This window comes from Micromonospora sp. HK10, from assembly GCF_000982955.1.
In the GTDB taxonomy this organism is placed as follows: Bacteria; Actinomycetota; Actinomycetes; order Mycobacteriales; family Micromonosporaceae; genus Micromonospora.
This window is the reverse complement of the sequence record NZ_KQ058760.1, coordinates 1-50,397: the sequence shown is the minus strand read 5'-3', so window position 1 is coordinate 50,397 and position 50,397 is coordinate 1. Positions and strand designations below refer to the sequence as shown.

Sequence of the window (50,397 nt, the reverse complement as noted above, 5' to 3'; positions counted from 1 at the left end):
GCGAAGAAGGCGGTCGCGAAGAAGGCGGTCGCGAAGAAGGCCGTCGCGAAGAAGGCGGACGCGGCCGGCGACGGCGCCGCCACGACCGGCGGTGCCGGGACGCCTCCGGGGCCGGCGGTCGCGGACCGGCCGGGCGACCACTGGGACCGGAAGGTCGCCAAGGGCCTGGCGTTCCTGCGGCGGCGGCTCTCCGGCGACTACGAGGTCGACGAGTTCGGCTTCGACCCGGACCTGACCGACTCGGTCTTCCACCCGCTGGTCCGGCTGCTCTACCGGGACTGGTTCCGCACCGAGGTGAGTGGGGTGGAGAACGTCCCCGCCGACGGGCCCGGACTGGTGGTCGGCAACCACTCCGGGACGGTGGCGCTGGACGCGCTGGTGCTCGCCACCGCGCTGCACGACCGGCACCCGGCCCGCCGCTACCTGCGGCTGCTCGGCGCCGATCTGGTCTTCCGGATGCCGGTGGTCTCCGAGATCGCCCGCAAGACCGGCGGGACGGTGGCCTGCAACCCGGACGCGGAACGGCTGCTCGGCAACGGTGAGCTGGTCGGGGTCTTCCCGGAGGGCTTCAAGGGCGTCGGCAAGCTCTACTCGGACCGGTACAAGCTCCAGCGGTTCGGGCGGGGCGGCTTCGTCTCGGCGGCCCTGCGCACCGGCACGCCGATCGTGCCGGTGGCGATCGTCGGCGGCGAGGAGATCTACCCGATGCTCGCGGACATCAAGCCGCTCGCCCGGCTACTCAAACTGCCGTACTTCCCGGTGACGCCGACCTTTCCCTGGCTGGGGCCGCTGGGCATGGTGCCGCTGCCGAGCAAGTGGCTGATCGAGTTCTGCCCGCCGATCCCGACCGCGCACCTGCGCGACTCGGCGGACGACCCGCTGGTCGTGTTCAACCTCGCCGACCAGGTGCGGGAGACGATCCAGCAGACGCTGCACAAGCTGCTCGAACGCCGCCCCGACCCGTTCGGCCCCTGAGCCCGCGCCCGGTCAGTCCGGCCGGTGACGGCGCCGGTGCAGGGCCAGGCCGGCGGTGACCGCGCCGGCGAGCAGCCCGGCGGCGGCCGTGGACGGCACGGCGATCTTCACCGCGCGGCGACCGGTGCGGAAGTCGCGGACGTCCCAGCCCCGATCGCGGGCCTGCCGCAGCAGCGCCGGGTCGGGGTTCACCGCCACCGGGCGGCCGACGGCGGAGAGCATCGGCAGGTCGTTGACCGAGTCGCTGTAGGCGGCACAGCGGGACAGGTCCAGCCCCTCCACGGCGGCCAGCTGGGCGACCGCCTCGGCCTTGGCCGGCCCGTGCATCAGGTCACCGACCAGCCGTCCGGTGTACGCGCCGTCGACCACCTCGGCGACCGTGCCGATGGCGCCGGTCAGCCCGAGGCGGGCGGCGATCACCCGGCCGATCTCCACCGGCGCGGCGCTGACCAACCAGACCCGCTGCCCGGCGGCCAGGTGCCGCTCGGCCAGCTTGCGGGTGCCGGCCCAGATCCGCGGTGCCATCAGCTCGTCGAAGATCTCCTCCGCGAGCCGTTCCACGTCGTCCACCCGCCAGCCCTGCACGAAGGCGAGCGCCGCCTCCTTGGCCTGCGACATGTCCCCGGCGTGCTCGGTGGCGAGCAGCCGGAACTTCGCCTGTTGCCAGGCGAACCGGGCCAGGTCCCCGGCGGTGAAGTACTTGCGGGCGGCCAGGCCGCGGGCGAACCAGTAGATCGAGGCGCCCTGCATCATCGTGTTGTCCACGTCGAAGAAGGCGGCGGCGGCCGGATCGGGCGTCGGGGTGACCGGCGGCGCCACCGGGGTCTCCGCCCAGCCGGCGGTGTGCCCGTGGACGTCGGTGCTGACGGTCACCTTCCGGGTGCCGGTCACGGCGACCTCCCTCCCGTCGGGCCCCCCATGGGGGCTCCCCACCGAGCGTATCCGGCGGGGTGTGACGGCCAGGTGTCCGCGTGGCGAAGTGTGGCGACTGTCCCGCCGCGGGTCAGCGGTTGCCGGGGCAGGCCGACGGGGTGGGCCCGAGCGCGTCGCTGGCCGCCGGGGCCGGCAGGCCGCAGCCGATCGCGGAGCGGAGGGCGTCGGCCCGGTTGCCGACGGCGTCGAGCAGCGCCAGCGAGCGGCGGGTGCGGTCCCGGTCGGCGTGGTCCGCCGGGTCCAGCAGCCCGCTGACCGCCCGCCGCTGCCCGGTCAGGAACGCGTCGACGGCGTCCAGGCCGGCCGGGTCGGAGCGCTGGGCCGCCACGGTGGTGAGCAGGCGTACGCCCTGGCGGGTGTCGGCGTCCATGTCGTCCAGCACCGCGCTGAACCCGAGCCGGTCGTTGCGGACCGTGGCCGCCTCGTCGAGGCGGGTCCGGGCGAAGTCGAGGAAGAGCTGGCCCCGGCTGAGGTCCGAGCTGGCCAGGGCGAGCTGGGCGCGTTCGGTGGACCGCTTCATGCCGTACAGGGCGTCGCCGGGCAGGGCGTTCTCGCTCGCCGCGGAGATGCCGGAGAGGGCGATCGCGCCGGCGGCCACGCCGACCAGGATCGCGCCCCGGGCCCGGGCCCGGCGGCCGGTCACCGCCGGCAGCAGCGAACCGCGGATACCGCCGATCGCCGCGCCGACCGCACTCGTCGCCGGGGCGCCGATGCCCTCCCGCTCGGCGGTGGCCACCAGCATGGCGCGCAGCCCGGTGCGGAACTCCCGGTCCACCTCGACGGCCGGCCGGTCGGCGGTGAGCCGCCGGCTGACCGCGACGAGCGCGGCGAGTTCCTCGTCGGCCGAGGAGCGGACGTGGTGCCGGCGGCCGCCGTTGGCCTCGTCGAGGAGCTGCGCGAAGCGCTCGGCACGCCGACGGGAGAAGAGGTCGCTGTCCACCGCAGGCACCCCCTCTCGCTGGTCACGGCCGGGCGGCCGTCGTGGTCACCAGCGACCGGTGGCAGCGTGACAGCGACAGCCGGCCGTGACGGCCGACCGAACCCGCCGGACCGGGTGGCCCGGGGGACGCCGGGACAACCACTGGTCGCACCCGGAGAAACGGTTTGTGCCGGGTGCCGGTTACGGGGCGGACGGTCCCGAAATCACCAAGCGTGATCAGTGCCACGGGACGTCGAGGGGTGCGCGTACCCCGCCCGGCGGGTCGCCGGACGGGTCGGGGCGGAACGGGTCAGGGTTGGAAGCCGTCGGGCAGGAGACGGGCCAGGGCCCGGACCGCGCGGTACTGCAGGGCCTTGATGGCGCCCTCGTTCTTGCCCATCGCCCGGGCCGTCTCGGCCACCGAGAAGCCCTGGAGGAAGCGGAGCACGATGCACTCCTGCTGCTCGGGGTTGAGCTGCTTGACGGCGGTGAGCAGGGCGACGTTGGTGATGTGCTCGACCACCGCCGCCTCCGGGCTGCCCTCCGGCCCCCGGTCCTCCCGGTCCGCGTCGAGCACGTCGCCGGTGGTGACCTCCAGCCGGTACCGGCCGGACTTGAAGTGGTCGGCGACCAGGTTGCGGGCGATGGTGACCAGCCAGGCGCCGAGGTCCCGGCCCTGCCAGGTGAAGCTGCCGATCCGCTTGAGGGCCCGCAGGAAGGTGTCGGAGGTGAGGTCCTCGGCGAGCTGCCGGTTGCCGACCCGGAAGTAGACGAAGCGGAAGACCGTGTCCACGTACCGGTCGTAGATCAGGCCGAACGCCTCGGCCTCGCCGGCCTGGGCCCGCTCGACCAGCGCCCAGACCTCCGTCGCCGGGTCCGACGGGTCGGGCCGGCTCGGGTAGCCGGTGGCCGGCTGGGCGGGCACCGCCGGCAGGACGGCCGTGTCGCCGGCCGGTACGGCGGGCAGCACGGCGGTCTCGGCCGCCGACGGCTCGGTCTCGGCCGGCGTCGCCGGTGCCGGGGTGTCCCCCCGGCGGCCCTGCGCCGGCATGGCCGGCCGGGACGGCGCGCCGAGCCGGCCGGTGGCGGACTTCGCGTTCCCCCCGGGCACCGCCGGGCGCGTTGGTGCCTCGTTGGGGTGCGAGCGGTTGCGGCCCCGCCGGGTCCCCTCGCCCCGCACCGCCGCGAGGCTCCACAGCCCTTCGGACGAGGTGCGCGGGGCGGGTTCGATCCGCTCGTTGACGGGGGTCCGCTGGGTCGGGCCGGTCACCCCGGTGGCGGGGCGCTCCGCGTAGCCGAACGTGGTCACCGCGCCTCCCCGATCCGGACGGTACGAGACGGCACCGGGTGCCGCGGGGCCGCGGCGGGACCGGGCACGGCCCGGTCGGGCAGGGCCGTTGCGGGGCGTGCCGACGGGCGGCAGATCCCCTTGAGGTGCGGGTCCAATGCGCTCACAGGCACGGGGGCCTCCTCGGGCTGAGGGGTGTCGACTCACGGCAAATGGGGTGAGCCGACCCGAGTGATGATAGGGCCAACGTCACCCACGCGTGGCAAGTCCGTTACACAGGGCGGAAGTATTTCCCGCCCGGTCGCGCAATTGGCGGACCCGTTGTCCGTCGGGTGCGGTTGACTTTCCAGCCGGAACCTGGTCCGGAGTGGAAAGTCCAGGTCGGAGCCAACTTCTCGCATCGCTCGGCGTGTCGCGGCGGTTCCGCCGGGACACCCGTCCGGCCTGCCCGCGAACCGCGTCCGCCGGCCGGACCGCGGTTCGTTCCCGCGCCCGGTAATCCTGTCCGACCCGTCACAGAGTCCCGTCGGGGGGACGCGCGCCAGCCGCCGACCGCACCGGTGCGGGGCGAGGATTCCTCCGGTCCGGAACCCGGCGAGCCGGCCCTCGCCCCGCCCGTCGGCCGTGGCCGGCCGGGCCCGGCTGTGCCAGACTCAGCCATCGTGCAGGACGCAGCCGACAGCTCCGCGCCGAACCTCGCCGACCGGCTCCGCCGGACGGCCATCACCGACGGTGACCGTGCCGCGCTGCACTGGCGGGACCGGACGCTGACCTGGTCCGAACTGGACGCGGCGGTCACCGCCACCGCCCGCGCGCTGACCCTCGCGGCCCCACCGTCCCCCGGGGACACCCACCCGCCCCGGGTGGCCATCGCCCTCGGCAACACCCCCGATTTCGTGGTCACCTACCTCGCGGCGCTCCGCGCCGGCCTGGTGGCGGTGCCGGTGAACCCCGGCTTCACCAGCCCGGAGCTGCGGCACGTGCTGACCGACTCGGCCGCCACCGTGCTGGTCTGTGCCGCGGCGGTCCGGGACCGGGTACCGGCCGGCGAGCTGCCGGCGCTGGCCGCCGTGCACACCGCCCCGCCGACCACCGACGGTGACGGCGACCCCGGGGAGTTCCCCACCCGGGCCGGCGACGACCTCGCCGTCCTGCTCTACACCTCCGGCACCGAGGGCCGGCCCAAGGGGGCGATGCTGTCGCACCGCGCCCTGGCCGCCAACCACGAGCAGGTCGGCCGGATCACCCCGCCCGTGGTCGGCCCCGACGACACCGTGCTGCTCGCCCTGCCGCTGTTCCACGCGTACGGGTTGAACTCCGGGCTCGGCGCCGTCGTGCACCACGGCGCCACCGGGGTGCTGGTGGACGAACTCCACTCGACCGGGGCGCTCGCCGACATCGCCCGGCACCGGGTCAGCGTGCTGGTCGGCGTACCGTCGATGTTTCTCACCTGGGCCGACGCGGACCGTGCCGGCGCGGCGGCGCTGGCCTCGGTCCGGGTGGCCGTCTGCGGCGCCGCGCCGCTGCCGCCGGCCGTCGCGGGCCGCTTCACCGAGGTCACCGGGCATCCGGTGCACGTCGGGTACGGGCTCACCGAGACCGCTCCGGTGCTCACCTCCACCCTCGTCGGCGGGGAACCCCGACCCGGCTCGATCGGCCGGCCGCTGCCCGGGGTCGAGCTGCGCCTGGTCGGCCCGGACGGCGCGGACCTGTGGCGCGACGGCGTGCCGGTGGCCGAGGAGGACGCCGACGAGCTGCACCTGGCCGATGACCCGTCCGGCAGCGACCCGGGGCAGATCGTGGTCCGCGGCGACAACCTCTTCTCCGGCTACTGGCCGGACGGGCGGGACGGGCCGGACGCCGACGGCTGGTGGGCCACCGGCGACGTCGGGTACGCCGACGCCGACGGCGACCTCTACCTGGTCGACCGGCTCGGCGAGCTGATCCTGGTGAACGGCTTCAACGTCTATCCGCACGAGGTGGAGCTGGTGCTCGAGGCGCATCCGGGGGTGGCCGAGTCGGCCGTCCTGGGGGTGCCGCACCCGCGGACCGGCGAGACTGTCCGGGCGTACGTGGTGCGGGCGGCCGGCTCGACCGTGACCGGGGAGGAACTGCTCGGCCACTGCGCGCGCAACCTGGCCCGGTTCAAGTGCCCGACCGCCGTCGAGTTCGTCGACCACCTGCCCCACTCGGCGATCGGCAAGGTACGCAAGACCGAGCTCCGCCCGGCGACCGCGGTGCCGTCCCCGGCCCCGCCGACCGAGATCCGCACGGAGGTACCCGATGTCCACTGACGCCCGGCTGACCCTGATCACCCGGCCCGGCTGCCACCTCTGCGAGGACGCCCGGGCCGCGCTGGACCGGGTGGTGGCGGTGACCGGCGATCGCTGGGTCGAGAAGGACGTCACCGACGACATCGAGCTGGAGCGCGAGTACGGCGACCGGCTGCCGGTGGTGTTGCTGGACGGCAAGGAGCACGGCTACTGGCGGGTCGAGGAGGAACGCCTGCTGCGGGACCTCACCACCCCACAGCTCTGAGCGGCCCCTTACAGTGCAACGATGACCACCGCACGGCGCCACCTGGTGTGGGACTGGAACGGCACCCTTCTCGACGACCTCGACCTGGTGGTACGCGCCACCAACACGGCCTTCGCCAGCGCCGGCGGTCCGGCGGTCAGCGCCGCGGAGCACCGGCAGCGGTTCCGCCGGCCGATCGCCGACTACTACGCCGAGATGCTGGGGCGGGTGATCGACGACGCGTCGTTCGGCGAGCTGGACCGGATCTTCCACGACGCGTACCGGGCCGGGCTGACCAGTTGCGCGCTGGCGGCCGACGCGACCGACGCGATCGCCGCCTGGCCGGGCAGTCAGTCGCTGCTGTCGATGTGGTTCCACGACGAGCTGGTGCCCACCGTGCACACGTACGGGCTGACCCCGCACTTCGCCCGGGTGGACGGGCTGCGGGAGACGGTCGGCGGCGGGCACAAGGCCGGGTGGTTGGCGAAGCACCTGGCCGAGCTGGGGCTGGCCGGCCACGACGTGGTGCTGATCGGTGACTCGCTGGACGACGCCGACGCGGCCGCCTCGGTGGGGGCCCGCTGCGTCCTCTACACCGGCGGCCTCTCCGACCCGGCCGTGCTGCGCGCCTCCGGCCACCCCACCGCCGACACCCTCACCCAGGCGGTCACCCTCGCCCACACCCTGCCCTGACCCGTCCGCCAGCGGGGTCAGGCGCGGAGGTGGGTGAGGACGGCGAGGACCCGGCGGTGGTGGGTGGTGGCGTCGGCGGGGAGGTCGAGCTTGGTGAAGATGTTGCGGACGTGCTTCTCGACCGCGCCGTCGCTGACCACCAGGGTGCGGGCGATCGCGGTGTTCGAGCGGCCCTCGGCCATCAGCGCCAGCACCTCCCGCTCGCGCGGGGTGAGTGCGGCCAGCGGATCGTCGCGCCGCCGGCGGACCAGCAGTTGGCCGATCACCTCCGGGTCGAGCACCGTGCCGCCGACGGCCACCCGGTTCAGCGCGTCCAGGAACTCGTCGATCGCGGCCACCCGGTCCTTGAGCAGGTAGCCGATCCCGCCCCCGCCGGCCCCGCCGGCGGTGGCCAGCAGGTCGTCGGCGTACGACACCTCGACGTACTGGGAGAGCACCAGGACCGGCGTACGCGGCACCCGCCGGCGCGCCTCCACCGCCGCCCGCAGCCCCTCGTCGGTGTGCGAGGGCGGCATCCGCACGTCCACCACCGAGACGTCCGGGCGGTGCGCCACGACCGCCTCGACCAGGGCGTCCCCGTCACCGACGGCGGCCACCACCTCGTGCCCCGACTCGGTCAGCAGCCGGATCAGCCCCTCCCGGAGCAGTACGGCGTCGTCCGCGATCACCACCCGCATGGGTCCGGTGTCTATCACGTCCCGCACCCACAGCGCGTCCGGGTCGCCGTCCGGCGGCGTGGCGGCCGGGTGCTGGTCGGCTTTCATCCTGTCCGGGTCGCGGGCCGGCGGCGTGGCGGCCGGGTGCTGGCCGCCCGGCGTCACCGGGGGAGTTCCGCGTGGATCCGGGTGGGGCCGCCGGCCGGGCTGTCCACCTCGAGGGTCCCGCCGACGGCCCGGACCCGGTCGGCGATCCCGCTGAGCCCGTGCCCCTTGGCCAGGTGGGCGCCACCCACCCCGTCGTCGGCCACGGTGATCTCCAGCCGGCCGACCTTGCGGGTCACCTCGACCCGGCAGGCGGCGGCCCGGCTGTGCTTGGCCACGTTGGTCAATGCCTCGGCGACGACGAAGTACGCGGTGCTCTCCAGCGCCGGATCGAGCCGCCCGGCGGCGGTGCCCAGCTCGTCGTCGACCAGCAGTTCGGTGGGGACCAGGGCGCGGGCGGCGAGGGCGGCCAGCGCGCTGGGCAGGCCCCGGTCGACCAGGATCGGCGGCGCGATGCCCCGGGACAGGGCGCGCAGCTCGTCGAGGGTCTCGCGGGTCTGCGCGACCGCCTCGTCCAGGGTGCGTCCCGCGGCCTCCGGGTCGGCGGCGAGCTGCTGGCGGGCCCGGCTGAGGTCCATGGCGAGGCGGACCAGACGCTGCTGCGGGCCGTCGTGGATGTCGCGCTCCAGCCGGCGCAGGGCGGACGCCTCGGCGGACACGGCGGCCCGCTTCTGGTCCTCCAGGGTGGTGATCCGCTGGCGCATCTCGGCCACGCCGGTCAGCAGCGAGCGGGCCAGGCCGCCCTGGAGCCGGGCGCAGCCCCGGGCCACCAGCGGCAGGGTGAGCAGGGCGAACAGCCCGATCGAGGTGTTCAGGGTGATCCGCGCGCCGGCCCCGTCGCCCATCCCGAGGAGCTGGCTGAGGTCCTGGTCATCGGGGCCGCGCGGGATCGCCCAGTCGTACGCGCCGTAGAGGGTGCCGGCGACGGCCAGCGCCCACCAGACCAGCATCAGCACGAACGTGGGGAGCGTCACCACCAACTTGATGAAGGCGTGCAGCAGGTCGAGCCAGGACTGCGGGTCCCGCATCGGGGTGAGGACCCGACGCCAGTAGCCGGAGCGCGGCTCGGGGGCCAGGTAGACCGGGCGGACCCGGGGTTGGCGGAGCACGGCGGGCAGCCGCAGCCGCTCCAGGTCGGCCAGCGCGCGGGCGGCGTACAGGGTGCCGGCGAGGACCGGCAGGCCGAGCGTGGTGACCAGCAGGGCGGCGGTGAGGGAGATGCCGGCGACGGCCAGCACGAACCCGACCAGCGCCAGGGGCAGGCCGAACAGGACGTAGCCGGAGTCGCGCAGGAGCTGCCGGACGAGGCCCCGGGCGGGGGTGGTGGGTGCGGGCGCGGTGGCCAGCGGGACGGCGGTCATGACCCGAGGCTATGGTCCGCGACCTCGGCGGACCCATCCCGCGGGCCGGCCTTTCCGGGGTGGGGTTCTCCCTACCCGGGAGTGAGACGCGCCTCGCCACGCCGGTGACACAGCGCGACGAGGTACGCGCGATTGGTCAGAGAAGTCGGGATTGAGCAATAATCGCCACGCGACGCCGAGGAAGCGCGGTCGTCGATCTTGTCGGAGTGGAGGTGCAGGTGGAGGCGCGTCGCCGGTCCGCAAGATCGCGATTTGTGCACCTCTTCACAAGCGCCTACTCTGTAGTCCCGACGCGCCCTGCTAGCACAGCCAGCAACATCGGTCGCCAGCGGGAGTCCCGGAACGGCCGGCCACCGTCGCTGGTCGAGGATCGCACCGCACGGAGTCTCATGAGTCAGCACCGTCACCCAGGCGCGCCCGGCCGCGCCGGTGCCGTACCGGCGCTTCCGGACCTGCCCGAGGCGACCGTGGCCCGGCTCCCGGAATACCTCCGTGCCCTGCACGCGCTCGCCGACGCCGGACACGAGACGGTCTCCAGCGAGGGCCTGGCCAACTCCGCCGGGGTCAACTCCGCCAAACTCCGCAAGGACCTCTCGCACCTCGGCTCGTACGGCACCCGCGGGGTCGGCTACGACGTCGGGCTGCTGATCGACCAGATCGAGTCGGTGCTCGGGCTCACCCAGTGCCGGGCCGTCGCACTGGTCGGCGTGGGTAACCTCGGTCACGCCCTGGCCGGCTACGACGGCTTCGCCAGCCGCGGCTTCCGGATCGCCGCGCTCTTCGACGCGGACCCGTCGCGGGTCGGCGAGGAGATCAACGGCCTGGTCGTCCGGCACGTCGACGAGCTGCCCCGGGTCGCCGTCCAGGAGTCGATCTCGATCGGCGTGATCGCCACCCCGGCGCTGGCCGCCCAGGGCGTCGCCGACCAACTCGTCGCCGTCGGCGTGACCAGCATCCTCAACTTCGCGCCGTGCGTACTCTCGGTTCCGGAGGGGGTCGACGTGCGCAAGGTCGACCTCGCGATCGAGCTGCAGATCCTGTCCTTCCACGAGCACCGCAAGGCATCGTTGACCGCGCTTCCCGCCGCCGGCGGATCCGCCCTCACCGCCCTGCCCGGCGGCCTCGCGGTCACCGACAACCAGGAGGCGATCGGCACGTGAAACTGCTCGTCGTCGGCGCGTCCTACCGCACCGCCCCGGTCGCCACCCTGGAGCGGCTGGCGGTGCCGCCCGCGGACCTCACCCGCACCCTGGACCGCCTGCTCGCCCAGCCGTACGTCAGCGAGGCGGTGCTCGTCTCCACCTGCAACCGGGTGGAGGTGTACGCCGCCGTGTCCGGTTTCCACGGTGGCCTCGGCGACATCTGCGCCGTCCTGGCCGAGCACGCCGGCTGCCCGCCGGCGGCGCTGGCCAACCACCTCTACGTGCACTACGACGCCGCCGCCGTCGACCACGTCTTCCGGGTCGCCGCCGGGCTCGACTCGATGGTGGTCGGCGAGGCGCAGATCCTCGGGCAGCTCCGGGACGCCTACCACTCCGCCGCCGGCGCAGACTCCGCCAGTCGGCTGCTGCACGAGCTGATGCAGCAGGCGCTGCGGGTCGGCAAGCGGGCACACGCCGAAACCAACATCGACCGGGCCGGCCAGAGCGTGGTCACCGCCGCCCTCGACCTGGCCGCCGGGCTGCTCGACGGCGACCTGGCCGGCCGGCCCGCCATGGTCGTCGGCGCCGGGGCGATGGGCTCGCTGAGCGTGGCCACCCTCTCCCGGCTGGGCGCCGGGCCGCTCACCGTGACCAACCGGGGCGCCGAGCGGGCCGTCCGGCTGGCCGAGTCGTACGGCGCGCACGCCGTGCCGATGGCCGAGCTGGTCGACGCCCTCGCCGCGGTCGACGTGGTGGTGGCCGCCACCGCCGCCACCGAGGCGGTGCTCACCCTCGACGTGGTGACCCGGGCGTCGGCCCGGCGGGACGCCGCACGCGGCCCGCTCGTCCTGCTCGACCTGGCTGTGCCGCGCGACGTTGCGGAGGGCGTCGCCGCGCTGCCCGGCGTCGAGGTGATCGACATCGACCGGATGGCGGCGATCCTCGCCGACGGCCCGGCCGCCGCCGACGCCGCCGAGGTGGCCCGGATCGTCGCCACCGAGGTCGAGGCGTTCCTCAGCTGGCTGCGCGGCGCCGACGTGGCGCCCACCGTGGCGGCCCTGCGCGGGCGCGCCGAGGACGTGGTCAGCGCCGAGCTGCGCCGGCTCGCCCAGCGCCGCCCCGACCTCAGCGACGACCAGCGCGCCGAGGTCGCCCGCACCGTGCACCGGGTGGTGCAGCGGCTGCTGCACCAGCCGACCGTCCGGGTCCGCCAACTCGCCGCCGAGCCGGGCGGCGACCAGTACGCGGCCCTGCTCCGCGAGCTGTTCGACCTCGAGGTGCCGCAGACCTCCCCGGTCGACACCGTCCCCGACGTGGTGGCGTCCGACAACGACGGTCGCCCGTCGTTCGACGCCGTCGACGTCCCGCCCACCGGAGGTGCGCGATGACCGCCCCCCTGCGCCTCGGCACCCGGGGCAGCACCCTGGCGATGGCCCAGTCCGGCCACGTCGCCGCGGCCCTCACCGAGGCCACCGGCCGCGAGGTCGAACTGGTCGAGGTGGTGACCGCGGGGGACCGCTCCACCGCCCCGGTGCACCGGCTCGGCGTCGGCGTCTTCGTCTCCGCCCTGCGGGACGCGCTGACCGCCGGCACCATCGACTTCGCCGTCCACTCGTACAAGGACCTGCCCACCGCGGCGGCCCCCGGGCTGCACATCGCCGCGGTGCCGGCCCGGCAGGACCCCCGGGACGCGCTCGTCGCACGGGACGGCCGTACGCTCGCCGAGCTGCCGCCCGGCGCGCGGGTCGGCACCGGCGCGCTGCGCCGCATCGCCCAGCTGCACGCGCTCGGGATGCAGCTCGAGGTCACCCCGATCCGCGGCAACATCGACACCCGGCTCGGCCGGGTGCTCGGCCCGGACGCCGACCTCGACGCCATCGTCCTGGCCCGGGCCGGGCTGGCTCGGATCGGCCGGACCGACGTGATCACCGAGACGCTCGACCCGATGCTGATGCTGCCGGCCCCCGCCCAGGGCGCGCTCGCGGTGGAGTGCCGGGTCGACGACCATGACCTGGTCGAGCTGCTCGCGGTGCTCGACCACGCACCGTCCCGCGCCGCGGTCGTCGCGGAGCGGGCCCTGCTGGCCACCCTGGAGGCCGGGTGCAGCGCGCCCGTCGCCGCCTATGCCGTTATCGCCGAGGGGGAGCCGACCAGCTCGCTCGCCGGTGGCGAGGGTGGCGATGAGATCTACCTGCGCGGGGCGGTGATCAGCCCGGACGGTACCCGTGACCTCCGGCTGTCCCGCACCGGAACGCCCGCCGACGCGGCGGAGATCGGCAAGGCGCTCGCCGCCGAACTCCTCGACCTCGGCGCCGACTCGATCCTCGGCCAAGAAGGACACGCCGGCCCGGGGACCCAGCAATTTGGGAGCACAGAATGACCCGCACCCGTAAGCCCGTAGGCCGGATCGCGTTCGTCGGGGCCGGACCCGGCGACCCGGGCCTGCTGACCCGCCGGGCGCTGGACGCCCTGGTCGACGCCGACCACGTGGTCTACGACCGGGGAGTCCCCGAGTCGCTGCTCGAGCACGTCCGCGCCCAGGCCCGGTCCGACGCCGAGTTCAGCCCGGCCGAGGGCGTACCGGGGGACGTGGCGAAGGTGCTGATCTCCGCGGCCCGCGCCGGGCAGAACGCGGTGCACCTGGTCGCCGGGGACCCGTTCGGCCACGACTCGGTGGTCAAGGAGGTGCAGGCGGTGGCGCGCACGGCCGCCCACTTCGAGGTGGTGCCGGGCATCGGCCAGGCCGAGGGGGTGGCCACCTACGCGGGCGTGCCGCTGCCGGGCGTACGGACCGCCGCCGACGTCGAGGACGTCACCACGCTGGACTTCGACGCGCTGGCCGCCGCGGTCAGCCGGGGCTCGCTGGCCCTGGCCGTGGACGCCGGCGACCTGGCCGCCGTCCGGGACGGGCTGCTGGCGGCCGGGGTGGACGGCACCACCGGCGTCGGGGTGACCGGCGACGGCACCGGCGAGACCCAGTACACCACCACGTCGACCGTGGACTCCTTCGTCGCGGCGGCGCTCGGCTTCACCGGCCGGGTGGTGCTCACCGTCGGCGGGGGCGTCGGCCAGCGGGACAAGCTGAGCTGGTGGGAGAACCGCCCGCTGTACGGCTGGAAGGTGCTGGTCCCCCGGACCAAGGAGCAGGCCGGCGTGATGAGCGCGCGGCTGCGGGCGTACGGGGCGATCCCGTGCGAGGTACCGACCATCGCGGTCGAGCCGCCGCGTACCCCGGCCCAGATGGAGCGGGCGGTCAAGGGCCTGGTCGACGGCCGGTACGCCTGGGTGATCTTCACCTCGGTGAACGCCGTCCGGGCGGTCTGGGAGAAGTTCGCCGAGCACGGCCTCGACGCCCGTCACTTCGGCGGCGTCAAGATCGCCTGTATCGGCGAGGCGACCGCCGAGGCGGTCCGCGCCTTCGGCATCCAGCCGGAGCTGGTCCCCTCCGGCGAGCAGTCCTCGGAGGGCCTGCTGGCCGAGTTCTCGCCGCACGACGAGATCCTCGACCCGGTGGGCCGGGTGCTGCTGCCGCGTGCCGACATCGCCACCGAGACTCTCGCCGCCGGGCTCACCGAGCGCGGCTGGGAGGTCGACGACGTGACCGCGTACCGGACGGTCCGGGCCGCGCCGCCGCCGGCCGAGATCCGCGACGCGATCAAGTCCGGCGGGTTCGACGCGGTGCTCTTCACCTCGTCCTCGACGGTCCGGAACCTGGTCGGCATCGCCGGGAAGCCGCACGCGCGTACCGTTGTTGCCGTCATCGGGCCCAAGACGGCGGAGACCGCGACGGAGTTCGGCCTGCGGGTGGACGTCCAGCCGACGCACGCCTCGGTGCCCGACCTGGTGGAGGCGCTCGCCGCCTACGCCGTCGAACTGCGCGAGAAGCTCGCCGCCATGCCGGCCAAGCAGCGCCGCGGTTCGAAGGTGCAGGGGCCGACCGCTCTGAGGTTCCGCTGACAGGAGGCTCCTCATGCCGTACCCCGAGATCCGGCCGCGCCGGCTGCGCCGCAACGCCGCCGTGCGGCGGCTGGTCTCCGAGACCCGCGTCGACCCGGCCGAGCTGGTCGTGCCGATGTTCGTCAAGGAGGGGCTGACCGAGCCGCGCGCCGTGGCGTCGCTCCCGGGGGTGCTCCAGCACTCCCGGGACTCGCTGCGCAAGGCCGCCGTGGAGGCGGTCCAGGCCGGCGTGGGCGGCATCATGCTCTTCGGGGTGCCGGAAACCCGGGACGAGACCGGCTCCGGGGGCATCGACCCGGCCGGCATCCTCAACGTCGCCATCCGGGACGTGATCTCCGAGGTCGGCGACGCCACCGTCGTGATGAGCGACCTGTGCCTGGACGAGTTCACCTCGCACGGGCACTGCGGCCTGCTCACTCCCGACGGCGGCGGAGTGGACAACGACGCCACCCTGGCCGCGTACGCCGAGATGGCGGTCGCCCAGGCCGAAGCCGGGGTCCACGTGGTCGGGCCGTCCGGAATGATGGACGGCCAGGTCGGTGTGGTCCGGCGGGCCCTGGACGCCGCCGGCCACCAGGACGTCTCGGTGCTCGCCTACGCGGTGAAGTACGCCTCCGCCTTCTTCGGCCCGTTCCGGGACGCGGTGGAGTCGGCGCTGGAGGGCGACCGGAGGGCCTACCAGCAGGACCCGGCGAACCTGCGCGAGTCGCTGCGCGAGGTCGAGCTGGACGTGGCCGAGGGCGCCGACATGGTGATGGTCAAGCCGGCGCTGCCCTACCTCGACGTGGTGTCGGCGGTCCGGGCCGCGGTGGACGTCCCGGTCGCCGCCTACCAGGTCTCCGGCGAGTACGCGATGGTCGAGGCCGCCGCCGCGAACGGCTGGCTCGATCGGGAACGGACGATGTTGGAAACGCTCACCTCGATCCGTCGGGCGGGTGCGCAGATCATCCTCACCTACTGGGCGGTCGAGGCGGCGCAGCTGCTCCGCGCCCGCTACTGACCGTCCCGAGGCCAGTCCCGCGGCCTCCGCCCGGCCCCCTCGTCCGGCCTCCCGGCACCGGCCTGACCCACCCCGACCGACGCCGGCCAGTTCGGGGTCGACCGACGCTGCCCCGATCGCGCCGCCAATCGGCTCGCAGACGCTGACGGCCCGGTGCCGCCCTGCCCTTCCCGTATCCAGTGGCCCTGCCTGCCGTGGTTAGGCGTCCCGGCGTCCCGGCGTCCCGGCGTCCCGGCGTCTCGGCGTCCCGGCGGCCCGGCGTCGCGCCGGCCCGGTGGCCTCGGTGGCCTGGTTTGCCTGGTGGCCCGGTGGCCCGGTGGCTCCGGTGGCCTGGTGGCCTGGTGGCCCCGGCTTTGCCGGGTGGTCGCGGTCGTGATGCCAGTCCCGCTGGTCATCGCCACGCCAGCCCTGTTGTTCGCGGCAGTCCGGGCAGCGGTGCGCACGAGGTGCCGCCGGGGCGTGCGTACCGCCGGACAAGGTCTGGGTCCTCAGACCATGCGCCTGTCCTGCCTGGGCCGAGGAAACCCGTCGTCGAGCCGGAAGGGTGACGCGGACGCACCTCGACGATGCCGTCCGCTCCGGCAGCCGCGCCAGGTAGGGCTCTCGCAGCATCTATCGCGCCCTGGCGACGGCGCCTCGCTTTCCTCGCCTGTGGTTACCGCGCCGCCATCACTCCCTGTAGCGAAACTGATCCCTGAGGCCACCCTCCATCGCTGCCTTTGCTCTGCAGCCATCCACGCATCGGTGGACGTTCAGTTACTGCTGCGTCGGTGGCTGCAGAGCAAAGGCGGGAAGAGGTGGGTTCGGTGGCACCCGCGTGGGGGGTGGATTGTCCGGTTTGGGTCAGTGATGCAGCGGTGTGGGAGGGGTGGAGCCCTGCACGCTGTAACGCTGAGTCATTATCACGGTGGGTGATTGGCTTGCTCCGCTTGGGGCGCAGTTGTTCGTTGGATGTCCACGAGAGACCCGGGGTTGTCCACAGGTGAGCAATGCGGGGTTGTTTCGGTGAGGGCGGGGCGGGAGCGTGGTCGCATGACCGAAGTCGCCGCTCCTGCGCCTTGGCCATCGGGGCCGTCGGAGCCGCCGGGGCCAGGAAGACCACCAGAGCCGCCGGAGCCGGCCGAGCTGGGGGAGCCATCAGCGCCACCAAGGCCGCTGGAGCCGGCCGAGCTAGGGGGGCCACCAGAGCGGCTGGAGTCGGCCGAGCTAGGGGAGCCACCAGTGCCACCGGAGCCGCTGGAGCCGGCTGGGCGGCCTGAGTCGGCTGGGTCGGCGGCGTTGCTGACCGAGCCACTTGACGTGCCCTGGCCGGCGGCCGGCATCGTGCGAGCGGTGCGTCGCCGGGCGGACGTTAGTCAACGGCAGCTGGCGCGGTTCGCCCAGGTGCATCCGACCACCGTCGGGCGTATCGAGGCGGGCACGCTCACTCCGAGCCTCGCGATGTTGCTCCGGATCATCGGGACGGCCGGCCTCCGGCTCGTCGTGGTCGACGAGTCGGGTCGGGTGCTCAGGCCGATGCGGGACCGTGCCGATCTTCGCGACGGGGCGGAGCGGCGGTATCCGTCCCACCTCGATGTCATCACCGATCCCGAGCCGGGAGAGTGGTGGGCCGACCGGTACGGCCTCGCCCGGCCGCCGGAGACGTTCTACCGCAACCGCGAGGTCCGGGACGCCCTGCGCCGCCTCAGCCAGTGGGAGGTGCGGGTGGCCAAGTACCGGGCAGCACCGCGACCTCCCACGCCCCGGCGGGCGGTCCACGAGATCGGCCCGCCGTCCGGCTGGTGAGCCGGACGGCGGGCCGCTACCCGGTGGAGCCGTCAGTCGTCGTTGCGGATGGTCCCCACGCCGACCACATCGGCCAGCCGGAGCCCCGGCACGCCGGCCACGTACAGCTTGAGCTGCTCGTCCGCCTCGCGCTTTCGGTCACCGCGCACGGTCACCGGGAAGGCCAGCGAAGTCTGACCGGCCGCCAAGGTCCGGCAGCCCACGTACGGGTCGTAGTCCGACCCGGCCTGGGCGGTGGTGCCGTAGGTGGTGGCGCAAATCAGGGCCGGCACCGACAGCGGCCGGGACACCGTCACGGTGAACGTCATGGTGCTGTTGCCCTTGTCGCCCTCGAGCACCGCGGTGTCGGCCACGCTCAACGACGCGCGGGAACGGAACCGGGCCACCTGCGGGTCGTGGTCGCTGGCTCCCCGGTCGCCCAGGCCCTCGGCGTCGGTCGGGTAGTCGGCGTTGATGTGCGCCGCCCGTACCTGCACCAGGTCGCTGTGCAGTTCGTCGTTGACGAAGAGGTTGTCCAGCGTCTGAGCCTGCCCGCTGAAGGTGTACGAGTAGGCCGCCGCCGGCACGTCCGCCACCAGATCGTCCCAGAGGTTGTGCATGCCGGCCTGGTACAGCGGGCCCAACTGGTCTGACGGGGTGGGGTTCTCGCCGGTGGCGATCGGGTCGTCCGGCCGCGGGAACACGTTCAGGTCACCGCCGTACACGACCCGCGCGTGCCGGTCGCTCGCCTCGACCGCCTGCACCACCGCGGCCCCGTACGCGGCCTGCTCGCGCCGCTGCCCGACCCGGGTGTCCGGCCCGGACGAGTAGTGGTTGCTCGCCGCCCAGAGGGTGTAGTGCTCGGTCGAGCCCGGCCCCGCCGCCACGGTGAACTTGGCCAGCTGGACCGCCCGGGTGTAGACGTTGCTGCCGTCCACCCCGGTGGACCGGTCCACGTCGGCCGGCAGCACCGCATTGAACGCCTTCGGGTTCTGCACGTCCGCGTTGGACGGCAGCGCCGCCGAGCGGTAGCTCACGGTGGGCGCGGAGCCCAGCAGCGGGTCGGTGGCGGTCGCCTCGGCCAACGTCAACCGGTCGGTGCGGTAGAGGAACGCCGAGGTGATGCCCCGGGCGTCCGCGCCGGTCCGGTCGTAGGCCGCCGCGTAGGCAGGCCCGCCGTTGGCCGCGACGGCCAGCGCCAGCTCCTGGATGGTGTCCGGCGCGCCGTCGGCGTTGTTGGTGTCACCGCAGACCAGTCTGCCTTCGGCCACCGCACAGATGTCCTGGTCCTCGGCCTCCTGCACGAGCACCAGGTCGGGACTGTGCAGATCGTTCACGATCTGCCGGGCCTCCACACCCAGCCGCTCGGTGTACGCCGCCTCGCTGGCCGGTACGTAGTCGAACGGCGGGCTGACCCCGGCGCAGCCCGAGTTGCCGGCGAAGTCGCAGCCGTCGAACGGATCATCCCGGTAGTCGTACAGGTTCTCCACGTTGTAGGTGGCGACCGCGACCTCCGAGTTCCGGTTGGCCGGCTGCGGCGGGTTGTTCTCCGCCGGCTCCACGCCACCGGTCAGCGTCAGCTGCTCCGGCTGCACGCTGTACTTGCTGAACGCGTACGAGATGGCGCCGTAGGCGTCCTCGGTCAACGTGTCGAAGGTGCGGGCCTCGGGCAGCAGCGCGGCCGAGTCCCCGGCGGTCGCCTTAACGCCGCCGGCGCCGAGCAGGATCCGCTGGTTGTTGCCGTTGTCGAAGAGCGTGCCCGGGATGTCGTCCAGCGGGTGCGCGTCCCGGAACACCCGGCGGGCGTACGGGTCGGACCGCTTCATGATCGGGTCCTCGCGGTCCACCACGTAGACCTCCGAGTCGGCGGTGGAGGCGTAGATGTGCCGTGGAGCGGAGACCCCGCTGCCGGAACGGACCCGCATCCGCTCACCCTCGTGCCGCTCCCAGTACCGGTCGGCGGCGGCAGCCCCGGCCGGCGGCGTCGCGTCGTCCACCCGCACCGCCGTGTCGACGTCCAGGCCGGAGTCGAGCTTGCGGACCAGCGAGGCGCTGGAGAGCTGGGTCTGGTCGAAGTATTCGGAGACCCGGCCCCGCAGCACCACCTCGTCACCGACGGTCGGCGCGTAACCGCCGATCAGCGTGGTGAACGAGCCCATGAAGACGAAGATGCCGTCGGCGGTGAACGGGTCCCCGTCCTCGGTGCCGAGGCGGCTCTGCAGGTAGAAGCCCCACTGGTCGGCCCCGGCCGAGGACCGGGTCAGCGACTTCTGGGTGATCACGCCGCGCACGTCGTACAGGGCGGAGCTGGTGCCGTTGCCGCTGGCCGGGGCGAGCGGGGAGCGGTCGGTGCGGCCGTTCTCGTCGTCGCCCGTGCGGCCCTGCACCTCGCCCACCGACAGCAGCGCGGTGGCCTGCACGGTCAGGGTGCAGGCGGCGGTGCCGCCCTCGGCGTCCGTCGCGGTCACGGTGACCGCGTAGGAGCCGGCCGGGAGGCCGGTCGCGGTCAGGGTGGCGGTGGCGGTGCCCCCTACGCCGGTCGCGGCGGTGAAGGCGGTACGGCTGACCGAGCCGGCCGCCGGTGCTGGGGCGACCGCGGTGACCGCCAGGTCGGTGATGGTGTCGTCGGCGTCGGTGGCGCTGACCTGCCGGGTCGCCGTGCCGCCGGCCTCCACGGTCAACGCGCCGCCGCAGGTCACCGTGGCCGGCTGGTCGACCGGACTGCCCCCGTCGACGTGGTGGCTGCCCAGGCCGTCGAACGTGTCGGTGGCGAAGCCGGCCCACTGCACGGCCGGGTCGAACGCGTCCAACGGGTCGGTGTCGCCCGAGGTGATCGACGGGAGCCGGCGCAGGGTGTTGTCCGCCGTGCTGGTGAGCCCGGTGCCCCACTCGGTGCCCGGGTCGACCCCGACCTGGCCGATCGCGTCGAGCACCGTGCCGCCCTTGCGGAGCACGATCGCGTCGTCGCCGTTGTAGAGCGAGCCGCCGTACGTCTGGTCGGCCTCGGCCAGGATCGCCGGCGCGGCCGCCGAGGCGGCGAAGACGAAGACGTCGCCGGCCGCGACGGTGCCGGTCAGCGCGACGTTCGTCGACGTGGTGGCGCCGTTGAAGAAGAACTGGAGCTGGTAGCCGCCCGCGGCCAGGTCGACCGGGGCGCCGGTGCCGTTGTACAGCTCGACGGCCTTGTTGTTGGACGACCCCTCGACGTACTCGGAGATGAACAGGTCGGTGGGCGCGGCGCTGGCCGCGGGGGGTGCGACGCCGATGGCCGTCAGGGTGACGGCGGCGGTCGTCGCGAGCGCGGCTAGGGTGCGGCGCGGGCGCATGAAGCCTCCACGATGGGTGGGCGGGAACTAACGCACGTTAAGGGGCGTTACCGCTCGCCGTCCATCCCCCGGGCAGCCGTTTGGTGAATATCTGTCATCGGTGTGCGTCGAGCCGATGCACCAGCTCGGCGACGTCCACGCTGTATTCACACCAGTCCCGGTCGGGGCGGTAGCCCAGCTCCGCGTTGACCTTGAGCATGGCCTCGTTGGCCTGTGCGTTCCAGGTCTGCACCTCGGCCAGCGCCGGCTCGGCCGAACGCAGCTCCAGCAGCATCCGCGCCTTGATGGCCCGGTCGATGCCGTAGCCGCGGTGGTCCCGGACCACGATGGTGTCGTACTGGTCGGCCCGGGTCGGGTGCTGCGCCGGCACCACCACCTCGGTCAGCCCGGCCACCTCGCCGGTCTGCTCGTGCAGGGCCAGCACGATGTACGGCTTCATGCCCCGCCGGTGCAGGGTGTCGAGGCTGTCCCGCAGCCGCTGCGGGTCGTACGAGCTGGGCCGCAGCTCACCGTCGTCGACGTCGCGCACCTCGGCCTTGGCCCGCGCGTACGGCGCGAGCAGCTCGTCGGGCAGGCCGCCCGGGCAGAACTCCAGGTGGTAGCCGGCCCCGATGCCGCTGGCCATCTCGGTCAGCGTCGGCCAGTCGACCGCGCCCAGGTCGAGCACGCTGCGGGTCTCCACGTACTCCCGGACGAAGCCGAGCGACTCGTAGAACCCCACGGCCGGGGTGTCGCCGACCACCTCGACGCCGATGGACTGGAAACCCTCGTCCCAGACCCGGCGGGCGGCCACCCGGACCAGCTCCCGGCCCAGGCCGGTGCGGCGGACCGACGGATGGACCAGCACCTCCAGCACGCCGATGCCGCCGAGCAGCAGGACGTGCACCTGGCCCAGGACGGCGCCCGGGGTGCCGTCGGGGGCCGGATCGTCCTGGGCGATCCAGGAGAGGCGCCGCTCACCCGGCATCACCTCGGAGAGGTATTCCCGCAGGGAGCTCTCCCGCCAGGGTGGATCCTGCGGCAGGTCGGCCGCCAGGACCGCGTTCAGCGTGTCCAACAGCGACGCGATCTCGGCGGACGACGCGGTCCGGGGGTCCCACTCGCGCACCATCACCCGTCTAGCTTGCCGGTAACGGGTGCCCGGGGGAAGGGCTCAGTCCGCGAATGTACGCAAGCCGTCACGTCACGTACCGCTGAGCCGCCCGTACTCGTCCGCTTTGCTGAAGACGTCCTGGGCGTACCGGCGTACATCGTTGTACGACAGGATGGCGCCCCACCAGTCGCCGGGGATGGTCATGTTCCGGCCGCCCTTACACAGGTAGTTGCCCGCCGCCAGGGCCGCGTCGTCGATGTCGTGCGGGTTCTTCGCGCCGTCGTCGTCGGCGTCCGCGCCGATCTCCTGCCAGGTGCTCGGGATGAACTGCATCGGGCCGAGCGCGCGGTCGTAGACCGTGTCGTGGTCGAGCACCCCCCGGTCGGTGTCGAGGATCCGGGACCGGCCGCCCTGGCCGTCGAGCGGGTCACCGACGATCTCCGGGGTGGAGACGCCGGTGGGCTGGAGCTTCGCGCCGTTGGCGGAGCCGTGCCGGGACTCCACGTACCCGATGGCGGCCAGCGTGGTCCAGCTGAGCTGGCAGCTCCGCTGGGTCTGGCTGAGCACCCATTCGGCGTAGCCGTACGCCTGCAACGCCACCACCGGGATGCCGGTCGCCGGACTGAGCTGCTGTGCCCAGCCGGCCAAAGCGTCCGCCGGCCGGCCGGCCGGCAGCCCGATCTCCGGCCCGGTCGGCGTCGGACCACCGGGCAGCGCCGTCTGGGTCGGCAGCGGCCCGCCGGGCAGCCCCAGGTCGGTCGTCCCGGGCGTCGGGCCCTCCTGCGGTACGCCGGCGGAGGCGGACGCGGTCACGTCGACGGCCACCGGCCGCGACCGGTGCACGGTGGCCGGGAGCACCAGCGCGCCCGCCGCGGTGGCCGCCGAGACCAGGGCGAGCAGGAAGATGCCGGGCAGGGCGGCCCTTCCGCTCGGCCGGCGGGACCAGGCCCGGGTGGCCCGGGCCGTGCCCACCGCGAGCTGCCGGGGTCCGGGCAGCCGTACGGCGTGCGCGAACGGCACCCGGCGGCGCCGGCCCGGGCGGAGGCCCTCCGTCCCGCCGGCCCCGGCCGGCCCGCTGTCGTCCGCGGCCGTCGCCTTCGCGCCGGTCGCGGCGGTGTCGGTGTCGTCCGCGGCGGTCGCCTTCGCGCCGGTCGCGGCAGCGTCGGTGGGCGTCGCGTCGCCCGCCGCCTCCGTCTCGGCGGCCGGGGCGCTCACCGCGGCGGCGGGATCGGCGGCGGGCTCCGGCGGGGCGGGGGTCGGCTTGCGGCGGCCGGCGCGGCGGGGTCGGGGGAGCGGCGCCGGGCCGACGCCGTCGGGCGGCGCGGCCGGTCGCAGGGGTCGAATCGTCGATCGCTCCTCGCCGTCCACCACCCGTCGAGTATCACCCATGCCTGCCGGCACGTCAGGCCCGGTCGTACCCTGATGGCATGCCCCGCTACGACTTCCGCTGCCGCGCCTGCGGCGACACCTTCGAGGTCAACCGGCCGATGGCCGAGGCCGGTCAGCCCGCGTCCTGCCCGCAGGGCCACACCGACACCGTGAAGCTGCTCTCCACCGTCGCGGTCACCGGCCGGGGCGGCGTGGGTCCGGCCGGCGGCGGCGCGGCCCCGGCCGGTGGGGGCTGCTGCGGCGGCGCCTGCGGCTGCTGACCGTCCTCCGGCTCCCCTCGCCGGTCGATCTGTACCTTGCCGGCGGTGTTTTCCTTTGGCACCTTGGGTCGGAATCTGCCCGGCCGTTCTCACGATGCGTAACCGCGTGACCATAGGGCAGCATGAGACCGACGTCAGGGGCGGAGGTTCCACGCATGTCGCCAGGGTTCCACCTCCCGAGCGGTTGGGTGACGTTCGTGTTCACCGACATCGAGAGTTCGACGCGGTTGGCCCAGTTGCTCGGTCCGGGCTACCGCCCCGTGCTGCGGGAACACCGTCGGCTGCTACGGGACACGTTGGCCGGCACCGACGGGGCGGAGCTGCTGACCGAAGGTGACTCGTTCTTCCTGGCCTTCGGCGACGCCGCCGCGGCGGTCAGCGCGTGCCTCACCGCCCAGCGGGCCCTGGCCCGGCACGACTGGCCCACGCCGGAGGCCGCGCCGCGGGTGCGGATGGGCCTGCACACCGGCTACGCCGAGCCCCGCGACGGCGAGTACGCCAGCCCCGAGGTGCACCGGGCGGCCCGGGTGGCCGCCGCCGCGCACGGTGGACAGGTGCTCTGCTCGGCGGCGACCGCCCGGCACGCCGAACCGCTCCCGGACGGGGCGTCCCTGTTGGACCTGGGGCTGCACCGGTTGCGCGGCTTCGACGACCGGGAACGCCTGTTCCAGCTGGTGGCGCCCGGGCTGGAGCGGAGCTTCCCGCGTCCGCGTACCGCTGACGCGGTGGCGCACAACCTGCCCACCCAGGTCACCTCGTTCGTGGGCCGGGAGGTGGAGCGGGCCGAGTTGCGCCGGCTGGTCGAGGCGTACCGCCTGGTGACGGTGCTGGGCGCGGGCGGCGCCGGCAAGACGCGGCTGGCCGTGGAGCTGGCCTCGGGGATCGTCGAGGCGTACCCGGACGGGGTGTGGTTCGTCGACGTCGCCGCGGTGACCGACCCGGGGCTGGTGGCGTTCGAGATCGCCGCGGTGCTCGGGCTGCGTCCGGAGCCGGGCCGCCCGATGGTGGACACCCTGGTCGAGTACGCGGCGGCCCGCCGGATGCTGATCGTGCTGGACACCTGCGACGCCCAGCCGGCGGCGTCGGCCGAGGTGATCTCCCGGTTGCTGGCCGGCGGCCGGGGGGTGCGGGTGCTCGCCACCAGCCGGGAGTCGTTCGGGGTGCCCGGTGAGGTGGTCTGGCGGATCCCGCCGCTGTCGGTCGTGCCGGGCCCGGGTGGCGGGGCGAGCGATGCGGTGGCGCTGCTGGTGGACCGGACGGCGGCCGCCCGGGGTGGCCGCGCGCCGGATGCCGCCGAGCAGGCCGACCTGCGGCGGGTGGTCCGCCGGCTGGACGGGCTGCCGCTCGCCATCGAGCTGGCCGCGGCCCGGATGCGGGTGCTCTCGGCCGGTCAGCTCGCCGAGCGGCTCGACGACATGCTGGGCACGCTGGACGCCGGGCGGGCGGAGCCGGAGCCGCCCCCGGCGGAGCCCGCCTGGACCGGCAACCAGCAGGACACCGTCGACCTGGTGGCGGCCGCCACCGGGGCCGCCCCGGTCACTCCGGCGAGCCGGGAGTTGCAGCGTTCGGCGAGCGAGCGCCACCTGACCATGCAGGCCACGGTCACCTGGTCCTACCGGACGCTGGGGGCCCGCTCGGCCCGGCTGCTGCGCTGGCTGGCGGTCTTCGCCGGGCCGGTGGACCTGTCCGCGGTGCAGTGGCTGCTCGACGACGACCCGCTCGACCCGCTCTCGGTGCTGGTGGACAAGTCGATGGTGCTGGCCGAGCCGCACGCCTCGGGCAGCACCTACCGGATGCTCGACCCGATCCGGGCGTACGCGGCCCGCCGGCTGGTCGAGGCCGGTGAGGAACGGACCGCCCGGGACCGGCACGTGGCCTGGTCCCGGCACGCGCTGGAACGGGCGCACCTGGGCCCGGACGGTCGTCCGGTCACCCTCTCCCTGTACGCGCTGGATCCGCTCGCCGGGGAGCTGCGGGCCGCGCTGCGCTGGTGTGCCACGGGCGGCAGCGCCCGCTCGGGGCTGCACCTGGCCGGCGGGCTGGACCAGTGGTGGCGGGAGCGGGGGCTGGCCCGTGAGGGGCGGCTCTGGCTGTTCCGGCTCTACGGCCGGATCGCCGAGACGGGCGAGCCGATCCCGGAGGCGGAGCTGGCGGCGGCGTACCACATGCACTCGTTGCACGCCGGGGCGGACGGCGAGTTCGCCGAGGAGCTGCGCTACTCGCAGCGCGCGGAGGCGGCCGCCCGGCAGGCCGGCGACCTGGGGCTGCTGGCCCGGGTGTTGGCCGGGCGGGCCGGGCCGCTGGTCGACATGGGACAGTTCGCCGAGGCCGAACGGGTCTGCCGTGAGGTGATCGACTGGGCGTCCGCGCAGGACGTCGTCTCGGATGCGCTGCGCGCCGTCTACAACCTCGCCGAGCTGCTCTGGCGCCGGGGGGCGCTGGACGAGGCGGCCGAGCTGCTCGGCGCGGCCCGTCCGGTGGAGGCGGTCCGTCCGGTCGAGCGGGGCCGCCGGTCGGTGGACATGCTGCTCGGCATGGTGGCGCTGGCCCGGGGTGATCTGGTCGCCGCGCACGAGCACCTGCTGGTGGCGTTCCGGTCCCGGATGAGCCACGGCTATCTGGGGCGGGCCTGCGACACGTTGAACGCGATCGCGGTGCGTTGCGCGCTGGGCGGGGACCTGCTGATCGCGGCCCGGCTCTTCGGGGCGGCCCACGCCACCCGGGCGTACCTGCGGGCGACGCCGGGCATCTACGGGCCGTACTGGCTTCACCAGCAGACGGAGCTGCGGCGCGCGCTGGGCGACGAGGCGTTCGAGGCGGCGTACGCGGCGGGCGCCGAGCTGCCCATCGAGGACGCCGCCGAGCTGGCCCTGGACGTGGAGCATCCGGATCTCGCGGCGGACTCGCCGCGGTTCATCGCGCCGGCGCCCCGCCGCTCCAGCGCGAGCTGACCAGGAGGTCGGGTCGTCCGGGGATACCGGGCGACGCCGACCCCCTGGTCAGCGGGGTGGCCGGTGGGTCAGCGCACGACCCGCGCCGGGCCGACCGGGCCCTCGTTCCAGGACCGGTCCAGGGCCCGCACGTAGTAGGTGTACCGGGTGTCGGCCGAAGCCGTGGTGTCCACCCAGGACTGCACGGCGTCGTCGGTGCCGCGCACCGAGGCGACCAGGTGGGACGCGTCGGCGAAGTCGCACGCGTCGGCGGCGACGACCCCGTCGAAGCGGTAGATCGCGTAGCTGGTGGCGGTGCCGAAGGGGCCCTTGCCGTTCGCCGGCTGCCGCCAGTTCAGCCGGATCCCGTCGTCCTGCCGTTGCGCCCCGGTGACCACCGGGAACAGCAGCGGCCGGGACGGCAGCTGCGACATGGTGGGCACCAGCGCGGGGCGGGAGTAGTGCTCGGCCGCGTAGATGTCGGTGGCGCCGAGCCGGTTGGCCCGCACCTGCACCGCGGAGAAGTGCACGTTGCCGAGCACCTCCGGGTACGACCGGTTGAGCGTCAGGTGGTTCGACAGCTCCTGCGGGTTCATCCAGAACGACCCGTACGCCGGGTCACCGCTCTTGTAGTCGGCCTGGCCGATGTAGAGCTGGACGTTGGTGCCGCGCACGGTCTCCGCCCACCACGGCACCAGCCGGGCGTAGTCGGCGGCCGGGTACTGCCCGATGTACCAGTAGAGCTGCGGCACGATGTAGTCGATCCACTCCTCCTTGACCCACTTGCGGGTGTCGGCGGAGATGATGTCGTACGACTGGGAGCCGGTGGTGTCCGAGCCGTTCGGGTCGGCGGACTTGTTGCGCCAGATGCCGAACGGGCTGACGCCGAACTTCACCCACGGCTTCGCCGCCTTGATCTTGGCGCCCATCTCCTGGATCAGCAGGTTGATGTTGTCCCGCCGCCAGTCGGCCCGGTCCGTGAAGCCGCGGTTGTACGCCGCGAAGGTGGCGTCGTCCGGGTACTGGTACGTGCCGCTCGGGTACGGGTAGAAGTAGTCGTCGAAGTGCACGCCGTCGATGTCGTACCGCTTGACGGCGTCCATCATCGCGGTCTGGACGAACTCGCGGACCTCGGGGATGCCGGGGTTGTAGTAGAGCCGGCTGCCGGCGACCCCGGCCGGCGGGTACGCGAACACCCAGTCCGGGTGCTGGCGCACCGGGTGGTTCGGGGCGAGCTTGCTGATGTCGGCGCCGGCGCCGCCGGGTGCCGGCATGGACACCCGGTACGGGTTCATCCAGGCGTGGAACTCGAGGTTGCGCTTGTGCGACTCCTCGACCAGGAAGGCCAGCGGGTCCCAGCCCGGGTCCTGGCCGCGCACTCCGGTCAGGTACTCCGACCAGGGCTCGACCGGGGAGGGCCAGAACGCGTCGGCGGTCGGGCGGACCTGGACCACGACGGCGTTGTGGTTGAGCTTCTGGGCCAGGTCGAGCCAGCCCAGGTATTCGGCCTTCTGCTTGGCGACCTGGTCCGGGGCGGTCCAGGAATCCTTGCTGGGCCAGTCGATGTTCGTCACCGAGGCGATCCACATGGCCCGGAACTGCCGCTTCGGGACGGCCGGGTCGGTGACGCAGGTGGTGGTGGAATCGGTTGCCGTGTCGCGCTCCGCGGCGCTGGCGGGGGCGGCGGCGACGAGCGTGCCGAGCAGTGCCACGGCCAGCCCGGCGGCTCTGAGCCGAGTTGCCTTCATGCGGTGCGGTCCCTTCGTTGGGGCTCACGGTGGGCGGTGTCGGGTGATGGTGGACGTCCGGCGCATCCGGCAAGATTCGCCGCACGATATCTGTCCCTGGTAGGAAAATTTCATCAATCCGGAGGCGGCGCAAGACCTCGTGACGGATCGATGCGCAGGTCGGGCCGAACATCCGAGGGCGCGGCGGGGCCCACCCCGATTCGTGACCTGTTCGATACCTTCCGTATCCGATTAACCGGTGGAGGGCCGGGGTAGCTGCCCGGGCACGGACCGCCGCCCTGGTGGTCGCAGGGTGGGAGGTGGCCATGTCGGTTCTGCGGACCAAGCCGATCCGCGACGTGCTCGCCCAGGGTGCGGCCGACGGCGAGGACGGCCGGCCCGGGCTGCGTCGCCGCCTCGGCGCGATCGACCTGATGGGCTTCGGCATCGGCATCGTGATCGGCACCGGCATCTTCACGCTGACCGGTATCGAGGCGAAGAACCACGCCGGCCCGGGCGTGGTGATCTCGTTCGCGATCGCCGGCGCGGTGGCGCTGCTCGCCGCGCTCTGCTACGCCGAACTGGCGTCCAGCGTGCCGACCGCCGGCAGCGCCTACACCTACGCGTACGCGACCATGGGCGAGATCGTCGCCTGGATCATCGGCTGGGACCTGCTGCTGGAGTTCGCGCTCGGCTCGGCGGTGGTGGCCCGCGGCTGGTCCGGCTACCTCGCCGAACTGTTCAACCTGCCCAGCGCCTGGTTCGCCGAGGAGGGCAGCGTGGTCAACCTCGGCGCGATCGCCATCGTGCTGATCCTCGGCGCGATCGGCATCGTCGGCATCCGCGAGTCCGCCCGGGTGACCAACCTGCTGGTCCTGGTCAAGGTCGCGATCTGCGTGTTCATCGTGGTCGCCGGGGCGTTCTTCGTGAAGGCCGCCAACCTCGGCCCGTTCATCCCGACCGCCGAGCCGGCCGGCGGCAGCGAGGACGGCATCCGGCAGCCGGTCACCCAGGCGCTGTTCGGGCTGGAGCCGTCGGTCTTCGGCTTCGCCGGGGTGCTCACCGCCGCCGCCGTGGTGTTCTTCGCGTACACCGGGTTCGAGGCCGTGGCGAACCTCGGCGAGGAGACCCGCAAGCCCCGCCGCGACCTGCCGCTGGGCCTGCTCGGCACGCTCGGCATCTCCACCGTGCTGTACATCGGCGTCTCGCTGGTGCTGGTCGGCATGGTGCGCTACACCGACATCGACGAGGGCGCCCCCATCGCGTCGGCCTTCAAGGCGGTCGGCGCCGACTGGGCGGCCGTCCTGGTCTCCATCGCGGCCGTCGCCGGCCTGACCAGCGTGATCCTGGTCGACCTGGTGGCCATGGGCCGGATCGGCTTCGCCATCGGCCGGGACGGGCTCATCCCGCCGGCCATCGCCAAGGTGCACCCGCGCTGGGGCACCCCGTACCGGATCTCGGCGATCATGACGGTCGGCGTGGCCCTGCTCGCCGGTTTCCTGCCCCTCTCCGCGCTGGCCGACCTGGTCAGCATCGGCGCGCTCTGCGCCTTCGTGCTGGTCTCGATCGCGGTACCGATCCTGCGCCGGCGGCGTCCGGAGCTGGAGCGGCCGTTCACGGTGCCGTTCTCGCCGGTGCTGCCGATCATCTCCGCGCTGGCCTGCCTCTACCTGATGTTGAACCTGTCGGTGGAGACCTGGCTGCGGTTCCTCGCCTGGATGCTGCTCGGCGGAATCATCTACTTCGGGTACGGATACCGGAAGAACCGCCTCGCCCGCCGCGAGACCGCCGCGCCGACCGGTGGCGAGCGCGCCGGCGTGTGAGTCGTCGCCGGAGACCGACCGGATCGCCCGCCGCGGCCCGGTCGCTCTCCGGCTCCGGTACGAAATCAGGGGCGGGGCTGCGGGCCCTGGGTGGGACCCTTGACGACCGGCTTGCCGTCGCTCCACACCACTTCGTCGAGCCAGACCTGGCGGCCCGGGTCGGTGCTGCCCTCCTGGCCCGGCGGCCAGGCGTGGTAGAGCAACCAGGTGCGGCCGTCCTGCTCCACCATCGAGGCGTGCCCCGGACCGGAGGCGACCTCGTTCGACCGCAGGATCGGGTTCTCCGCCGCCTTCACGCACGGCCCGGTGGGTCCCGCGCAGACCGCGTAGCCCTCCGCGTAGGTCGCCCGGTCGTAGGCGTTCGCGGCGAAGAAGAGGTGCAGCCGCCCGTCGTGCCGGTGGAAGAACGGACCCTCGACCAGGCTGCCCTCCCACGGCTCGGTCTGCTTGAGCAGCTTCGTCGGCGTGCCCACCAGGCGCAGGCCGTCGTCGCTGAGCCGCTGCGACCAGAGCCAGGTGTCCACCCCGATGGCGTTGCCGTCGTTCTTCCACAACAGCCAGAGCGTGCCGTCGGTGTCCCGGTACGGGCTGGCGTCGATCGACCCGCCCAGCTCCGCCTGGCACACCAGCGGGCCGGTCGAGTCGTCCCGGTACGGACCCAGCGGGGTGGCCGCCACCGCCCGCCCGAGGCACTGCCGCCCGGAGGCCCGGTCGGCCACCGTGTAGTAGAGGACGAACCGGTCCGGCGCGAGCTGGATCAGCTCCGGCGCCCAGGTCCGGCCCGGGTCGGCCCAGGCCGGCAGCTCCGGCAGGGCGTCACCGGCCGCGGTCCAGGCCACCAGGTCGGGGGAGGTGTGCACGGGCACGTTGCGGCCGCCCGAGTTGGTGTGCACCAGGTACCAGGTCTCGCCGACCCGGATCGCCTGCGGGTCGGGGGCGTCGGTCCGGATGACCGGATTGGTGAACACGCGGTTGTCCTCCGGCGTACTCGACGGGGTGGGTTCGCCGGCGCAGCCGGCGGCGAGCAGCGCGGCGGTGACGGCCGCCGCCGCGCCGGCCCGCCGCCGTCCGGGTCCGGTCATCCCTTCAGGCCGCTGCGCGAGACGCCCTGGATGACGTGGCGCTGGGCGAACACGAAGAGGATCAGCACCGGCACGCTGGCCAGCACCGCGCCGGCCATGATCACCGGGTAGTCGGTCACGTACGCGCCCTGAAGCAGGCCGAGCCCGGCCGGCAGGGTCAGCCGCTCGGGGCTGAACAGCACGTAGACCGGCCAGAGGAAGTCGTTCCAGTTGGTCAGGAACGACAGCACCGCCAGGGTGGCCAGCGCCGGCTTCGACAGCGGCAGCAGCACCCGGGTGAACACCGCCCAGTGGTTCGCCCCGTCCAGCACCGCCGCCTCCTCCAGCTCGCGCGGGATGGAGAGGAAGAACTGGCGCAGGAAGAACACCCCGAACGCGCTCGCCGCGCCGGGCACCACCACCACGGTCAGGGTGTCGATCCAGCCCAGCCGCTCGGCGATCACGAAGTTCGGGATGATCAGCGAGGTGGGCGGGAGGAAGAGCGTCCCGACGATCAACGCGAAGCTCAGCCGCCGGCCGGCGAACCGCAGCCGGGCCAGGGCGTACCCGGCCATCGACGCGGTGGCCAGCACCAGCAGGGTGTGCAGGCTGGCCGCCAGCATGCTGTTGACGAACCAGCGCAGCACCGGGTTGGCGGTGTTGTGGACGATCTGGTCGTAGCCGTAGCTGGAAAACGGGTCCGGCAGCCAGCTCGGCGGGTCCCGCTGCGCGTCGGCGTACGTCTTCAGCGAGGTGAGCAGCATCCACACCAGCGGGGTCACGAACACCGCGGTGATCCCGATCAGCACGGCGTAACGCCCGACCCGGCGCACGGTCGTCATGGTGGCCCCCTCAGTCTTCCCGGTAGCGGAACAGCCGGAAGTTGACGATGCTGACCACGGCCAGCATGAGCGCGAAGAGCACGCTCATCGCGGCCGCCCGGCCCGCGTCGTAGTCGCGCAGCCCCTCGTCGACGATCCGCCAGACCACCGTGCGGGTCTGCTCGCCCGGTGCGCCCTGGGTGATCAGGAACGACTGCCCGAAGACGTTCGCCGAGGCGAGGATCGTCGTGGTGAGCACGAAGAGCAGCACCGGCCGCAGCCCGGGCAGGGTGACGTGCCGGAACCGGTCCCAGCCGTTCGCGCCGTCCACCCGGGCCGCCTCGTACAGCTCCGCCGGGATGTCCTGAAGCCCGGCCAGGTAGATCACCGCGTTGAAGCCGCAGGTCCACCAGACCGTCACACCGACCAGGGAGACCCACGCCCACGGCACGTCGGTCACCCAGGGGGTGTCCGAGGGCAGACCGACGACGCCCAGCAGCCGGTTGACCAGGCCGAGGTTGGCGTCCAGCAGGAAGCGCCAGAGCAGGCCGATCACCGCGACGCCGAGGACGTACGGGGCGAAGAAGGCGGCCCGGAAGAAGGTCCGCCCGGGAAAGGACCGGTTGAGCAGCAGCGCCAGCCCGAGCGGGACGACCACCAGCAGCGGCACGGAGAACACCGTGAAGATCGCCGTGGCGCGGACGCTGGACCACCAGTCGCCGTAGATCGCCGAGTCGCTGGAGAAGAGGTCGCGGTAGTTGCCGAGCCCGACGAAGGGACGGTTGGGCAGCTGGAGGTCCCACTGGTGCAGGCTGATCCAGGCGCCGAAGAGGATCGGCGCCAGGCCGAAGACCAGGAACAGGATAAGGTACGGCGCGAGGAAGAGGTACGGGGTGGCCCGGTGTCCCCGCTCGGTGACGCCGCGCCGCCGCCCGGTCCGCCCCGCCGGGGGCGACGCGTCGTCACGCGCCGCCCCGGCCTCGATCACGTCCGCCACGGCGGATCAGCTCCCGTACTTCTTGCGGTTGTCCTCGAGCTGCTTGTTCGCCTTGGCCACGCCGTCGTCCAGCGCCTGCTTCGGCGACTTCTTGCCCAGCGCCGCCTCGTTGAAGGAGTTGTAGAAGGTGGTCATCACCTCGCCGAGGCCCGGCGCGGCCGGCGGGAACGCCGCGTACTCCAGCTCGGGGGCGAGCGCGCTGATCTCCGGCAGGGCCTTGAACTCGGCACCCTCCCGGACCGCCTTGCGGGCCGGGATCTGGCCGCCCTTGGCCCAGTCCAGGGAGTGCTGGCTGAGCCAGTTGATGAAGACCTTCGCCCCGGACACCTTGTTGTCGTTGGCGGTGCGCTGCTTGACGATGGTGAAGTTGTGCGAGTTCGCCCAGGCGGCCTGCTGGCTGCCGATCTGCGGCAGCGGCGCGACGCCCCACTGCACGTCCGGGCTCTTCTTCAGGTCGTTGATCTGCCAGATGCCGTTCCAGTTGAAGGCGTTCTTGCCGCTCTTGAGGGCCAGGTAGTCGGCGTCCTGGCCGACGTTGGCCGGCGAGTAGCCCTGCTTGATCATGTCGACCAGCCAGGTGCACGCCTCGACGGCGGGGTCGGTGTTGAAGGTCGCCTTCGCCACCTCGGCGTCGAAGAGGCTGCCGCCCCACTGGTGCAGCAGGCTGTAGAAGGTCATGCCGCCGGTGAACTGGAACGGGCTGACCCAGAAGCCCTGCACGCCGGCCTTCTTCAGCTCGGTCAGCGCCGCGGTGTAGTCGTCCCGCGTCGTGGGCGGCTTGTTCGGGTCCAGGCCGCCCTTCTGCAGGACCGCCTTGTTGTAGTAGAGGCCGAGCGGGTGCATGTCCAGCGGGATGCCGTACCGCTTGTCGTGGTAGAGGCCGCCCTTCCAGACCGTGGGGGCGAAGTCGCCCTCGCTCAGCTCGAGGGTCTTGGCCACGTCGTCCAGCTCCATGATCACGCCACGGGCCGCGAAGGTGGCGAGCTGGTCCATGTGCATGACCGCGATGTCCGGTCCGTTGCCGCTGGAGACCGCGCCGGGCAGCTTGCTGTAGTAGTCCTGCCACTCGTAGGTCACCACGCTGACCGCGATGTTCTGGTGTTCGGTGTTGAACTGCTCGACGAGCTTCTTGAAGATGTCACCGTCGCCGCCGGTGAAGCCGTTCCACAGCTTCAGGTCGACCTTCGGCCCCGTGTAGTCCTTGCCGCCGTTGCCGGCGCCGGTGGACGTGGTGGCGCTGCCGCCGCCGCAGCCGGCCAGCGAGAGCGTGGCCGCGGCGCCGAGCCCGACGCCGAGGCCGAGCAGCCGTCGCCGGCTCATCTCGTTCTGGATCATGCTTACTCCTTGGGGGACGGGATGCGGTATTGCCTGGTCACGGCTGAGGCGCGAACCGCAGCAGGTTCCAGGAGCAGGCGGGCAGCGCCACGGAGCACCGGCCGCCGTCGAGGGTGGGGGTGGTGAGTTCCCGGGGCGTCACCCGGGCGGGCTCCGCCTCGGTGTTCCGGGCCGCCGGGTCGGCCCCGGCGGTGAGGGTGGTGTGCGCGACGGCGCGCAGGCCGGGCAGCCCGCGCAGGTCGAGGTCGAGCGGGAGGTCCCGCTGGCCCCGGTTGACCGCGAAGACGGCCAGGTCGCCGGTCTCCTCGTCGTGCACGGCGACGGTGTCCAGCACCGGCACGTCGCCGTACCGCTTCGTCTCGTAGGTCGGGCCGACCGGCTCGGTGCGCAGCACGGTGCCCCGGGCGTGCCGGGCGGTGAGGGCGAACGGGTGGAAGATGCTCTGCCGCCAGGCGGGGCCGCCGTCGCGGGTCCGGATCGGGGCGATCACGTTGGCGAGCTGCGCCTGGCAGGCCACGCCGACCCGGTCGGCGTGCCGGAGCAGGGTGATCAGGAGGTCGCCGACCACGACCGCGTCGACGGCGGTGAAGTCGTCCTCGATCAGGGCCGGCGCCTCCACCCAGCCGCGCCGGTCCAGGTCGGCCTGCATGCGGGACTGGTACCAGACGTTCCACTCGTCGAAGGAGATCTTCAGCCGGCGCCGCTGCCGCAGCTTGGCCCCGACGTGATCGGCGGTGGCCGTCACCTCGGTGATGAAGGCGTCCATGTCCACGGCGGAGGCGAGGATGCTGGCCCGGTCGCCGTCCGAGGGGTCGTAGTAGGTGTGGGCGGAGATGTAGTCGACGTGCTCGTAGGTGTGTTCCAGCACGGTCGCCTCCCAGGAGGCGAAGGTCGGCATCCCCCGGTTGGAGCTGCCGCAGGCGACCAGGCTGATCGAGGGGTCGACCAGCTTCATGGCGCGGGCCGTCTCGGCGGCGAGCCGGCCGTACTCCTCGGCGGTTTTGTGGCCGACCTGCCATGGCCCGTCCAGTTCGTTGCCGAGGCACCACAGCCGCACCCCGTACGGCTGCTCGGCGCCGTGCTTGCGGCGCAGGTCGGACAGCTGCGTGCCGCCCGGGTGGTTGGCGTACTCGAGCAGGTCGCAGGCCTCCTGGACGCCCCGGGTGCCCAGGTTGACCGCCATCATCGGCTCGACCCCGGCCTCGGCCGCCCAGCTCATGAACTCGTCCAGCCCGAAGGCGTTGGTCTCGATCGTCTTCCAGGCCAGGTCGAGCCGGCGGGGCCGGTCGCCGACCGGTCCGATGCCGTCCTCCCAGCGGTAGCCGGAGACGAAGTTGCCGCCGGGGTAGCGGACCACCGAGACGCCCAGCTCCCGGGTCAGTTCCAGCACGTCCCGGCGGAAGCCGTGCGGGTCGGCGGTGGGGTGCCCGGGCTCGTAGATGCCGCCGTAGACGCAACGCCCCATGTGCTCCACAAAGGAACCGAAGAGCCGGCGGTCCGCCGGCCCGATCCGGAACGCCGGGTCGATCGTCAACTGCGCGTCGGGCACGGTGCCACCCTCTCCTCGGTACTGGCTCGGTGAGCTGGGCCACCGGGTGTCCCTGGTTTCTACAACGTTGTAAGCAACGATGTAAAGGGGTCGTTATATCGTCGTGACGCGGTAGAGTGCGGCGCAGCAGCCACCCGGAGGGAAGCTCAGTGCGGCACAGGCTCAAGGACGTCGCGGAACGGGCCGGAGTGTCGGTGAAGACCGTCTCCAACGTGGTGAACGGCTACCAGCACGTCCGGCCGGACACCCGGGCCCGGGTCGAGCAGGCCATCGCCGAGCTGAACTACCGGCCCAACCTGTCCGCGCGCAACCTGCGCAAGGGCCGGACCGGCGTGATCGCCCTGGCCGTGCCCGAGCTGGACATCCCGTACTTCGCCGAGCTGGCCCGACACGTGGTCAGCGCCGCCGCCGACCACGGCTGGACGGTGTTGATCGACCAGACCGGCGGCGGCCCCGAGCAGGAGCGGAAGGCCGCCAGGGGGATCGGCGACCACCTGATCGACGGGCTCATCTTCAGCCCGCTCGCACTCAGCGCCGACGACCTGACCGGGCTGCACGGCACGCCGATGGTGCTGCTCGGCGAGCGCGTCGACCACGCGCCGGCCGACCACGTGATGGTCGACAACGTGGCCGCCGCCCGGGAGACCACCGCCCACCTGATCAGCCTCGGCCGCCGCCGGATCGCCGCCATCGGCTCGCAGCGCACCGCCGAGGGGGCCAGCGCCCGGCTCCGCCTGGCCGGCTACGCCGAGGCGCTGACCGACGCCGGCATCGGTTACGACGAGCGCCTGGTGGCGCCCGCGCCGGCCTGGCACCGCGCGGACGGCGCCGCCGCCATCCGGCACCTGCTGGCCACCGGCGTACGCCCCGACGCCGTCTTCTGCTTCAACGACACCCTCGCCCTGGGCGCCCTGCGCGCCCTGCACGAGGCCGGCCTACGGGTGCCCGCCGACGTGGCGGTGGCCGGCTTCGACGACATCGAGGACGGCCGCTTCTCCATCCCCACCCTGACCACGGTCGCCCCGGACAAGGAGCGGATCGCCCGCCTCGCCGTCGAACTGCTCGCCGGCCGCCTCGACGGCGATCGGGACGCCCCGCCCCGCGAGCTGGTCGCCCCGCACCGCCTCGCCCTCCGCGAATCCGCCCCCGCCCACCCCTGACCCCGCCCGCCCTCGCGTTCTCCCTCCCTGCGCTCGCCGTTCTCCCCGTTCTCCCCGTTCTCCCCGCGCTCCCCGCTCTTCCCGCCCCCCGGCCCGCCTCGTTGATCCTGAGGTTGTTGGCGCACATGATCTCCCGGGCGTCAATAACTTCATGATCAACGGCGAAGGGGGGTGCGGCGGTGGGCGACAGGTGGGTGGGGTGGGGTTAGTCGAAGAAGCGGGCCAGGTGGGCCTTGGACGGGGGTGGGGCGTCGGGCGGGAGGGGAGTGAGGTCGGCGAAGATGGAGGCACCGTCGCAGCCGACGTGCAGCGGGTACCAGCGCGGCGTGCCCGGCGGGCGCTGACCGCAGATGCCCTTGACGGTCTGCACGTCCAGCAGCCGCACGTGGGTCGGGTCGGCCACCGCGTTGACGTGCCGCCACCAGGGGCTCATCACGTGCAGCACACCGCCCGGCCGGAGCGCCCGGTGGCAGTCGTCGAGCAGCGGCAGGAAGTCGATCAGGTGCTCCAGGATGTGCACCGCGAAGAAGACGTCGACCGAGTCGTCGGCCAGGGGTAGCGAGCCAGAAAGGTCGGCCACGGCATTCACCCCCGGCGCCGGATAGATGTCCAGCCCCAGGTTGCCCGGCCACTGCTTGGTCGCCCCGCAACCCAGGTCCACCACCACCGGCGCCCGCCCGGCCACACCCACCCGGCACCACACGCCCAGCACGCCGGCGAGACGACCCACCAGATCCCGGACCAGCCGCAGCTCGGCCGGGTCGGTGACCTCGCCACTGAGGTGCGCGACGCCCCGGTCGAAGCGCACCTCGACGCCGAGGCCGCGCACCCGGTCGTCGTGCGCGGCCAGGTCCGCCCACGCGTCGGCGAGGAACCCGTCGGCCACGGCCAGCCGCTCGGCCGACGGTGCCGAATGCGCCATCACCACCATGCGCCACCTCCGGGCGGCGCGATACCCGGATCGCCGCCCGGTATGCCTGCCCTGCCCCGCAGGCCGCGGCTGCGCAGTGACCCCAGTCGCCTGCCGCTGTGCGGCCACGGCCAGCGAGCCGGGGCCGTGGCTGCGGGGTGGCTCTTGTCGCCTGCCGCTGTGCGGTCGCGGTTGGGGAGCGGGAGCCGTGGCTGCGGGGTGGCTCTTGTCGCCTGCCGCTGTGCGGTCGCGGTTCGGGGGCGGGGGCCGTGGCTGCGGGTGGCCCGTGTCGCCTGCCGCTGTGCGGTCGCGGTTCGAAAGCCGGGCCGCGGCTGTGGGGTGGCTCTTATCGCCCGCCGGTGAGCGATCGCGGTCCGTGGGCCGGTGACATGCCAGAGATGAATATGCCTCTCCGGCATATTCATGCCGGAGAGGCATATCGCTCATGAGCGGTGTGTCGGTCAGGAGGGGACGCGCCCGGGCGTGAGGGCTGGCCGGGACAACGCCGCGCTACCGCGCGCCTGGCGCCGGCTGGGCCGACTTCCGGGCCGAACTGGGGGTGGGCTCAGCACGCGTGCGCGCTCGGGGACGCTGCGCGTTGCGCGGCCACCGCGCGGCCTGGCGGTCCGCTTGCTGCGCCGGGTCAGCCGGCGACCGGGCGGGCGGTCCGGGTCAGCCGGCGACGGGGGCGGGCGCTCCGGGTCAGCCGGCGGTGGTGCGGGCGGGTGGTCCGGGTCAGCCGGCGATGGTGCGGCGGGCGGTCCGGCCCGCACCGCGCATCCGCTGGCGCGGCTGGGGAGCCGGTGCCTTCGGCCGCTTGAGGTGGTACCGGTGCAACTCGTTGTTGCCCGGCAGGGACGGGTCCTCGCTCATCGCGACCAGCTCCCAACCCTGGTCACCGGCCCGGTTCAGGTGGGCCAGCGCGGTGTCCCCGTACGGGGTGACGTCGACCATCGAGCCGTCCGGGCCGTACCAGATGAAGACGACCTCCCAGCCGAGGTCGGTGGTGGCCGGCTGGCGGCGGCGGACCAGCAGCGCGTACTCCCACTTGAGCATGGCGTCATTCTCACCCGGCGCGACCCGGTCGGCACGGCTCAGCCCTCGGCGATCCGCCCGTCGGTGACGCGCAGCCGCCGGTTCACGCTCACCGTGTCCAGCATCCGCCGGTCGTGGGTGACCAGCAGCAGCGTCCCCGGAAAGCCGGCCAGCGCCGATTCCAGCTGCTCGATCGCCGGCAGGTCCAGGTGGTTGGTCGGCTCGTCCAGCACCAGCAGGTTCACCCCGCGCCCCTGGAGCAGGGCCAGCGCGGCGCGGGTCCGCTCGCCGGGAGAGAGGGTCGCCGCCGGCCGCAGCACGTGGTCGGCCCGCAGGCCGAACTTGGCCAGCAGCGTCCGCACATCGGCCGGGGCCAGCTCCGGTACGGCGGCGCCGAAGGCGTCCAGCAGGGGCTGATCGCCGAGGAAGAGCCCGCGGGCCTGGTCGACCTCGCCGACCACCACCCCGGGGCCGAGCGCCGCGTGCCCCTCGTCCAGCGGCAGCCGGCCGAGCAGCGCGGCGAGCAGGGTGCTCTTGCCGGAGCCGTTCGTCCCGGTGATCGCCACCCGGTCCGCCCAGTCGATCTGGAGGTCCACCGGGCCGAGGGTGAAGCCGCCGCGGCGTACCACCGCACCGCGCAGCGAGGCCACCACGGCGCCGGCGCGGGGCGCGGCGGCGATCTCCATCCGCAGCTCCCACTCCCGGCGGGGCTCCTCGACCACCTCCAGCCGCTCGATCAGCCGCGCGGTCTGCTTGGCCTTGGCCGCCTGCTTCTCGGTGGACTCGGCCCGGAACTTGCGGCCGACCTTGTCGTTGTCGGTGGCCTTGCGCCGGGCGTTCTTCACGCCCTTCTCCATCCAGGCCCGCTGCATCCTGGCCCGCGCCTCCAGGCCGGCCCGGGTGTCGGCGTACTCCTCGTACTCCTCGCGGGCGTGCCGGCGGGCCACCTCGCGCTCCTCCAGGTAGGCCGCGTAGCCACCGCCGAAGTGGTTGACCCGGCCCTGGTGCAGGTCCAGCTCCAGCACCCGGGTGACCGTGCGGGTCAGGAACTCCCGGTCGTGGCTGACCAGCACGGTCCCGGCGCGCAGCCCGGTGACGAAGCGTTCCAGCCGGTCCAGCCCGGCCAGGTCCAGGTCGTTGGTGGGCTCGTCGAGCAGGAAGATGTCGTAGCGGCTGAGCAGCAGCGAGGCGAGCCCGGCCCGGGCCGCCTGGCCGCCGGAGAGGCCGGTCATCGGGTGGTCCAGGTCGACGGTGAGGCCCAGCTCGGCGGCGACCTGCTCGGCCCGCTCGTCCAGATCCGCGCCGCCCAGGTCCAGCCAGCGCTCCAGCGCGGTGGCGTACGCGTCGTCGGCGCCCGCGGCGCCGGCGGTCAGCGCCCCGGTGGCGGCGTCGAGCGCGGACTGCGCCGCGTTCACCCCGGTACGCCGGGCCAGGAAGTCGCGGACCGTCTCGCCGGGCCGCCGCTCCGGCTCCTGCGGCAGGTAGCCGACGGTGGCGGCGGGCGGGTTCAACGCCACCGAGCCCTGCTCCAGCGGCTGGAGCCCGGCGAGCGTACGCAGCAGCGTGGACTTGCCGGCGCCGTTCACCCCGACCAGCCCGATCACGTCGCCGGGGGCGACGACCAGGTCCAGGTCGGTGAAGAGGAGGCGGTCGCCGTGCCCAGCGGTGAGGTCCTTGGCGATCAGTGTGGCGCTCATCAGGAGATCGAGACTACCGCCGGGGCGGCCCGCGGCGAATCGGATAACCGGGGCGCTGCGAGCAACCCGGGTGAGGGAGACTCACAGCCGTGGTGACCACTCTGGCGATCGACTGCGGTGGCGGCGGGATCAAGGCTTCCGTGCTGGACGCCGCGGGGACCATGCGGGCCCGACCGCTGCGCGTCCCCACGCCGTACCCCCTGCCGCCCGCGCTCTTCGTCAAAACGCTGCTGGACCTGGGCGGCCGGCTGCCCACGGCGGACCGGCTCACGGTCGGCATGCCCGGCATGATCCGGCACGGCGTGGTGGTGGCCACCCCGCACTACGTGACCCGGTCCGGGCCGCGCAGCAAGGTTGATCCGGCGCTGCTCGCCGAATGGTCCGGCTACGACGCGCGGACCGCCCTCGCCGACGCGTTCGGGGTGCCGGCGCTGGTGCTCAACGACGCCGAGGTGCACGGCGCCGGGGTGGTCGCGGGGACCGGCTGCGAACTGGTGCTGACCCTCGGCACCGGGCTGGGCAGCGCGCTCTTCGACGGCGGGGTGCTCGCCCCGCACCTGGAGCTGTCGCACGCGCCGGTGCGCTGGAACACCACCTACGACAAGTACGTGGGCGAGCCGGAACGCCGGCGGCTCGGTGACGCGTTCTGGTCCCGGCGGATCCGGCAGGTGGTCGACGGGCTGCGGCCGGTCTTCCGGTGGGACCGGCTATACCTGGGCGGCGGCAACTCCCGGCTGATCCGGCCGGAACAGCTCGCCCGGATGGGCGACGACGTCGTGGTGGTGCCCAACACGGCCGGAATCGTGGGCGGTGTCCGGGCCTGGGACCTCGTCGGCGACCGGTACGACCCGACGCCCTGAGGCGGCAACTTCCACCGGAGGAACACTCGCGGTACGCCCAGTGTTGTGTCAGCGTCGGACTAGGCGGTGCGACACGAGGAGGTGGGTTCGAGTGGATCTTCTGGCGGACTACCGGCGGGCGACCATGTTCTTCGAAGCGGGTGACCCGACGGGGGCGGCCCGGCTGCTCGAGCCGATCGTCGAGGCGGAGCCCGGGAACTCCTCGGTGCGGCAGCTGCTGGCCCGGGCGTACTTCCAGTCGGCCCAGCTCAACCGGGCCGAGGAGCAGCTGCGCGAGCTGGTCGACCGGGACCCGAGCGACCACTACGCGCACCACGTGCTGGGCCGCACGCTGGAGCGGATGAACCGGCCCGCCGACGCGCTGCGGCACCTGCGCATCGCGGCGGCCATGTACTCGACCAACACCGACTACACCACGGCGCTGCGCCGGGTGGAGGAAAAGGTCGGCAGCGGTCGCTGACCCCCCAGGAGGGTACGAAACGGACAGGGCAGCCCGGCGGGCTGCCCTTCGCCGTCTCTACGATGGGCTGGTGAAGCTCAAGCTCGATCTCCACGACATCTACAACCGGGGCCACGACATCGACCGGGCCCTGCGCGGGATCATGGACGAGGCGGTGGCGAAGAAGGCCACCCTCGTGGAGATCATCCCGGGGAAGGGCTCCGGCCAGCTCAAGAAGAAGGTGCTGCGCTTCCTCGACCAGAAGGACGTGAAGCAGCTCTACCACCGGGTCGAGAAGGACTCGAAGAACTTCGGCCGCCTCTTCGTCCACTTCCGCTGGAAGTAGTCGGATGCGGCCGGGGCGCCGCCGCCGGCGGCGATAATCCTGGCAGGGGCGCGTACGGCCGGCCGCCCGGCGCACGCCCCGCTGCCAGCGTCGACCGGGACGGCGGGCGGCGGGACGGCGGGCGGTGGGGAGGCCGGGCATGACGACCGGAGGCAGCAGCGAACTGGTGCGCCGGCCGGAGACGTCGACCCGGGCCACCCTGCTGGAACTGGTCTTCGACGTGGTGTTCGTGGCCGCGCTGGCGGCGGCCTCGATGCGGATCGCCGAACAGCACTCGTGGGCGGGCGCCTGGCTGGACGCGGTCATGCTCATGGCGATCTGGTGGACCTGGTCGATCACCTCGACCACCACCGACTTCTACGACCCGGACCGGCGGCCGATCCAGAGCGTCCTGATGGTGACGATGTTCGGCGCCCTGGTGATGGCGTCGGCGCTGGCCGCCGACCCGCACTCGTTGATCTTCGCGGGCGGGTACGTGATCCCGCACCTGTTCCGGGGCCTGGTGCTGGTCAGCGTCCTGCACCGGCGGCGGCACCGGGCCCAGCAGCGGGCGGCCCGGTTCCTCTTCTGGTTCCTGGCCTCCAGCGTCTTCTGGCTAGGTGGCGCGCTGCTGCACGGGCCGGCCCGGACCGCGCTCTGGTCGGTCGCGGTGGTGGTCGACTACGTCTCGGCCGCGGCCCGCTACCCGACGCCCGGACTCGGCCGGGTGCCGCTCGCCCAGTACGAGAAGACGAGCGAGCACCTGGCCGAGCGGTACCAGCAGTTCATCATCCTCGCGCTCGGCGACATCGTCCTGGTGCCGACACTGCGGATCAACACCGCCGAGTTCACCCGCGCCCGGTCGGCCGCCTTCCTCGCCGCCTTCCTCGTCATGCTGCTGCTCTGGCAGATCTACGTGCTGCGCGCCGGGACCATCGTGGCGTCCACCACCCCGCCGCTGGTGCGGCGGGCGGCCCGGCTGGCCCCGTACACCCACCTGCTCATGCTCTCCGGCATCGTCTGCACCGCCGCGGCGTTCGACCTGGTCGTCGGCCGGCCTACCGGGGACACGCCGGGACGCTGGCTGGTCCTGCTCCTCGGCGGGCCCGCGCTGGTCCTGGTCGGGCGCAGCCTGTTCATCCAGCGGGTCCTGGGCGTGCCCCCGTGGCGGCGGCTGCCCTGGCTGCTGGCGTTGGCGGCGGTGACGCCCTGGGCGGGCGGCTGGCCGCCGGTGCTGGTCGCCGGCTTCGTCGCGCTGGTGCTGACCGGCGTGGTGGTCGGCGACGCGGTGGCCGCGCCGCCGAACCGTCCCGCGCTCCGCGGCCGCCCCGGCTGACCCCGGCCGGCCGGGATCAGAGCGGGTACGTCCGGGCCACCGCGAACATCTCGGAGCTGTGCGAGCCGACCACGCCCACGTCGGCGGGGCGGGGCCGGAAGCCGGGCAGCCCGGTCAGGCCGTCGCTGGCGTCCATGACCCGCAGGTTCACCCGGTCCGCCCGCGGCGTGAGGGTGAGCGTCACCTCGACGCCCTCCGGCGGCGGGGCGTGGAACACGACCCCGAAACCCCACCGGCCGTCGCGCGCCTTGACCGGCACGTCCCGCCCGGCCACCGTCGCCGACCGGACGGTGGCGGTGGCGGTCTCCACGTGCAGGGTGAGCAGCCGTACCGTCCGCTGCGGGACCACCCGCAGCCGGAGCACCCGCTGGTCGCCGCTGCGGGTGTCGGCGAGCGTCTCCAGCTTCGGGGCGGGCACGTCGGCGGCCGGGGCCGGGCCGGCGCGCAGCTCGCCGTCGCCGAGACCGGGGAAGTCGGCGGAGACGTCGGTGCGGCCGCCCACGTACCCGTCGGTCCACGGCTGCGGGGCGTCCTCGTGGCTGAGCCAGCGGGCGGCGCCGGTGCCGGCGTCCAGGGCGTACATCAGGTGGGTCGGCACGGGATGGGCGGCGTCGAAGCGGTCCACCGCCAGGCCGACCCCGGCGAGCACCACGGCGGCGAGCGCGGCGGCGCCGGCCGGCAGCGCGCCCAGCCGGCGGGCCCGCAGCGCGACCAGGCCGCGCTGTCCGCCGGCCTGCGGATGCAGCAGGTCGACCACCGGCAGCACGGCCAGGCCGAGCAGCACCGCGACGAGCGCGGCCACCCCGCCCATCGCCATGCCGAGCGCCGGGAAGAGCAGCACCACGGGGGGCAGCAGGACCACCACGGCCACCGCGCCGGCCAGGGTCACCGCGACCACCGGCCACGGGCCCTCCAGCCGGGTGGCCAGCGCCGCCAGGCCGGCGAGCGCGCCGGCCAGCGCCGGCAGCGTGGTCAGGTACGCCCCGCCGGGCACCAGCACGGCGAGCAGCACCCCGAACAGGGCCAGCCAAGCCAGCCCGCCGAACGTCAGCGCGGCCGGACCGACCCGGCGGCGGGCCAGCGCGTACCAGGTGAACAGGACCGCGGCGGCGAGCGCCACCACGGCCAGCCGGTACCAGACCGGCCGGTACGGGTCGAGCAGCTCGGCGTACCCCGGGCGGACCGTGGTGATCGCGGTCCAGAGCAGCCACGCGCCGAGCGGGGCGACGACGATCGGCACCAGGGTCAGCCCGACGCCGGCGGCGAGCCGGCCGGCGCTGGCCCGGCCGCGGCGGCGCAGCAGCCAGCCGAGCGCGCCGACCGCCACCAGGGCGGCCAGCGCCAGCGGCAGGGTCAGCCAGCCGGGGTAGCGGACCAGCCCGCCCGGCACCGGGAAGTAGGTGGCGTCGTGGCCGGAGCGCAGCTGCCGCAGGTCGGTCCGGCCGAACTCGCGGGCCAGGCCGAGCGCGTTGTCGCCGTGCATCTGCAGGCTGCCCCGGTCCATCGCCGCCGGGGTGTCCAGCGGCGTGTGGTAGATCGCCCCGCCGTCGATGTACGCCGAGTTCAGGCCGACGAAGTCGTGGTCGAGGAACGCGGTGAAGTCGGTGTCGTTCGGCAGCGCCCGGTAGATCTCCACGGCGAAGGAGGTGCCCACCGGGTGCGGCGCGGCCCGGCCGAAGACGTCCACCAGCTTCGCGTTGTTCCGGGACGTCTCGAACATGATCACCGGGCCGGTGGCGCCGCGCGCCTCCAGGTTGAGCACCACGCCCCCGTCGCGGGCCAGCGGGTGGTCGGCGGCGAACCCGGCCGCGCCGCAGAGGCACGCCTCCTCGGCGTCGGTGAGCACGAAGACCACGTCGTTGCGGGGGCGCGGACCGGTGGTCAGCGCCCGGGCCACCTCCAGGATGGTGGAGGTGCCGGCGGCGTCGTCGTTGCCGCCCGGCCCGGACTGCACCGAGTCGTAGTGGGCGACCAGGAAGACCCGCCCGGTCGAGGCGGTGCCGGGCAGCCGGGCCACCACGTTGCGGACCCGGGCCACCGTCGCCCCGCCGGCCGCCCCGCTGAGCTGCCCGGCCTCCGGCGCGACGGCGTCCTGCACCTCGGTCTCCAGGCCGAGGCCGCGCAGCACGCCCACCAGGTGCTCGCGGACCTCGTCGTTGGCGGCGCTGCCGGCCACGTGCGGTCGCGTCGCGATGACCCGCACGTTCTGGTACGCCCGCTCGGCGCTGAACTGGCCCGCCGGGGCGTCCGCCGGGCGCGGCGCCGGGGTGGCCAGGTCGACCAGGACGCCCGCGCCGACGGCGAGGAGCGCGACGAGCGCCGCGAGGGCGGCGAGCGGCCGCCTGCGGGGCCGGGCCAGCGCCCGGTCGGCGGGGCGGGAGGGGGGTACGCCCACGGGAACTCCTCGGGGATGGGTCGGGGTGGGGATCATCCTGCACCCCGGGCGGCGGGCCGCGGCAGCCCCCGGTCGGCCGGTGCGTTCCGGGCCCGACAGGGCCGGCCGCGTAACATCGGAACCCGGCCCGGTCGCTGTCCGGCGGGTGGGTCGTTATCGGTGCGGCCCGTTCCGGTATCTGTCGTGTTGTGTGCGGCCGTTGCCTGATACAGGATCAGCAGGGCACTCGGAAGGAGCCCGACATCACCAGCGAACTCCCGCGTCTCGCGGCGGTGACCCGACCGCAGCGGGGGTCCGGTCTGCCCGGCGCCGCCGTGGTGCCGCAGGCCGCTTTCGGGCACTACGCGAGCGTGCCGCCCGGCGAGCGGCTGCGGGTGCTGCTGGTCGAGGACGACGAGGGCGACGCCTTCCTGGTCGGCGAGCTGCTCGCCGAGACCAACTCGATGATCGACCTGCTCGTCGCCACCAGCCTCAGCGAGGCCCGCCAGCGGGTGATGGGGGTCGACTGCGTCCTGCTCGACCTGGGCCTGCCCGACGCGCAGGGACTGGACGGCCTGCGCCAGGTGCTGGACATGGCCAGCGGCGCGGCGGTCTGCGTGCTGACCGGCCGCTCCGACGAGCACCTGGGCATCGTCGCGGTCGCCGAGGGCGCGCAGGACTACCTGGTCAAGGGGCAGGTCGACGGGGTACTGCTGACCCGGGCCCTGCGCTACGCCGTGGAACGCAAGCGGGCCGACGAGAACGCCCGCCGGCTGCGCGAGGTGGAGCTGCGCCAGGCCGAGTCGGCCCGGCTGGAGCGCGGCCTGCTGCCGCAGCCGCTGATGACCACCGACCAGGTGGCGGTGCACACCTTCTACCGCCCCGGCCGGCACGCGGCGCTGATCGGCGGCGACTTCTTCGACGTGGTGCAGACCCGGCCGGACCGGATCGACCTGATCGTCGGTGACGTCTGCGGCCACGGCGTCGACGAGGCGGCCCTCGGCGTCGAGTTGCGGGTGGCCTGGCGGGCGCTGATCCTGGCAGGCGTGCCGGACGAGGAGGTGCTGCCCGCCCTGGAGCAGGTGCTGATGAGCGAGCGGCGGCTCCAGGAGATCTTCGCCACGGTGGCCACCACCCGGCTCGACCTGGCGGACAACCGGGCGACGGTGCGGCTCGCCGGTCATCCGCCGCCGCTGCTGCTCGCCGGCGGGCGGGTGGCCCCCGTGCCGGCCCGGGGCGGCCTGCTGCTGGGCGTACGGCCGCGCCGGCCGGTGGCGTTCGACCTGGAGTTCGAGACCGAGGACTGGTCCCTGCTGATGTACACCGACGGCCTGATCGAGGGGCGCGTGGGCAGCGGCGACGACCGGCTCGACGTGTCCGGGCTGACCGAGCTGCTGGCCGACCCGGCCAGCCGGGCGGTCTCGCTGGCCGAGTTGCCCGCCTGGCTCGTCGGCCGGGCCGAGCAGCTCAACGGCGGCCCGCTCGCCGACGATGTCGCCATGCTGCTGGTCACCCGCGGCGGTGGCCGGTGAGCACGAGGAGCGCGACGACATCCGCCCAGTCGTCGGAAGGTGGTTCGGTGCAGGCGTACCAGCGGGGTTGGACTTTGCGGCGGCGGGTCGTCGCGTTGCTCAGCGTGGTGTTGGTGCTGCTGCTCGGGCTGGCCGCCGCGGAGGCGACCCTGGCGGCGAAGAACCGGCAGAACATCGACGCGGTCCTGCTGAAGACCGGTCCGCTCCGGGTGCAGGCGCAGGAGCTGCTCAGCGCCCTGCTCGACCAGGAGACCTCGATCCGCGGGTACGCGGTGAACGGGGACCGCAAGGACCTGGCGCCGTACGAGGACGGCCTGAAGCGCGAGCGGGACACCGTCGCCGAGATGCGCGGGCTGGCCCGCGACTACCCGGACGTGCTGCGCGAGCTGGCCGTCGTGGAGCAGCAGGCCGCGCAGTGGCGGCGTGACGTCGCCGCGCCGGTGATCAACACCACCGAGCGCAGCGGCCCGGCCGCCGGCCGGGCGCTGATCACCGAACAGACCCGGCAGCGGTTCGACGGCATCCGGGTCGCGGTGGACAAGCTCCAGAACGAGATCCTGATTGTCCGGCAGCAGACCGCCGCCGACGTGAACGACACCAGCAACGTCCTCGTGGTGCTGCTGATCATCGCGGCGCTGGTGGTGGCGGTCGCCGGTGCGGTGATGCTGCTCTCGCTGGACCGGATCCTGATCCGGCCCCTGGCCGGCCTGGTCGGCCAGGTGCGGGAGGTCGCCGCCGGCGACTACCAGCACCGCATCGAGGGGTCCGGGCCGCCGGAGTTCCGCCGGCTCGCCGACGACATCGACCTGATGCGCCAGAAGATCGCCCGGGAGCTGGACGAGGTCCGCGAGGCCCGGGAGCGGATCGAGTGGGTCAACGGCCAGCTCCAGAAGCAGGCCGAGGAGCTCACCCGCTCCAACCGGGACCTGGAGCAGTTCGCCTACGTGGCCTCGCACGACTTGCAGGAGCCGCTGCGCAAGGTGGCCAGCTTCTGCCAGCTCCTCCAGCGCCGCTACGCCGGCCAGCTCGACGAGCGCGCCGACCAGTACATCGCGTTCGCGGTGGACGGCGCGCAGCGGATGCAGCGGCTGATCAACGACCTGCTCGCGTTCTCCCGGATCGGCCGCCTCACCACCGGTTTCACCGAGGTCGACCTGAACAAGGTGATGGGTGACGTGGCCGGCCAGACCGAGGCCGCCCGCCAGTACAGCGACGCCGAGCTGAGCTGGGACGAGCTGCCGGTGATCCGCGGCGAGGAGCCGCTGCTGACGAACCTGCTGGCCAACCTGGTCAGCAACTCGATCAAGTTCCGCCGGCCGGACGTGGCGCCGAAGGTGCACGTGTCGGCCCGGCTGGTCGACGACGAGTGGGAGATCAGCTGCCGGGACAACGGCATCGGGGTCGAGCCGGAGTTCGCCGACAAGATCTTCGTCATCTTCCAGCGGCTGCACGCCAAGGACGCGTACCCGGGCACCGGGATCGGCCTGGCGATCGTCAAGAAGATCGTGGAGTACCACGGCGGCCGGGTCTGGGTGGACACCGGCCTCGACGAGGGCACCGCGATCCGGTTCACCCTCCCCGCGCTGCCCGAGGACGTCGAGCGGGCCCGGGCGGCGGCCGAGCCGGAGGCGGGTGCGGAGCCGAGCGGGGAGCCGGTGACGACCGGCGACGGCGCGGATGACACCCTTCGGTCGGCGCCCGTCGGCGCCCAGGCCGACCACGCGGAAGGCGGGGAACCGCCCGAGGGGGCGGCCGGACACGGTACAACCGGTGGCATGAAGGAGACGGTGGGATGACCGCGCCGGCAGACGGCAAGAGCCCGATCGAGGTCCTGCTCGTCGAGGACGACCCGGGTGACGTGTTGATGACCCAGGAGGCGTTCGAGGAGCACAAGCTCCGCAACCGCCTCACGGTCGTCTCCGACGGCGCCGAGGCGCTGGCGTACCTGCGGCAGGAGGGCCAGTACGCGGACGCGGTGAGCCCCGATCTGATCCTGCTCGACCTGAACCTGCCCCGCCGGGACGGCCGCGAGGTGCTGGAGGAGATCAAGAAGGACGAGCAGCTCTGCCGGATCCCGGTGGTGGTGCTGACCACCTCGCAGGCCGACGAGGACATCCTGCGCAGCTACCAGCTGCACGCCAACGCCTACGTGACCAAGCCGGTGGACTTCGAGCGCTTCATCTCGGTGGTCCGCCAGATCGACGAGTTCTTCGTCAGCGTGGTCAAGCTGCCGCCGCGTGGCTGACCAGCTGCTGGACGATGTCGACGCGCTGCTGCGACAGGCCGCGGCGGAGATCGTGGTGCCGCTGTTCCGGCGGCTCGACGATGCCGACATCTCCGAGAAGGCACCCGGCGAGGTGGTCACCGTCGCCGACCGTGACGCCGAGGAGCTGATCTCCGCAGGGCTGCGCCAGCTGCGCCCCGACTCGGTGGTGGTCGGCGAGGAGGCGGTCGCCGCGGACCCCGACCTGCTGCGCCACCTGCGCGGCGACGGCGACGTCTGGCTGGTCGACCCGGTCGACGGCACCTCCAACTTCGCCGCCGGCCGGCGGCCGTTCGCCCTGATGGTCGCGCTGCTGACCGACGGGGTGCCGGTGGCCTCCTGGGTATACGACCCGCTGGACGGGACGATGGCCGTCGCGCGCGCCGGGTCGGGCACCCGGCTGGACGGGACGCCGGTACGCACCACCGGGGCGCAGCCGGAGGTCGGCGCGTTGCGGGGCACCGCAATGACCCGCTTCCTGCCGCCGGACGCCCGGCGGAGCGTGTCGGCGGGCGGCACCCGCATCGGCGAGCTGCTGCCCGGCCAGCACTGCGCGGGCCGGGAGTACCTCGACATCCTCACCGGCAAGCAGCAGTTCGTGCTCTTCTGGCGCACCCTGCCGTGGGATCACGTCCCCGGCGCGACGCTGGTCCGGGAGGCGGGCGGGGTGGCGCGGCGCTTCGACGGCACCGACTACCACCCGGCGGACGAGGGCCGCGGTCTGCTGGTCGCGGCCAGCGAGGAGATCTGGGACGAGGTCCGGGCGGCCCTGCTCGGCGACTGACCGTCCGGCCGCGGCTCGACGCCCGGCCGCGCTCGGCCGCCGCCCGCTCGGCCGGCCGCCG

The 50,397-nt window shown here is 73.7% G+C and carries 39 protein-coding genes and 1 pseudogene; 22 read left to right on the top strand and 18 right to left on the bottom strand.

Features of this window, described 5'->3' with window-relative positions; genetic code table 11:
• Positions 1 to 165 precede the first annotated feature (165 nt).
• A complete protein-coding gene (locus LQ51_RS09905; protein WP_046564443.1) occupies positions 166 to 975 on the top strand; it encodes a lysophospholipid acyltransferase family protein in 810 nt (269 codons plus the stop codon).
• A 12-nt stretch (positions 976 to 987) separates the two neighbouring features.
• On the opposite strand, the gene LQ51_RS09900 is transcribed toward LQ51_RS09905, so the two are convergent.
• The 3 genes from LQ51_RS09900 to LQ51_RS09890 form a co-directional block, all read right to left on the bottom strand.
• The gene (locus LQ51_RS09900; RefSeq protein WP_046564426.1) at positions 988 to 1,866 is read right to left on the bottom strand and encodes an HAD family hydrolase; all 879 of its coding nucleotides are present in this window, start codon (positions 1,864 to 1,866) and stop codon (positions 988 to 990) included.
• 112 nt (positions 1,867 to 1,978) lie between these two features.
• Complete coding sequence (locus tag LQ51_RS09895; RefSeq protein WP_046564425.1) at positions 1,979 to 2,848, bottom strand: DUF5667 domain-containing protein; 870 nt, start codon at positions 2,846 to 2,848, stop codon at positions 1,979 to 1,981.
• A 289-nt stretch (positions 2,849 to 3,137) separates the two neighbouring features.
• Positions 3,138 to 4,136 (bottom strand): ECF subfamily RNA polymerase sigma factor, BldN family, encoded by a 999-nt coding sequence (locus LQ51_RS09890; protein ID WP_046564424.1) that lies wholly within the window; start codon positions 4,134 to 4,136, stop codon positions 3,138 to 3,140.
• Positions 4,137 to 4,777: 641 nt separating this feature from the next.
• On the opposite strand from LQ51_RS09890, the gene LQ51_RS09885 reads away from it, so the two are divergent.
• The 3 genes from LQ51_RS09885 to LQ51_RS09875 are packed head-to-tail and all read left to right on the top strand — an operon-like array spanning position 4,778 to position 7,325.
• The gene (locus LQ51_RS09885; RefSeq protein ID WP_197087619.1) at positions 4,778 to 6,409 is read left to right on the top strand and encodes an AMP-binding protein; all 1,632 of its coding nucleotides are present in this window, start codon (positions 4,778 to 4,780) and stop codon (positions 6,407 to 6,409) included.
• Positions 6,399 to 6,653 carry a glutaredoxin family protein gene (locus tag LQ51_RS09880; protein ID WP_046564423.1) on the top strand — a complete coding sequence of 85 codons (255 nt, stop codon included), beginning with the start codon at positions 6,399 to 6,401 and terminating at the stop codon, positions 6,651 to 6,653. Before LQ51_RS09885 ends, LQ51_RS09880 begins: the two co-directional genes overlap by 11 nt.
• A gap of 21 nt (positions 6,654 to 6,674) precedes the next feature.
• Positions 6,675 to 7,325, top strand: coding sequence for an HAD family hydrolase (locus LQ51_RS09875; protein WP_046564422.1), 651 nt, complete (start codon positions 6,675 to 6,677; stop codon positions 7,323 to 7,325).
• Between the two features lie 17 nt (positions 7,326 to 7,342).
• On the opposite strand, the gene LQ51_RS09870 is transcribed toward LQ51_RS09875, so the two are convergent.
• Together LQ51_RS09870 and LQ51_RS09865 are read right to left on the bottom strand one after the other, a co-directional pair.
• Complete coding sequence (locus tag LQ51_RS09870) at positions 7,343 to 8,002, bottom strand: response regulator transcription factor (protein ID WP_046564441.1); 660 nt, start codon at positions 8,000 to 8,002, stop codon at positions 7,343 to 7,345.
• Between the two features lie 140 nt (positions 8,003 to 8,142).
• Positions 8,143 to 9,447 carry a sensor histidine kinase gene (locus LQ51_RS09865; protein ID WP_046564421.1) on the bottom strand — a complete coding sequence of 435 codons (1,305 nt, stop codon included), beginning with the start codon at positions 9,445 to 9,447 and terminating at the stop codon, positions 8,143 to 8,145.
• 389 nt (positions 9,448 to 9,836) lie between these two features.
• On the opposite strand from LQ51_RS09865, the gene LQ51_RS09860 reads away from it, so the two are divergent.
• From LQ51_RS09860 to LQ51_RS09835, 6 genes are all read left to right on the top strand, one after another.
• Positions 9,837 to 10,607: a redox-sensing transcriptional repressor Rex gene (locus LQ51_RS09860; RefSeq protein ID WP_046564420.1), complete on the top strand. Its 771-nt coding sequence runs from the start codon at positions 9,837 to 9,839 to the stop codon at positions 10,605 to 10,607.
• On the top strand, positions 10,604 to 11,977 hold the full coding sequence (locus LQ51_RS09855) for a glutamyl-tRNA reductase (protein ID WP_046564419.1): 1,374 nt from the start codon (positions 10,604 to 10,606) through the stop codon (positions 11,975 to 11,977). Before LQ51_RS09860 ends, LQ51_RS09855 begins: the two co-directional genes overlap by 4 nt.
• The gene (hemC, locus tag LQ51_RS09850; RefSeq protein WP_046564418.1) at positions 11,974 to 12,969 is read left to right on the top strand and encodes a hydroxymethylbilane synthase; all 996 of its coding nucleotides are present in this window, start codon (positions 11,974 to 11,976) and stop codon (positions 12,967 to 12,969) included. Before LQ51_RS09855 ends, hemC begins: the two co-directional genes overlap by 4 nt.
• Positions 12,966 to 14,546 carry a bifunctional uroporphyrinogen-III C-methyltransferase/uroporphyrinogen-III synthase gene (locus tag LQ51_RS09845; RefSeq protein ID WP_046564417.1) on the top strand — a complete coding sequence of 527 codons (1,581 nt, stop codon included), beginning with the start codon at positions 12,966 to 12,968 and terminating at the stop codon, positions 14,544 to 14,546. The genes hemC and LQ51_RS09845 overlap by 4 nt, the downstream gene beginning before the upstream one ends.
• A gap of 13 nt (positions 14,547 to 14,559) precedes the next feature.
• The gene (hemB, locus tag LQ51_RS09840; protein WP_046564416.1) at positions 14,560 to 15,546 is read left to right on the top strand and encodes a porphobilinogen synthase; all 987 of its coding nucleotides are present in this window, start codon (positions 14,560 to 14,562) and stop codon (positions 15,544 to 15,546) included.
• A gap of 1,332 nt (positions 15,547 to 16,878) precedes the next feature.
• Positions 16,879 to 17,331, top strand: coding sequence for a helix-turn-helix transcriptional regulator (locus tag LQ51_RS09835; protein WP_231605669.1), 453 nt, complete (start codon positions 16,879 to 16,881; stop codon positions 17,329 to 17,331).
• A gap of 32 nt (positions 17,332 to 17,363) precedes the next feature.
• Here the strand turns inward: LQ51_RS09835 and LQ51_RS09830 are convergent, their stop codons facing one another.
• From LQ51_RS09830 to LQ51_RS09820, 3 genes are all read right to left on the bottom strand, one after another.
• Positions 17,364 to 20,636, bottom strand: coding sequence for a lamin tail domain-containing protein (locus LQ51_RS09830; protein WP_046564414.1), 3,273 nt, complete (start codon positions 20,634 to 20,636; stop codon positions 17,364 to 17,366).
• Positions 20,637 to 20,730: 94 nt separating this feature from the next.
• A complete protein-coding gene (locus LQ51_RS09825) occupies positions 20,731 to 21,747 on the bottom strand; it encodes a GNAT family N-acetyltransferase (protein WP_046564413.1) in 1,017 nt (338 codons plus the stop codon).
• Positions 21,748 to 21,819: 72 nt separating this feature from the next.
• A complete protein-coding gene (locus LQ51_RS09820; RefSeq protein ID WP_046564412.1) occupies positions 21,820 to 23,100 on the bottom strand; it encodes a lytic transglycosylase domain-containing protein in 1,281 nt (426 codons plus the stop codon).
• 56 nt (positions 23,101 to 23,156) lie between these two features.
• On the opposite strand from LQ51_RS09820, the gene LQ51_RS09815 reads away from it, so the two are divergent.
• Complete coding sequence (locus tag LQ51_RS09815; RefSeq protein WP_046564411.1) at positions 23,157 to 23,378, top strand: FmdB family zinc ribbon protein; 222 nt, start codon at positions 23,157 to 23,159, stop codon at positions 23,376 to 23,378.
• Between the two features lie 155 nt (positions 23,379 to 23,533).
• Positions 23,534 to 26,329: an ATP-binding protein gene (locus LQ51_RS09810; RefSeq protein ID WP_046564410.1), complete on the top strand. Its 2,796-nt coding sequence runs from the start codon at positions 23,534 to 23,536 to the stop codon at positions 26,327 to 26,329.
• A 68-nt stretch (positions 26,330 to 26,397) separates the two neighbouring features.
• Here the strand turns inward: LQ51_RS09810 and LQ51_RS09805 are convergent, their stop codons facing one another.
• Complete coding sequence (locus LQ51_RS09805) at positions 26,398 to 28,056, bottom strand: glycoside hydrolase family 10-like protein (protein WP_046564409.1); 1,659 nt, start codon at positions 28,054 to 28,056, stop codon at positions 26,398 to 26,400.
• A 305-nt stretch (positions 28,057 to 28,361) separates the two neighbouring features.
• On the opposite strand from LQ51_RS09805, the gene LQ51_RS09800 reads away from it, so the two are divergent.
• Positions 28,362 to 29,858, top strand: coding sequence for an amino acid permease (locus LQ51_RS09800; RefSeq protein WP_046564408.1), 1,497 nt, complete (start codon positions 28,362 to 28,364; stop codon positions 29,856 to 29,858).
• 65 nt (positions 29,859 to 29,923) lie between these two features.
• Here LQ51_RS09800 and LQ51_RS09795 read toward each other — a convergent pair whose 3' ends face one another.
• Genes LQ51_RS09795 through LQ51_RS09775 form a run of 5 tightly spaced genes read right to left on the bottom strand, consistent with a single transcriptional unit; the run spans position 29,924 to position 35,621 of the window.
• The gene (locus LQ51_RS09795) at positions 29,924 to 30,940 is read right to left on the bottom strand and encodes a glycoside hydrolase family 43 protein (protein ID WP_046564407.1); all 1,017 of its coding nucleotides are present in this window, start codon (positions 30,938 to 30,940) and stop codon (positions 29,924 to 29,926) included.
• Positions 30,937 to 31,761: a carbohydrate ABC transporter permease gene (locus LQ51_RS09790; protein ID WP_046564406.1), complete on the bottom strand. Its 825-nt coding sequence runs from the start codon at positions 31,759 to 31,761 to the stop codon at positions 30,937 to 30,939. Before LQ51_RS09790 ends, LQ51_RS09795 begins: the two co-directional genes overlap by 4 nt.
• Positions 31,762 to 31,771: 10 nt before the next feature.
• Complete coding sequence (locus tag LQ51_RS09785) at positions 31,772 to 32,737, bottom strand: carbohydrate ABC transporter permease (protein WP_046564405.1); 966 nt, start codon at positions 32,735 to 32,737, stop codon at positions 31,772 to 31,774.
• Between the two features lie 6 nt (positions 32,738 to 32,743).
• The gene (locus LQ51_RS09780; RefSeq protein ID WP_046564404.1) at positions 32,744 to 34,072 is read right to left on the bottom strand and encodes an ABC transporter substrate-binding protein; all 1,329 of its coding nucleotides are present in this window, start codon (positions 34,070 to 34,072) and stop codon (positions 32,744 to 32,746) included.
• Positions 34,073 to 34,109: 37 nt separating this feature from the next.
• Entirely contained in the window at positions 34,110 to 35,621 is a 1,512-nt protein-coding gene (locus tag LQ51_RS09775; protein WP_046564403.1) for an arabinosylfuranosidase ArfA, read from the bottom strand.
• Between the two features lie 149 nt (positions 35,622 to 35,770).
• Between LQ51_RS09775 and LQ51_RS09770 the strand changes: the two genes are divergently transcribed.
• On the top strand, positions 35,771 to 36,781 hold the full coding sequence (locus LQ51_RS09770; protein WP_046564402.1) for a LacI family DNA-binding transcriptional regulator: 1,011 nt from the start codon (positions 35,771 to 35,773) through the stop codon (positions 36,779 to 36,781).
• Positions 36,782 to 36,986: 205 nt separating this feature from the next.
• On the opposite strand, the gene LQ51_RS09765 is transcribed toward LQ51_RS09770, so the two are convergent.
• The 3 genes and pseudogenes from LQ51_RS09765 to LQ51_RS09755 form a co-directional block, all read right to left on the bottom strand.
• Positions 36,987 to 37,712 carry a methyltransferase domain-containing protein gene (locus LQ51_RS09765; protein WP_046564401.1) on the bottom strand — a complete coding sequence of 242 codons (726 nt, stop codon included), beginning with the start codon at positions 37,710 to 37,712 and terminating at the stop codon, positions 36,987 to 36,989.
• A gap of 789 nt (positions 37,713 to 38,501) precedes the next feature.
• A pseudogene (locus LQ51_RS09760) lies at positions 38,502 to 38,747 on the bottom strand (hypothetical protein); the annotation flags it as partial.
• A gap of 38 nt (positions 38,748 to 38,785) precedes the next feature.
• Positions 38,786 to 40,423 (bottom strand): ABC-F family ATP-binding cassette domain-containing protein, encoded by a 1,638-nt coding sequence (locus LQ51_RS09755; protein ID WP_046564399.1) that lies wholly within the window; start codon positions 40,421 to 40,423, stop codon positions 38,786 to 38,788.
• Between the two features lie 89 nt (positions 40,424 to 40,512).
• Between LQ51_RS09755 and LQ51_RS09750 the strand changes: the two genes are divergently transcribed.
• The 4 genes from LQ51_RS09750 (at position 40,513) to LQ51_RS09735 (ending at position 43,383) form a co-directional block, all read left to right on the top strand.
• Positions 40,513 to 41,283, top strand: a complete 771-nt coding sequence (locus tag LQ51_RS09750) for an ROK family protein (protein WP_046564398.1) — start codon at positions 40,513 to 40,515, stop codon at positions 41,281 to 41,283.
• A 91-nt stretch (positions 41,284 to 41,374) separates the two neighbouring features.
• Positions 41,375 to 41,743, top strand: a complete 369-nt coding sequence (locus tag LQ51_RS09745; RefSeq protein ID WP_046564397.1) for a tetratricopeptide repeat protein — start codon at positions 41,375 to 41,377, stop codon at positions 41,741 to 41,743.
• 70 nt (positions 41,744 to 41,813) lie between these two features.
• A complete protein-coding gene (locus LQ51_RS09740) occupies positions 41,814 to 42,068 on the top strand; it encodes a Smr/MutS family protein (protein WP_046564396.1) in 255 nt (84 codons plus the stop codon).
• 139 nt (positions 42,069 to 42,207) lie between these two features.
• Positions 42,208 to 43,383 (top strand): low temperature requirement protein A, encoded by a 1,176-nt coding sequence (locus tag LQ51_RS09735; protein ID WP_046564395.1) that lies wholly within the window; start codon positions 42,208 to 42,210, stop codon positions 43,381 to 43,383.
• Between the two features lie 16 nt (positions 43,384 to 43,399).
• On the opposite strand, the gene LQ51_RS09730 is transcribed toward LQ51_RS09735, so the two are convergent.
• Positions 43,400 to 45,778 carry a M28 family peptidase gene (locus tag LQ51_RS09730; RefSeq protein WP_046564394.1) on the bottom strand — a complete coding sequence of 793 codons (2,379 nt, stop codon included), beginning with the start codon at positions 45,776 to 45,778 and terminating at the stop codon, positions 43,400 to 43,402.
• Between the two features lie 272 nt (positions 45,779 to 46,050).
• Between LQ51_RS09730 and LQ51_RS09725 the strand changes: the two genes are divergently transcribed.
• The 4 genes from LQ51_RS09725 to LQ51_RS09710 are packed head-to-tail and all read left to right on the top strand — an operon-like array spanning position 46,051 to position 50,336.
• Positions 46,051 to 47,289, top strand: coding sequence for a PP2C family protein-serine/threonine phosphatase (locus LQ51_RS09725; protein ID WP_369799833.1), 1,239 nt, complete (start codon positions 46,051 to 46,053; stop codon positions 47,287 to 47,289).
• A gap of 47 nt (positions 47,290 to 47,336) precedes the next feature.
• Positions 47,337 to 49,085 (top strand): sensor histidine kinase, encoded by a 1,749-nt coding sequence (locus LQ51_RS09720; RefSeq protein WP_046564393.1) that lies wholly within the window; start codon positions 47,337 to 47,339, stop codon positions 49,083 to 49,085.
• Positions 49,082 to 49,534 (top strand): response regulator, encoded by a 453-nt coding sequence (locus LQ51_RS09715; RefSeq protein ID WP_046564392.1) that lies wholly within the window; start codon positions 49,082 to 49,084, stop codon positions 49,532 to 49,534. Before LQ51_RS09720 ends, LQ51_RS09715 begins: the two co-directional genes overlap by 4 nt.
• Positions 49,527 to 50,336, top strand: a complete 810-nt coding sequence (locus tag LQ51_RS09710) for an inositol monophosphatase family protein (protein WP_046564391.1) — start codon at positions 49,527 to 49,529, stop codon at positions 50,334 to 50,336. The genes LQ51_RS09715 and LQ51_RS09710 overlap by 8 nt, the downstream gene beginning before the upstream one ends.
• Positions 50,337 to 50,397: the final 61 nt, after the last annotated feature.

What these genes read in the sequence shown, in the direction of transcription:
- LQ51_RS09880 (WP_046564423.1), top strand. Translation starts at nt 6,399, where the DNA reads ATGTCCACTGACGCCCGGCTGACCCTGATCACCCGGCCCGGCTGCCAC.
- LQ51_RS09875 (WP_046564422.1), top strand. Translation starts at nt 6,675, where the DNA reads ATGACCACCGCACGGCGCCACCTGGTGTGGGACTGGAACGGCACCCTT.
- LQ51_RS09870 (WP_046564441.1), bottom strand. Translation starts at nt 8,002, where the DNA reads ATGCGGGTGGTGATCGCGGACGACGCCGTACTGCTCCGGGAGGGGCTG.
- LQ51_RS09865 (WP_046564421.1), bottom strand. Translation starts at nt 9,447, where the DNA reads ATGACCGCCGTCCCGCTGGCCACCGCGCCCGCACCCACCACCCCCGCC.
- LQ51_RS09860 (WP_046564420.1), top strand. Translation starts at nt 9,837, where the DNA reads ATGAGTCAGCACCGTCACCCAGGCGCGCCCGGCCGCGCCGGTGCCGTA.
- hemC (WP_046564418.1), top strand. Translation starts at nt 11,974, where the DNA reads ATGACCGCCCCCCTGCGCCTCGGCACCCGGGGCAGCACCCTGGCGATG.
- LQ51_RS09845 (WP_046564417.1), top strand. Translation starts at nt 12,966, where the DNA reads ATGACCCGCACCCGTAAGCCCGTAGGCCGGATCGCGTTCGTCGGGGCC.
- hemB (WP_046564416.1), top strand. Translation starts at nt 14,560, where the DNA reads ATGCCGTACCCCGAGATCCGGCCGCGCCGGCTGCGCCGCAACGCCGCC.
- LQ51_RS09830 (WP_046564414.1), bottom strand. Translation starts at nt 20,636, where the DNA reads ATGCGCCCGCGCCGCACCCTAGCCGCGCTCGCGACGACCGCCGCCGTC.
- LQ51_RS09825 (WP_046564413.1), bottom strand. Translation starts at nt 21,747, where the DNA reads ATGGTGCGCGAGTGGGACCCCCGGACCGCGTCGTCCGCCGAGATCGCG.
- LQ51_RS09815 (WP_046564411.1), top strand. Translation starts at nt 23,157, where the DNA reads ATGCCCCGCTACGACTTCCGCTGCCGCGCCTGCGGCGACACCTTCGAG.
- LQ51_RS09810 (WP_046564410.1), top strand. Translation starts at nt 23,534, where the DNA reads ATGTCGCCAGGGTTCCACCTCCCGAGCGGTTGGGTGACGTTCGTGTTC.
- LQ51_RS09805 (WP_046564409.1), bottom strand. Translation starts at nt 28,056, where the DNA reads ATGAAGGCAACTCGGCTCAGAGCCGCCGGGCTGGCCGTGGCACTGCTC.
- LQ51_RS09800 (WP_046564408.1), top strand. Translation starts at nt 28,362, where the DNA reads ATGTCGGTTCTGCGGACCAAGCCGATCCGCGACGTGCTCGCCCAGGGT.
- LQ51_RS09795 (WP_046564407.1), bottom strand. Translation starts at nt 30,940, where the DNA reads ATGACCGGACCCGGACGGCGGCGGGCCGGCGCGGCGGCGGCCGTCACC.
- LQ51_RS09790 (WP_046564406.1), bottom strand. Translation starts at nt 31,761, where the DNA reads ATGACGACCGTGCGCCGGGTCGGGCGTTACGCCGTGCTGATCGGGATC.
- LQ51_RS09780 (WP_046564404.1), bottom strand. Translation starts at nt 34,072, where the DNA reads ATGATCCAGAACGAGATGAGCCGGCGACGGCTGCTCGGCCTCGGCGTC.
- LQ51_RS09765 (WP_046564401.1), bottom strand. Translation starts at nt 37,712, where the DNA reads ATGGTGGTGATGGCGCATTCGGCACCGTCGGCCGAGCGGCTGGCCGTG.
- LQ51_RS09755 (WP_046564399.1), bottom strand. Translation starts at nt 40,423, where the DNA reads ATGAGCGCCACACTGATCGCCAAGGACCTCACCGCTGGGCACGGCGAC.
- LQ51_RS09735 (WP_046564395.1), top strand. Translation starts at nt 42,208, where the DNA reads ATGACGACCGGAGGCAGCAGCGAACTGGTGCGCCGGCCGGAGACGTCG.
- LQ51_RS09715 (WP_046564392.1), top strand. Translation starts at nt 49,082, where the DNA reads ATGACCGCGCCGGCAGACGGCAAGAGCCCGATCGAGGTCCTGCTCGTC.